General features: G+C 37.6%; 43 protein-coding genes (1 of these 43 only partly in view). 11 read left to right on the top strand and 32 right to left on the bottom strand.

The window, feature by feature from the left end:
• The first annotated feature begins 72 nt into the window (after positions 1-72).
• Together ACQWU4_RS08890 and ACQWU4_RS08885 are read left to right on the top strand one after the other, a co-directional pair.
• Positions 73-2,949: a carboxypeptidase regulatory-like domain-containing protein gene (locus ACQWU4_RS08890; RefSeq protein ID WP_429935414.1), complete on the top strand. Its 2,877-nt coding sequence runs from the start codon at positions 73-75 to the stop codon at positions 2,947-2,949.
• A gap of 20 nt (positions 2,950-2,969) precedes the next feature.
• Positions 2,970-4,367, top strand: a complete 1,398-nt coding sequence (locus tag ACQWU4_RS08885; protein ID WP_429935413.1) for a DUF5689 domain-containing protein — start codon at positions 2,970-2,972, stop codon at positions 4,365-4,367.
• 123 nt (positions 4,368-4,490) lie between these two features.
• Here ACQWU4_RS08885 and ACQWU4_RS08880 read toward each other — a convergent pair whose 3' ends face one another.
• The 7 genes from ACQWU4_RS08880 to ACQWU4_RS08850 form a co-directional block, all read right to left on the bottom strand.
• On the bottom strand, positions 4,491-4,925 hold the full coding sequence (locus ACQWU4_RS08880) for a hypothetical protein (RefSeq protein ID WP_429935412.1): 435 nt from the start codon (positions 4,923-4,925) through the stop codon (positions 4,491-4,493).
• A gap of 125 nt (positions 4,926-5,050) precedes the next feature.
• Positions 5,051-5,521 carry a DUF6702 family protein gene (locus ACQWU4_RS08875; protein ID WP_429935411.1) on the bottom strand — a complete coding sequence of 157 codons (471 nt, stop codon included), beginning with the start codon at positions 5,519-5,521 and terminating at the stop codon, positions 5,051-5,053.
• A 58-nt stretch (positions 5,522-5,579) separates the two neighbouring features.
• Positions 5,580-6,332 (bottom strand): TIGR00730 family Rossman fold protein, encoded by a 753-nt coding sequence (locus ACQWU4_RS08870; protein WP_429935410.1) that lies wholly within the window; start codon positions 6,330-6,332, stop codon positions 5,580-5,582.
• Positions 6,333-6,340: 8 nt separating this feature from the next.
• Entirely contained in the window at positions 6,341-7,054 is a 714-nt protein-coding gene (locus ACQWU4_RS08865; RefSeq protein WP_429935409.1) for a nucleotidyltransferase family protein, read from the bottom strand.
• Positions 7,055-7,169: 115 nt separating this feature from the next.
• A complete protein-coding gene (locus ACQWU4_RS08860; protein WP_429935408.1) occupies positions 7,170-7,577 on the bottom strand; it encodes a RapZ C-terminal domain-containing protein in 408 nt (135 codons plus the stop codon).
• 74 nt (positions 7,578-7,651) lie between these two features.
• Entirely contained in the window at positions 7,652-8,056 is a 405-nt protein-coding gene (locus ACQWU4_RS08855; protein ID WP_429935407.1) for a GxxExxY protein, read from the bottom strand.
• 33 nt (positions 8,057-8,089) lie between these two features.
• Positions 8,090-9,109 (bottom strand): aminoglycoside phosphotransferase family protein, encoded by a 1,020-nt coding sequence (locus tag ACQWU4_RS08850; protein ID WP_429935406.1) that lies wholly within the window; start codon positions 9,107-9,109, stop codon positions 8,090-8,092.
• Between the two features lie 163 nt (positions 9,110-9,272).
• On the opposite strand from ACQWU4_RS08850, the gene xrtF reads away from it, so the two are divergent.
• Positions 9,273-9,803, top strand: coding sequence for an exosortase family protein XrtF (xrtF, locus tag ACQWU4_RS08845; RefSeq protein ID WP_429935405.1), 531 nt, complete (start codon positions 9,273-9,275; stop codon positions 9,801-9,803).
• Complete coding sequence (locus tag ACQWU4_RS08840) at positions 9,790-10,227, top strand: exosortase F system-associated membrane protein (protein ID WP_429935404.1); 438 nt, start codon at positions 9,790-9,792, stop codon at positions 10,225-10,227. The genes xrtF and ACQWU4_RS08840 overlap by 14 nt, the downstream gene beginning before the upstream one ends.
• Before the next feature lie 8 nt (positions 10,228-10,235).
• Here the strand turns inward: ACQWU4_RS08840 and ACQWU4_RS08835 are convergent, their stop codons facing one another.
• From ACQWU4_RS08835 to ACQWU4_RS08745, 19 genes are all read right to left on the bottom strand, one after another.
• Entirely contained in the window at positions 10,236-11,237 is a 1,002-nt protein-coding gene (locus ACQWU4_RS08835) for a cation diffusion facilitator family transporter (RefSeq protein ID WP_429935403.1), read from the bottom strand.
• A 53-nt stretch (positions 11,238-11,290) separates the two neighbouring features.
• Positions 11,291-12,283: an aspartate-semialdehyde dehydrogenase gene (locus ACQWU4_RS08830; RefSeq protein WP_429935402.1), complete on the bottom strand. Its 993-nt coding sequence runs from the start codon at positions 12,281-12,283 to the stop codon at positions 11,291-11,293.
• A 72-nt stretch (positions 12,284-12,355) separates the two neighbouring features.
• Positions 12,356-12,796, bottom strand: coding sequence for a hypothetical protein (locus tag ACQWU4_RS08825; RefSeq protein WP_429935401.1), 441 nt, complete (start codon positions 12,794-12,796; stop codon positions 12,356-12,358).
• Between the two features lie 83 nt (positions 12,797-12,879).
• The gene (locus ACQWU4_RS08820; protein ID WP_429935400.1) at positions 12,880-15,576 is read right to left on the bottom strand and encodes a TonB-dependent receptor; all 2,697 of its coding nucleotides are present in this window, start codon (positions 15,574-15,576) and stop codon (positions 12,880-12,882) included.
• Positions 15,577-15,785: 209 nt separating this feature from the next.
• Complete coding sequence (gene nadC, locus ACQWU4_RS08815; protein WP_429935399.1) at positions 15,786-16,646, bottom strand: carboxylating nicotinate-nucleotide diphosphorylase; 861 nt, start codon at positions 16,644-16,646, stop codon at positions 15,786-15,788.
• A gap of 11 nt (positions 16,647-16,657) precedes the next feature.
• Positions 16,658-17,296: a hypothetical protein gene (locus ACQWU4_RS08810; RefSeq protein WP_429935398.1), complete on the bottom strand. Its 639-nt coding sequence runs from the start codon at positions 17,294-17,296 to the stop codon at positions 16,658-16,660.
• A gap of 19 nt (positions 17,297-17,315) precedes the next feature.
• Positions 17,316-18,887 carry an L-aspartate oxidase gene (gene nadB, locus ACQWU4_RS08805; protein WP_429935397.1) on the bottom strand — a complete coding sequence of 524 codons (1,572 nt, stop codon included), beginning with the start codon at positions 18,885-18,887 and terminating at the stop codon, positions 17,316-17,318.
• A gap of 30 nt (positions 18,888-18,917) precedes the next feature.
• On the bottom strand, positions 18,918-19,544 hold the full coding sequence (locus ACQWU4_RS08800) for an NAD(P)H-dependent oxidoreductase (protein ID WP_429935396.1): 627 nt from the start codon (positions 19,542-19,544) through the stop codon (positions 18,918-18,920).
• Between the two features lie 128 nt (positions 19,545-19,672).
• Positions 19,673-21,934 (bottom strand): T9SS type B sorting domain-containing protein, encoded by a 2,262-nt coding sequence (locus ACQWU4_RS08795; protein ID WP_429935395.1) that lies wholly within the window; start codon positions 21,932-21,934, stop codon positions 19,673-19,675.
• A 250-nt stretch (positions 21,935-22,184) separates the two neighbouring features.
• Positions 22,185-24,437: a lectin-like domain-containing protein gene (locus tag ACQWU4_RS08790; protein ID WP_429935394.1), complete on the bottom strand. Its 2,253-nt coding sequence runs from the start codon at positions 24,435-24,437 to the stop codon at positions 22,185-22,187.
• A gap of 159 nt (positions 24,438-24,596) precedes the next feature.
• A complete protein-coding gene (rnhA, locus tag ACQWU4_RS08785) occupies positions 24,597-25,073 on the bottom strand; it encodes a ribonuclease HI (RefSeq protein WP_429935393.1) in 477 nt (158 codons plus the stop codon).
• Between the two features lie 85 nt (positions 25,074-25,158).
• Entirely contained in the window at positions 25,159-26,748 is a 1,590-nt protein-coding gene (dnaB, locus tag ACQWU4_RS08780) for a replicative DNA helicase (protein WP_429935392.1), read from the bottom strand.
• A gap of 263 nt (positions 26,749-27,011) precedes the next feature.
• Positions 27,012-29,132 carry a T9SS type B sorting domain-containing protein gene (locus ACQWU4_RS08775; RefSeq protein ID WP_429935391.1) on the bottom strand — a complete coding sequence of 707 codons (2,121 nt, stop codon included), beginning with the start codon at positions 29,130-29,132 and terminating at the stop codon, positions 27,012-27,014.
• A gap of 102 nt (positions 29,133-29,234) precedes the next feature.
• A complete protein-coding gene (locus tag ACQWU4_RS08770) occupies positions 29,235-31,373 on the bottom strand; it encodes a T9SS type B sorting domain-containing protein (RefSeq protein WP_429935390.1) in 2,139 nt (712 codons plus the stop codon).
• 91 nt (positions 31,374-31,464) lie between these two features.
• Positions 31,465-32,700: an MFS transporter gene (locus tag ACQWU4_RS08765; protein ID WP_429935389.1), complete on the bottom strand. Its 1,236-nt coding sequence runs from the start codon at positions 32,698-32,700 to the stop codon at positions 31,465-31,467.
• 93 nt (positions 32,701-32,793) lie between these two features.
• Positions 32,794-33,156: a hypothetical protein gene (locus ACQWU4_RS08760; protein WP_429935388.1), complete on the bottom strand. Its 363-nt coding sequence runs from the start codon at positions 33,154-33,156 to the stop codon at positions 32,794-32,796.
• A 69-nt stretch (positions 33,157-33,225) separates the two neighbouring features.
• Positions 33,226-34,725 carry a GH3 auxin-responsive promoter family protein gene (locus ACQWU4_RS08755; RefSeq protein WP_429935387.1) on the bottom strand — a complete coding sequence of 500 codons (1,500 nt, stop codon included), beginning with the start codon at positions 34,723-34,725 and terminating at the stop codon, positions 33,226-33,228.
• A gap of 129 nt (positions 34,726-34,854) precedes the next feature.
• A complete protein-coding gene (locus ACQWU4_RS08750) occupies positions 34,855-35,100 on the bottom strand; it encodes a hypothetical protein (protein ID WP_429935386.1) in 246 nt (81 codons plus the stop codon).
• Between the two features lie 180 nt (positions 35,101-35,280).
• Complete coding sequence (locus ACQWU4_RS08745) at positions 35,281-35,673, bottom strand: hypothetical protein (RefSeq protein ID WP_429935385.1); 393 nt, start codon at positions 35,671-35,673, stop codon at positions 35,281-35,283.
• A gap of 254 nt (positions 35,674-35,927) precedes the next feature.
• Between ACQWU4_RS08745 and mfd the strand changes: the two genes are divergently transcribed.
• The 7 genes from mfd to pth all read left to right on the top strand — a co-directional run bounded on the left by mfd (position 35,928) and on the right by pth (position 44,744).
• Positions 35,928-39,296 carry a transcription-repair coupling factor gene (gene mfd / locus ACQWU4_RS08740; protein WP_429935384.1) on the top strand — a complete coding sequence of 1,123 codons (3,369 nt, stop codon included), beginning with the start codon at positions 35,928-35,930 and terminating at the stop codon, positions 39,294-39,296.
• Positions 39,297-39,650: 354 nt separating this feature from the next.
• The gene (locus ACQWU4_RS08735) at positions 39,651-40,469 is read left to right on the top strand and encodes a hypothetical protein (protein ID WP_429935383.1); all 819 of its coding nucleotides are present in this window, start codon (positions 39,651-39,653) and stop codon (positions 40,467-40,469) included.
• Between the two features lie 3 nt (positions 40,470-40,472).
• Complete coding sequence (locus tag ACQWU4_RS08730; RefSeq protein WP_429935382.1) at positions 40,473-41,288, top strand: hypothetical protein; 816 nt, start codon at positions 40,473-40,475, stop codon at positions 41,286-41,288.
• Between the two features lie 6 nt (positions 41,289-41,294).
• A complete protein-coding gene (locus tag ACQWU4_RS08725) occupies positions 41,295-42,038 on the top strand; it encodes a hypothetical protein (protein ID WP_429935380.1) in 744 nt (247 codons plus the stop codon).
• A 153-nt stretch (positions 42,039-42,191) separates the two neighbouring features.
• Positions 42,192-43,064, top strand: coding sequence for a hypothetical protein (locus ACQWU4_RS08720; RefSeq protein ID WP_429935379.1), 873 nt, complete (start codon positions 42,192-42,194; stop codon positions 43,062-43,064).
• A 98-nt stretch (positions 43,065-43,162) separates the two neighbouring features.
• On the top strand, positions 43,163-44,095 hold the full coding sequence (locus tag ACQWU4_RS08715; RefSeq protein WP_429935378.1) for a hypothetical protein: 933 nt from the start codon (positions 43,163-43,165) through the stop codon (positions 44,093-44,095).
• Between the two features lie 85 nt (positions 44,096-44,180).
• On the top strand, positions 44,181-44,744 hold the full coding sequence (gene pth, locus ACQWU4_RS08710) for an aminoacyl-tRNA hydrolase (protein ID WP_429935377.1): 564 nt from the start codon (positions 44,181-44,183) through the stop codon (positions 44,742-44,744).
• Between the two features lie 176 nt (positions 44,745-44,920).
• Here the strand turns inward: pth and ACQWU4_RS08705 are convergent, their stop codons facing one another.
• From ACQWU4_RS08705 to ACQWU4_RS08680, 6 genes are all read right to left on the bottom strand, one after another.
• Entirely contained in the window at positions 44,921-45,556 is a 636-nt protein-coding gene (locus ACQWU4_RS08705) for a carbonic anhydrase family protein (protein WP_429935376.1), read from the bottom strand.
• Between the two features lie 43 nt (positions 45,557-45,599).
• Entirely contained in the window at positions 45,600-47,192 is a 1,593-nt protein-coding gene (locus tag ACQWU4_RS08700; RefSeq protein WP_429935375.1) for a SulP family inorganic anion transporter, read from the bottom strand.
• 140 nt (positions 47,193-47,332) lie between these two features.
• On the bottom strand, positions 47,333-47,632 hold the full coding sequence (locus ACQWU4_RS08695; RefSeq protein ID WP_429935374.1) for a hypothetical protein: 300 nt from the start codon (positions 47,630-47,632) through the stop codon (positions 47,333-47,335).
• A 22-nt stretch (positions 47,633-47,654) separates the two neighbouring features.
• Positions 47,655-48,323 carry a carbonic anhydrase gene (locus ACQWU4_RS08690; protein WP_429935373.1) on the bottom strand — a complete coding sequence of 223 codons (669 nt, stop codon included), beginning with the start codon at positions 48,321-48,323 and terminating at the stop codon, positions 47,655-47,657.
• Between the two features lie 347 nt (positions 48,324-48,670).
• Positions 48,671-53,599, bottom strand: a complete 4,929-nt coding sequence (locus ACQWU4_RS08685; protein ID WP_429935372.1) for a T9SS type A sorting domain-containing protein — start codon at positions 53,597-53,599, stop codon at positions 48,671-48,673.
• 563 nt (positions 53,600-54,162) lie between these two features.
• Positions 54,163-57,671 carry the 3' portion of a T9SS type A sorting domain-containing protein gene (locus ACQWU4_RS08680; RefSeq protein ID WP_429935371.1) on the bottom strand. The gene runs 1,477 nt beyond the window's last position, so only the last 3,509 of its 4,986 coding nucleotides appear in the window; its start codon lies off the right edge, out of view; the stop codon is at positions 54,163-54,165.

Here is a 57,671-nt window from a genome sequence, read left to right as displayed (position 1 = left end):
ATTAAATTTGTGCCCCCAACTTTTAAAACGTTGAGAATTAAGAAGAAAAGTATTAAAAAAAATAATATACTCATGATTAAAAAACTATCATTAGTCTCTTTATTTACTTTACTTCCTGCCTCTTTTTATTTTGCGCAGACTACTGTGTTTGCGTATCTTAAGGATGCAGAAGGAAAACCTGTTGAAAGGGCAGAAGTAGATCTTAAAGGGAGCGAAAATGATGTAACGGCTGACAAAATTGGATACTTCCAGTTTGTAGACCTTCAGCCGGGCCATTATCAAATTATGATTACGAAACCAAACTTCGAAACCAAAATGATGGAGTTTGACGTAGCTGATGAGAAAAGAAAGGATCTGGGAATCATTACCCTGTATTCTACTCTTACAAGCGCAGATCAGGGATTGGCGATTATAGATAATGATGACGACGATAGTAACAGCAGTGGACAGGCTTCTACGGTAGGATTACTTCAGTCTTCTCAGGATATCTTCAGCAGAATTGCTGCGTTTGACTTAGGATTTTACTGGTTCCGTCCAAGAGGAATTGACGGAAGAACGGGTGAATCTATGCTGAACGGTGTTTCCATGGTAAAATCTGATAATGGTAATGTAGACTTCAGCAACTGGGGTGGTCTGAACGAGATTACGAGATATCCGGAAATCGCGTCTAACCATTCTCCGTCTGAATATGCTTTTGGTGGAAACAGCTCTGTTGTTTACAAAAACACAAAAGCAAGTGAGTATAGAAAAGGATTCCAGTTTACCCAGTCTTTGACTAACAGAAATTACAGAAACAGAACTTCTTTACGCTATTCTTCAGGAATGAGCAAAAAAGGATGGGCGTTTACAGTAATGGGAGCAAGAAGATGGGCTGAAGAAGGAATTCAGGAAGGAACTTTTTATGATGCTTATGGAGCTTATCTTGGGGTAGAAAAGAAGTTCAGCGACAGCCATACGATGACTTTCAACTTTATCGGGGCACCTTACAGAAGATCCACGGCAAGTCCAAGTACTCAGGAAGTATATGATTACAGAGGGGTGCATTATAATTCTTACTGGGGATGGCAGGACGGAGAAAAGAGAAGCGAAAGAGTGCGAAGAGGATTCCAGCCGCTTTTCCAGATCCAGGACTTCTGGAAGATTAATAAGAATTCCAGCCTTTGGACTACAGCGTCTTATCAGTTTGGAAAAGATAAAGGTTCACGTTTAGACTGGAACGGAGTGGTGAATCCATCTCCAACATATTACAGAAATTTACCAAGTTATTATATTAACAGTATTATTTATAATTCGGTTAATGGAACTGTGTCTGATCCAATGCAGTATAATACACTTTGGGATGCATATAACACAAGCTTGTCCAACTGGCAGAATGGAGATCCTAATGTTACTCAGATCAACTGGGGACAGATCTATGCCAACAACCAGAAAAGCGATGCTGCAGACCAGGCCGAAATGGCACGTCTTTATGGATTATCAGGAAAACGCTCAAAGGTATATCTGGTAGATGATGTAAGTGACGATAAAATCTTCAATGCAGGAACACACTATACTTATAATTTTAATGACCGTACGAAGTTTATTCTGAATGTTTCCTATCAGAACTACAAGTCTGAACTTTACCGTGAAATGAAAGATCTTTTAGGTGGTGATTATGCTATAGGTGTAGATCCGTTTAAGGAATCTGCCAAACCTGGTTCTACAGGATACTATAATACTTTAAATCCTGATATTCAGCTACAGGTAGGTGACCGTATGACTTACAACTATATCCTGAGAAGACAGGAGGCAAAAGTAAATCCGGGACTGAAATTCTCTACAGGTAATTTCGACGTATTTGTTTCTGCACTGGCAGGATATTCTACTTCAAACAGAGAGGGGCTTTTCAAGCATTATCTGTATGAAAACTCTTATGGAAAAAGTAAAGATTACAATTTCTGGAACTTCGGTTTGAAAGGACAGATTGTTTACCGTATCAACGGGCGTAATTTCTTAGTATATAATGGTGCGGTATACAATCAGGCGCCATACCTTGAGGATCTGTTTATTAATCCTAGAATTAATGCACTTGTTAACCCTAACATCAGAAGTACCGTTTATACAGCCAATGATTTAAGCTATGTGATCAATACTCCTTTCCTTAAACTAAGAGCATCAGGATATATTGTAGATACACAGAATGAAACCAATGTACAGAGATTCTTTGCAGACGGAATCCAGTTGAGCAGCACCAACCCTGACGGATCTGTTTCCCAGGTACAGAGTGCATTCGTTACTCAGGTGATGTCCAATGTTGAGAAAAGAAATATGGGTGTTGAATTAGGTGTTGATGTAAAAGTTATTCCTACTTTATCTTTACAGGGTCTTGCAAGTTTAGGTCAGTATACTTACAGAAACAATCCTGAAGTATATTTGGTTTCTGATGCATCAGGAAGCAGCGTGACTTCTTTTGGAAAGGCTTATCTGGAAGATTATAAGCAGGGAGGTACTCCGCAGAGAGCTTTCTCATTAGGATTCAGATATAACAATCCGAAATACTGGTGGGTAGGTGCGAACTGGAACTATTTTGATAATAATTATCTTGATCCGGCTCCGGCTTTAAGAACGAATAACTTTATTCAGAACCCGTATTCAAGTACTCCTTATATTGGTCTTACAGAAAGTGATGTACGTGATATGCTGAAACCGGTAGAACTTCCTTCCGCATTTTTCTTAAATGCCAATGCAGGGAAATCATTCATGATTGGAAAGTATTATATATTATTAACAGCTTCTGTAAATAATATCTTAAACAACAGAAGATTCATTACCGGAGGTTTCGAACAGACAAGAGAAACGAAAGCTATGGATTTTGCTTATGATTACTATAGCCCTAAGCCTTCTTTCGGACCGAAATACTGGTACACTCAGGGACGCTCTTACTTTGTTAACTTACAATTCAGATTCTAATAAAATAAAAAAAAATAATAATGAATAATTTCACTAACTTTTTCAAAACGGCATTTGTAGCAGTAGGTGTACTGTCGGCATTGTCTTCTTGTGTAAAGAATGATGATTGGGATACCCCTCCGATCGCTTGTTCAAATAAGTTTGGAGATCCTACCATTTCAATGGCAGACTTCGCTGCTCAGGCTCCTGCTACAGGATATAAACTGATCACTACAGATCAGATCTTTGACGGGTATATCGTTTCTTCTGATGCTCAGGGAAATTTCTATAAAACAATCTCTTTCCAGGATAAAACAGTAAACCCTACAGTAGGTCTTCAGATTGAAGTGGATAAGGCAAGTAACTTTGCAGATTTCCCGGTAGGTGCACACATCAGAATTAATGCAAAAGGATTACGTATAGGACTTGACAGAGGAGCGATTAAAATCGGTTCTGAAGATCCAAACTTTGCGATCGGTAGAATTCCTCAGGCATTGGTTGGAAGGTATATGTCAGGAGTATGTGGTGGAAACGGTTTGGATATCCAGACTATTATTCCTACGAAACTTAACTCACTGAACGATGCAAAACAGGCTAATTTGATCAATACATTGGTTACTGTTTCTGACGTACAGTTCAATATTGGAGAAATCTTCCCGGTTCAGAAAAAATATCTTGACTATGATGCAGGAAACCAAGGTTTAGATACAGATAGAAATATTGAAGATAAACTGGGAGGTACTGCAGTAATCAGAAACTCAGGATTCTTTAAAAGTGGAGGAGAACTGCTGCCAAAAGGAAGCGGAACGATTACTTTCGTAGTAAGCAGATACAATACAACATGGCAGATGCTGATCAGAAGCTTATCTGATATTAATTTCAGCGGAACAAGAGTAGATTCAACGCCACCTAAAGGAGGTACTGCTATTACTTATTCAGGTTCTTTCCTTGAGAATTTTGAAAGTTATGCTACCACTCCGGCCAACCTTGAAGTATATCCTAAATATGTAAATGATGCAGTATTAGGAAACAGATACTGGCAGTTAAAAACTTTCAACAGTAATAAATATATTCAGTTGGGAGCTAATTCAGGTTCAGGAAACTATTTAACCTATTTCGCAGTACCGGTTGACTTTACAGCTGCCAATTCTTTGAAATTTGATGTTAATGTTGGCTTCTGGAACGGAGATGCTTTAAAAGTATATTACACAACCAATTATACTCCACTTGGAGATATTACTGCGGCAACAAAAACAGATATTACCTCTGCATTTACAATTCCGCAGACACCCGTGAGCGGTTACGGTACATTAGCTCCTGCGGGAACTTATAACATACCTGCTACATTAACCGGTAACGGATTCATCTTATTTGAATATACAGGAGCATCAACTGGTGTTACTACTACAGTTCAATTAGATAATATTCAGGTACAATAATTGATACCGGATATTTTAAATACAGACCGTCTTTATAAGGCGGTCTTTTTATTTTCTGTTTAGAATGATACTTTATTCGCCTCTTTGCCTTTCTGGAAACCAAGTGATTCCTTGAATATGAAGTTATTCACTTCTGAGATGCATTTTTACCTCATATTCAATATCACTCTTATCATATTTAAACGGTATGTTGGGTAATGACCAGCTAATGTCATAATAATCATAGTTTTTATGAATATGATATTTTTCCAGGGAATCTGTAATATCAAATTTGTCTAATATTAAATATCCGTTCCTGATATTCGTAGAATCATATACAACAAGATATTTTCTTCCCTGAATAAATTCTCCGTTCTGATGACCATTTCTAATAGTATCTCCATATCTGAACTCAAAGTCATTTCCTTTTGCATATCTCCTGTCTCCATAATAGCCGGAAGTAATTTGTCCTACAGTATATTTAGGATTTTCAAGGATTACTACGGTGGGTGGTCTTATAGCCTTATATTTAAGATAGTAGGCTGTCCAGCCGATGGAAGAAATTATTAGTATTAGCATTGTAATTTTGCGGTTCATTACATCATTATTATATTAACTGATGATAAAATAAGTAATTTATTTTAAAATCTTGTACAAAAAAAACCACCGCATCTGCAGTGGTTTATACTTTTAAATTATTCTGTTTAGAACGAAACTTCATTCACCTCTTTTCCTCTCTGGAAGTTCATTACTTTTAAGTTCCCTTTATAGGCAATACTTACAACATTACTTTGCTTAGGAAAAGCACTCAGAAGAATCGTATTTTTAATCTTCAAGGTATTGATGTCGGAAACTCCTCCGGTCTCAAAATATACCCATACCGTTTCTCCGTTTACCTGACTTCCGGTGAATGTTATAGTTTTCGGAGAGCCATTGACGTACACATCAAAATTATTATTTACATATTTTTTTACTTCTGCCTCAAATCCTGCTGTACTTGGATTTATCTTAATAGCATCAGAAATATGGTTGGTATTTATTTTTGTGGTAAACTTCAATGTCTTGCTTCCGTCTATATAATCAACTTTGGTCATTGAAGAGAAAAAGTCTACATACATAAAACTCATTAACACAAAAAATGTTAAAATTCCTGATATATATAAAAGTTTTTTCATCTTAATTAATAGATTTACAATCATACTTGCTTTATAAAGGTCACAAATAATATGCCAATTAGAAATTTACATTCACAGAATATTTATCATAGAATGCTTTGATGTGTGCTACAGCCTCGTCAGCAGTGTCTACCACTCTGTATAAGTCCAGGTCATCTTCAGCAATCATTCCTTCTTTTACCAGGGTTGCTTTGAACCAATCCAGTAATCCACTCCAGAACTCACTTCCTACCAGAACAATTGGAAATCTGCCAATTTTATTAGTCTGAATCAGGGTTAATGCTTCTGTAAGTTCATCCAGGGTACCAAATCCTCCCGGCATTACTACAAACCCCTGAGAATATTTTACAAACATTACTTTTCTTACAAAAAAGTAATCGAAATTCATAGAATAAGACTTATTGATATATGGGTTGAAATGCTGTTCAAACGGCAGATCAATATTAAGCCCGATGGATCTTCCCTGAGCATTAAAAGCACCTTTATTCCCAGCCTCCATGATTCCCGGTCCGCCTCCGGTGATAATTCCGAAGCCTAATTTGGTAATCTTTTCAGCAATTTCCACGGCCATTTCATAATACCTGCTTTCAGGCTTCAGCCTTGCAGAACCAAATATAGAAACACAAGGTCCTATCTTGGCAAGCTTTTCATAGCCGTCTACAAATTCAGCCATTACTTTGAAAACCATCCAGCTGTCTTTAGTGATGGTTTCGTCCCAGGTTTTCTGTCTGAGACTGTTGTGAAGTTTTGTTTCGTTTATATCTAGTGCAGGATTTACTAAACTTTCATCCCTGTTTTCATCCAATTCCATTGCAAAAATTATTTAAAATATTTTTCGGCTTCTATTACAGATTCGGGCCTTCCTACATCTACCAGAATGCTGTCATGTACAAATCCGTGGATATGCTCAGTCTGCATCAGGTCAAGGTATTCCTCCATAACAGAAAATTTACCGGTTCTCTTTATCTTTTCAAAGATAACAGGGTTGATACAGTGAACACCGCTGAAAGCAAGAGCTTTAAAGCCTTTATTGAATTCTGCAAGCCTCTGTTCTCCCGACTGTACATTAAGCCAGCCTCTCAACACCAAATCATCATTAAAAAGCAATTTTCTCGAACTGTCTCTGTCAGAAACAGCTAAAGTAGCAAAATCTTTTATCTTTTTATGATATTCAACAAATGCGTCAATATTGATATCCGTTAAAATATCTGCGTTCATGATCAGAAAATCTTCCCCGTGATCGAGAAATTTTCTAGCAAAAATCAAGCCGCCTCCGGTTTCCAGCAATTCATCTTTCTCATCCGAGATTTCAATGCTGCATCCGAAATTACTGTTTTTATTTAAAAATTCAACAATCTGATTTCCAAAATGATGAATGTTGATTACAAAATCTTTTATTCCAAAGCCTTTAAGATAATTGATATTTCTTTCCAAAAGCGGGACGCCATTCACTTTGGCTAGAGCTTTTGGATGATGATCCGTAAATGGTTTGAGCCTTGTGCCTTTTCCGGCAGCAAATATTAAAGCCTTCATTTTTATTTATAATTGATGAATGATAATTGATGAATGATCACAAAAAAGATAATTTGATAAATGATGGTCAATATTACTTATTAATTAAATTCATTTATCTCTTGTCAATGATCATTTATGGATTTAGCTGATGCTGTTCGTCGTGGTGAAGACTTATTTCTATTCCTTCAGGGTACTTTTCTTTGATGAATTCAGCAATTTTGATTGCAGAATACACAGATCTGTGCTGCCCGCCGGTACACCCGAAATTGATCTGCAGGTTTTCAAACCCCCTTTCGAGGTAGTTATCTATATTGATTGAAATAATGGATTTTATTAATTCCAGAAACTTTGGCATTTCTGTTTTTGTTTCCAGATATTCCTGAACCCCGATGTCGTTTCCTGTCTGGATTTTATATTCCTCAATTCTCCCGGGATTTAAAATTCCTCTGCAGTCAAAGGTAAAACCTCCGCCGTTTCCTGAATTGTCCTTAGGAATTCCTCCTTTCTTATACGAAAAACTGTGTATGTCGATGTGTAGCATTCTTTTTATATTTTAATTAAACCATTAAGGTTCTTTAAGTTTTTAAGGTAAGTTAAGATTTTGATAAATCAAAATTAGTCAGGAAGTTCTTTAAAATATTCATTGATAAAAGGCCTTAGTGATTTTGTAATATTATTTGTAAAAAAATTAATCAATAAGCCCTGTGGTTTTTTAAGGACTTTCATATACGTCAGTAGTTGTGCTTCATGGATAGGGAGTATTTCTTCAACTGCCTTTAATTTTAAAATAATAGAGTCATTAACAAGTAAATCTACGACCAGTTTTGTTTCGATTTGTACCCCTTCATAATTAATCGGGACATATAACTGTTGCTTTACATCATAGCCGTTTTTAATAAGTTCTATTTTTAAACACTCCTCATAAATACTTTCAAGAAGACCGGGACCAAGAGTTTTATGCACTTTAATAGCAAAGCCTGTAATCTCATATGATAACTGTGTAACCTCTTTCTTTGTCATAAAGCTTAATATTTCTTAAAAACTTAAAGAATCTTAATGGTTTAAAATTGCATTAATTTTAAATTTAGATTGTTCCGAAGACAGTTGCTCTATAACTTTTTTCAGCTCAGGATAATCCTGCATCTGCTCCCAGGATCTTGCAAACTCTGTAATATTTTGAATTCCTTTTTCAAGGCTTGCTAAAAAATGCTGCTTCCTTTGAATTAATCCCCTGAAGCCATAAGCTCCGAGTACCTGAAGGAATCTCATCATCTGAATTGGCTTTACTGAATTTTTTAGTTGAATCTGAGTGTCTTCATTTTCAAATTGCCTGATATAATAATCAAGCATTTCATTTTTAAAATCTTCCGGAAAATTTGCCTTAGCCTGGAAAAGGAAAGAGATAACATCATACATCAGCGGTCCTTCCATAGCAGATTGATAATCTATAAACGAAACTTTACGATCTTCATCAACCATAATGTTTCTTGCCTGAAAGTCGCGGATCATTATTCCTTTGGGTTTAAGGCTTTCAATAAGTCTGGCGATCTGTTTGAACTCCTTAAGCAGGTCAGATTTACGATATTCAAGCTCCAGAACATCAGCTACAAAGTTTTTAAAGTAATACAGATCATGAATCACTGGAAGTTCATCATAACTTTCATATTCGAAAGTTTTTGAGAAATCAATCTTTTCCTGAGTTTGTATCTGAAGTTGGAAAAGCTTTTCCAATGTCTGTTTTACCAATGCTCTTACATGATCGGAAAGTCCTTCTCTGGTGATGATTTCTGAAAGAGTCTGCTCACCAAGAAATTCCTGTACATAGATTTTCCTGTCATCTGAAACAGCCAAAATATCCGGTGTATTGAGACCAAGTTCTGAAAATATTTCAGAATAATAGAGGAAACTTTCATTTTCAGGGATGTTTTCATTGCTGGTGACAATGTATTTTCTGTTACCTGCTTTGGCAAGGAAGTTTATCCTCGCCGAACCGCTTTGAGCCAGTGTAACGAACTCAAAAGAAGGCTCACCCAGATAATTTTCAAAAAATCGTTTTGCGTTTTCGGAAGTCATAATATGGAAACAAATATACTAATTTAATGGGAGTTGGAAATTAAGCTTGAGAAGGTAATACTGTCTGATGAGAAAGGGTGATTACTTGGCTTTCTTTTATCAAATTTTTATTTTATTATCTCAAACTCAGGTGAATTTGCAACCTAATTTTTATCTTTGCACCATGCTAAAGGATTTTAAACCGGTTTTAAACATTTTGCTGAGGTTCATTATCATTTATCTGGTGTTGCTTTTGGGATACCAGTTTTATCTGAATATCAGTAAGGCTGGCGGTTTGGATCCTTTTTCAAGAATGATTGCCAATCAGGTTGCATCTTTCCAAAAGGTGATAGGATTTCCTACGCTGCTTTATGATGATGTGAAAAATGAGCAGATTTGGTTTTATGTAAAAAGAAATTATGTGACGAGAATGGTGGAAGGGTGTAATGCTGTTTCCGTAATGATCTTGTTTGTAGCTTTTGTTTTTGCATTTTATAAAGGTTCAAAAACGTTTATTTTTGCTTTGGCCGGACTTGTCCTGCTTTATATAATGAATCTTCTGCGAATCGCGGGACTGAATATTGTGATGGTGGATTATCCGGAATACGGAAAAATGTTTCACGATTTTATTTTTCCGGCAGTTATTTATGGAACTGTGGTGGTTCTTTGGTTAGTTTGGATCAAATTCTTTGCTTTAAAAAATGAAAATTCTTAACTGGCTTTTGGTAATAGCAGGAATTTGTGGTCTTATAAGTGTGCGGATTCTTGAAGACAAAATTTTTTATGATCCTTTTCTTGAATATTTTCACGAAGCAAATAAAAATATTGCATTTCCTCAATTTGAATGGGGGAAATTAATTGCAGGGCATCTTTTTAGGTTTATCCTTAATCTGGGCCTTTCATGTTTTATTATCCAATGTCTTTTTAAAAACCGTCAGTGGACAGTACAAGGAGCATTACTGATTGTTATTATTTTCGTTATTACTTTTCCTATTTATCTTTATTGTATAAACGACAAATTTGATGTGGGATATCTTTTTTCGTTTTATATGAGACGTTTTGTGATCCAGCCTCTGGCTTTACTCTTGATTGTTCCAATGTTTTACTACAGAAAGCAATTGATGGCGAAAAACCAGTAAGCAGAAGGCTATCCTGCAGTGTGCTTGTCTACACTCGTTACATTTTCCGGAGTCCATTCCACTCTTTTTACAAAATCTTTCTCGCGGACCGGGCAGTCTTTGATCTGGCAGACGGGACATGAAACGGTTTTACAGTCATCCATGTGGAAATTAAATTCTACGCTTCTTTTTGTGTTTTCAGCTAGCAGAATAATCATTTTTTCCATTTCATTGTGAGCTTCCCGAAGGCTGTAATACCATGGTAAAGTAATATGGGCATCAATATGGAGGTTAGCTCCGAATTGCTGAATTTTCATATTGTGAACATCTATCCATTCTATTCTTCTGTTTTCTTCAAGAACCCTGATGATCTGGTTGAGCAGATCCGGGTCCTGTTCATCCATAATACCGCTTAAAGATTTTCTGACAATCTTATAGCCGACATAAATGATATAAAGTCCAAAAATAAGTGCAACTACGGAATCCAGCCAGTAAATCTTTGTGAAGTAAACAATAATTAAACTTATTACAACCCCTAATGTTGTTATGGTATCAGACTGAAGATGTTTTCCGGATGAAACAAGGACCAGTGAATTTTCTGCCTGACCTTTTTTGATGGAAATGTATCCCAGAAGATAATTAACAAGAGCAGTGGCAGCGATAATCCATATTCCGAGATCAATTTTTTCCATGATTTTTCCTACAATAAGGCTGTTTACGCCTTCATAGATGATCATGATACCTGCTATGGCTATTAAGGCTCCTTCAATACCGGATGTTACAAATTCTACTTTTCCATGGCCGTAAGGATGGTCTTCGTCTTTAGGCTTTGCAGCAAGATGAAGAGAGTATAGACCCATAAAAGCGCTGATGACATTGACGATACTTTCCATGGCATCGGAAAACACGGCATCGGAATTTGTGAGCTTCCATGCGATGATCTTTCCTATGAATAAGATGACTCCGAAAGTGGCAATAAGCTTTTGGAATCCTATTTTGTCTTTACTGGTAACGGTCTTTTTATTTTCCATAGTTTGATAAAAAAAAGAATCTCAATTCTGAGACTCTTTTTTAATTTGTTAGTTTAAACTAAGTTGTTGGCTGCTAAATATTCTGCAATCTGTACAGCGTTCGTTGCGGCTCCTTTTCGCAGGTTGTCTGCTACGATCCAGAGGTTGAGCGTTTTGGGCTGTGAAAGATCGCGTCTTATTCTTCCTACAAATACTTCATCTTTTCCTTCAGAATATAAAGGCATCGGATATATATTGTTTTTAACGTCGTCCATTACAATTACTCCGGGTGTTTCGGACAGGATCTTTCTTACTTCATCCAGATCAAATTCATTTTCAAATTCGATATTTACGCTTTCAGAATGTCCTCCCTGAACCGGAACTCTTACTGCAGTTGCTGTAAGATTGAATGTGTCGTCACCTAAAATTTTCTTAGGCTCCTTCATTAATTTAATTTCCTCTTTTGTATAATCATCATCTGCAAAAACGTCACAATGTGGTAAAGCATTTTTGAAAATCTGATTTGGATATACTTTTGCAACGGAATCGTCTCCTTTGATTTCAGCATTGAGCTGGTCTACGGCGGCTTTCCCTGTTCCTGTTACAGATTGGTATGTGGAAACAACCACTCTTTTCAGGTCATATTTTTTATTCAATGGACCTAAAACCATTACTAACTGAATAGTGGAGCAGTTTGGATTGGCAATGATCTTGTCTTCTTTAGTAAGAACATTTGCATTGATCTCAGGAACTACCAGTTTCTTGTCAGGATCCATTCTCCATGCTGAAGAATTGTCGATCACTGTTGTACCTGCTGCTGCAAAAAGAGGTGCAAATTCAAGGGAAGTAGATCCTCCCGCTGAGAAAATAGCAATATCAGGTTTGGCAGCTATAGCGTCATTAATGCTTACAATGGTATATTCTTCCTGTTTATACTTCACCTTTTTACCTATAGATCTTTCCGAAGCTACCGGAATTAATTCTGTTACAGGGAAGTTTCTCTCCTCCAAAACTTTAAGCATCACTTGTCCAACCATTCCTGTTGAACCTACTACAGCTACTTTCATTGATTTAATTAAAAAATTTAAGGTTAAACTATTACAAAGTTATCATTCATTATTGATAACTTATTTTATATTTTAAGCCCCAAAGACTCTTGTCCAAGGGAATGCAAATGCAAATAAACCTGCTGCGATAAGCCCCATAATTACAATTCCTAAAGAAATAGTATCATTGGACTTCACTTTTTTATTGATGATAGTCATCAATATTGCAGCAACCAGCATAGAAAACGGATGCTCTACAAACGTTTGTCTGCTATAAGGATCCTTCATTAATGTTCCGGCATCTAATGCTGCTTTAAAACCGGGTGAAAATATGAATAACAAAGATATTCCTATCAGAAACTGAACATGAAAGAAAATCATGGTAAATAGGGTAGTCTTCTTTAAAAATTTGTTCACTTTACCACTGAAGCCAAACATAGTGGCCAAAAGGGCAATAATAAATAACGAGACCAAAAGAAGTTCAAGATACCCGAATCCTTTGTGTGCACTGAGAAAAATCTTGTAAAAATCCATATTCAATTTTTTGTAGACAAAGATAACAAAAATCCCGGCTTTTCGCCGGGATTGATATTTATAAAATCTAATGTTTTTATATATTAGAATCTGTAAGAAAGAGATGCAGCCCAAGTTCTTCCGAATCCAAAGTAAACGTTATTACTAACATCAAGTCCTTTGTAGAAGTTTTTTGGATTTGCATTATAATTATCTAATTGCTGTTGGGCTGTTAATCCTCCTGCAATATCTTTATAATCTGATAATGTTTTCTTGTTTGAAGATCTTAAATCTGAAATATAAGTGGTATCAAATAAGTTATAGATATTCGCTGTAACTATTAGTCTGCTACCATTTGTCAAATTAAATGTATAAGAAGCCCCAACGTCTGTTAGATTATAAGAAGGAGCCTTCAAAGATCCCTTTTCTGCTCTGGCAGCTGGTATAACTCCATCTTTAATAATGTAGCTATTATTGATGCTAAATGTTCCGTATAAATTGTCATAATATCTCCAAGTTCCGAAAATATCAAGATTTTTAATAGGCTTCACTGTTGCTCCTAACGCAGCTGTTGTTTGTGCAGCGTCTCCAACTTTCAGCCCGTCCAAAGCCAGGGTAACTCCGTCTACTCCGTTGGTAGTAACTGGATCTCCGTTTACATCAGCAATTCTTCCTGTTGGGTTGTTTTTGTATTTCCAGTTTCCTAAAGAAAACATTCCGTTGAATTCCAACCAGTTTAAAGGCTTGTAGAATGTCTCTAATTCAACACCCATATGCACTTCTCGTACCCCTGTTAAACTTGCAGTACCATTCGTACCAGCGCTGCCATCACTATTAGTATAAGCAATACCAGTAACACGAACGAATCTGTCTTTCCAGTCTGTGTAATATCCATTCAGATTTGCTCTGAATTTTTCACTTTTGAATCCGTAACCGATTTCTACAGAAGATACTTTTTCGTTTCTTAAATCTTTGTTTTCAATTTGCTGATACAAAGAACCAAATGTTTTGGTTGGCAAAGAATAAGGGAAAATAGCGTTCTGATTTGGCTGTTTAGAATAAATACCAGCATTTACGAAAACATTGTGGTGTTCGTCGATGTTATAATTCACACCAGCTTTTGCATTATATCCAAATCTGAATTTTTGATCTGTTGTTTGGCTTACCGCTTGTCCTTGCTGTGTAGTAGATATACCAGTAGGAATAGCAGATGTTCCATCCCAAACCCACTTATCAATTCTTTGGTTGCTCTGCTCAGATGCAGAACCTTGAACAAACGCTGAAATTTTGTCGTTTGTATATTCTAACTGTCCGAAAACTCCTCCCCAAAGAACTCTACCATCGTAATTTCTATATACAATCTGTGATTTGTCCTTTATAGCAGTTGCAAACGGGTTTGCAGAAGGTGCTGGGTTATATGATTGTGTAACGGTATAGTAGGGAGATTGGTTGAAGTTTCCTGCTTCACGGTATTCTTTGTTTCCTAAGAAATCAGTAACAACACCTGGGTGGTAACCGTAGTAGTATCTTGCGTCTAAACCTACAGAGAAGTTCCAGTTATCATTAACTTTATGTTGGAAATTAGATAGAATTCCGTACCAGTCATGTGAGTTTACACTCGCTCTTCTGGTAATACCATTAGAACTTGTCCCAACAAAAGGTGTTTTGTTATTTGCTCCGAAATCTGCAACTGCTTGTCCTGTGTTCCAAGCGTAAATATCATCAAAACGAATCAAACCGTCTGCTGTTTTTGGTAAAGCATTGATGTTTTTTCCGTTGATAGAACCTAGAACTCCAGTTCCACCACCTCTACCCCAAGAAGCATATCCTACAGTGGATAATTTTGATTTTTCAGAAATGTTCCAATCCCAGTTGATAGATGCAACAGGTTTGCTATAGTAATTTACACTTTGTGAAAATTGTCTGCCATTTAAATATCCCCAGTTAGAATTGTATTTTCTATTAGGTTTGTCAGACAAAACACCGTCTAATCTTCCATCGCCCATATCCAAATCGGTTGCGATAGTGTTATTAAATGTTTGGTTATGCCATTGTGGTGCACCTGTAAAAGTGAATTGGAAATCGTGTTTTTTATTTGGTTGGAAACCTAAAGCGAAATAATAGTTGTACGCTTCAAAATCTGAACCGTCAATATACATTGCTCCGGCAGTTCTGCTCATCAAGAATGAAGTAGACCATCCTTTTGCAGATTTTCCTGTATTATAAGAGAATAAAGTTTTAAGATAACCGTCATTACCAAGACCTAAAGTTACATTACCTTCTCTCTTCTTGTCTGCAGCTCTTGTAACGATGTTTACTGTACCTCCAACAGAAGCAATTGCTAATTTTGAAGCTCCCAGACCTCTTTGTATCTGCATTGCAGAAGTTACATCAGAAAGTCCAGCCCAGTTAGACCAATATACAGTACCACCTTCCATATCATTAACAGGAACTCCATTAATCATTACTGCGGTATTAGAAGTATCAAAACCTCTTACATTCATACGTCCGTCTCCGAAACCACCACCACCTTTTGTAGCATAAATGGAAGGAGTTGTAGATAAAATCTCAGGGAATTCTTGGTTACCCAATCTTTGTACGATTTGTGCTTCTTTGATTGTTGAAACCGCTACCGGAGTTTTTCTATCTTTAGCGATATCAGCAACTCCTGTTAGTACAACCTGCTCAATGTCTTTAGACGTTGTGTCTTTAACAGTATCTTGAACTTGTTGTGCGTAATAAACACTAGCTGTAGATAATGTAATTATCGCAGTAAGCATTGATTTGTTGATTAATTTCATAATCGTTAGTAATAGTTAGATTTAATTTTCTGCAAAATTCGCGAAATAAAATTTAACTAATATTAACTGTATGTTAATTTTTACTCAATCTTAATAAGATTTAACTTATTGATTTTCAATTATATGAATAAAAATCGAATTTTTATATGAAAAAAATCATATTATTGAGTTTTTAACAAAATGGGGCTGTTTTTATTAAAAATATAACGCTATTTCACGGCTTTGAGACTCAAATCGATATTTTCAGCCGAGTGGGTAAGGGCTCCCGCGGAGATATAAGTAACCCCGGTAGAGGCAATTTCTTTTAACATATCACGGGTAATTCCGCCTGATGCTTCAGATTCACATGCGCCGTTGATCATTTCTACAGCCTGTTTCATCATCACGACATTCATATTGTCAAGCATGATTCTGTCTACTTTAGCTTTAATGGCTTCCTTAACTTCATCGAGATTTCTTGTTTCAACTTCTATCTTTAGTTTCTTTTTACTGGTTTTAACATAATCTTTTGCCATTTTAACAGCATTGGTGATGCTTCCGTTATAATCGATGTGATTGTCTTTCAGCATGATCATGTCATATAAACCATATCTGTGATTGGTGCCACCGCCTATGGCAACGGCCCATTTTTCACAAACTCTGAAATTAGGAGTTGTTTTTCGGGTATCTAAAAGTTTTGTTTTGGTTCCTACGAGTCTGGAGTCCCAGTCATGGGTAAGGGTTGCAATTCCGCTCATTCTCTGCATGCAGTTCAGAACGAGTCTTTCCGTAGAAAGAATAGATCTTGCGCTTCCTTTTACAATTAATGCAATATCTCCCACTTTAGCTGCTTCACCATCTTTAATAAAGATTTCAACCTTTAAATTCTTATCAAATGTTTTAAAAATAATTTCTGCCAGTTCAACACCTGCTAAAATACAGTCCTGTTTCACCAGAAGCTTAGCGCTTTGTTCCAGATCTTTTGGAATGGTGGAAAGTGTGGAATGATCACCATCTTGGATATCTTCCTCCAGAGCGTTTTTGATGAATGTTTTTAATACTTTATCGGTAGCGTAGCTTGGTTTTTTCATTTTTTGTAATTTTAATAATATATGGATGAACTTTTCCCAAATAGTAAATCATGGATAATAAATAGGAGAAGAACTTCATTTTCTTTAGCTTCTATTTTTTCAAATTCTATAAAATCTTTTATTCTTTCATTATTTTGATTAATGCCATCATATTCTAATAATTGAAGGTCCCGTTTTCCTTGAGATTTTATCTTATAATTCCATTTGAAATTTTCCCAATCATATTCCTGTGTAAAGTAATGGATTTTATTTTTATCAAAGCTTAAAATGAGATATTGGGGATTATTAATGTAATAAAGGCATAGGGAAAGTTTATTATCCATTATGAAATTGTTTAAATCTATATTGATAGCTTCTTTTGTCAATTTCTTTTTTCCAAATCCCAACATATTACAAATGATATTCAATACTAGCGGATATTTTGACTTTGAAACAAAAAATAATCTCAATAAAAAACAACCAATTTGTCCCACGATAGCTGCAAAAATAATCAGTATAAAATAGACTATTGTATTGAGTATTTTATTTGAAAAAATATTATCAGTACCTAATAGGAGTAATATTATTGCTCCAAATATTAACGAAATTACTATTCTGGACCAAAATAATATATTCGTTACTGTAAGAATACTTAGATCGGAAATTTTCATTACCTGTTAAAGTTCGAATTTAGGCTAGATCTTTATTATAAAATGCCCCTTTATTTTCCGTCATTTCCATAGACTGAGTAATGATGAGATGGGCAACGGTTGTAAGATTTCTTAATTCTGATAACTGTGGTGATAGAATAGAGTAGTGATAGATCTCGTCCACGGCAGCTGCGATTTCCTGGTGCTTCTGCAGAGCCATGCTCAAACGTCTGTTGCTTCGTACAATACCTACAAGGTCGCTCATCATTTCCTGAAGCTGTTTTCTGAGGTAGCTTACGATAACCATTTCATCCATAATCTTCATTCCTTCTTCATTCCATTCCGGAACGGCTTTAAGGTCATCGAAGTTAAAGCTGTTTTCATTGAGTAAAGAAACCGTTTTTATAGCTGCATTATGTCCGAAAACAAGACCTTCCAATAAAGAATTTGATGCAAGTCTGTTAGCGCCATGAAGTCCTGAATTGGTACATTCTCCCACCGCAAAAAGATTTAGGATAGAAGACTGCCCGTCCCTGTCTACTTCAATACCGCCCATCAGGTAATGGCATGCCGGAACCACGGGAATCAGCTGGGTGAAAGGATCAATTCCTTCATCTTTGCATTTTTTATAAATATTGGGGAAATGTTCTAAGAATTTTTCATGATTCATTTCCTTGCAGTCTAAGCCTACAAATTCATCTCCTGTGATTTTCATCTCGGCGTCGATGGCTCTTGCAACAATGTCTCTTGATGCTAACTCTTCACGCTCATCATATTTGTGCATGAATTTTTCGCCTCTTTTGGTTCTTAATTTTGCTCCGTCTCCACGAACGGCTTCTGAAATTAAAAACAGCATTCCATCCAATTTGCTGTAAAGAGCCGTCGGGTGAAACTGGTAATACTGCATATTGGAAACCTTACCTTTTGCTCTGGCTACGAAAGCAATTCCGTCTCCGGTGGCAATGGTAGGATTTGTTGTATTTTTATAAACGTGCCCTGCGCCGCCTGTAGCTACTAAAGTTATTTTGGACGTGATCTTTTTGATGGTTTTTGATTTTTCATCTAAGATGTATGCGCCATAGCAGTTAATATCTCCCTCACTTACTTCTTTTCCCGGAACATGGTGCTGTGTAATGATATCGATAACGTAATGATGATCAAGGATCTCAATATTCGGGCTGCTGTTGGCTGTTGCCAGAAGGGCTCTTTCAATTTCGAATCCGGTAATGTCTTTATGGTGAACAATTCTGTTTTCAGTATGGCCACCTTCTCTTCCCAAAGCAAATTCTCCGTTCTTCATATCGAAATTGGCACCCCATTCTACAATTTCATTGAATCTTGTGGGAGCTTCCCTTACCACCATTTCCACAACATCGCGTTTGTTTTCCCCGTCTCCGGCACGCATGGTGTCTTCAATATGTTTTTCGAAATTATCGTTTTTAAAATCGGTGACTACGGCCAGTCCGCCCTGTGCATATTTGGTGTTGCTTTCGTCTTCGTCAGATTTTGTTACGATGATGATCTTGGCATCAGGGAGCTGTTCAGAAACTTTAATGGCATAAGAAAGTCCCGAGATGCCGGAACCAATTACTAATACATCCGCTTTTATCATATGCTTGCTTTAGGTACGATCATTTAAATATTAAATAAATTTAAACAATTTTTCGTTTGGTTTTCTTACTTTTTTCATGTGTTGAAAATGATCTTCCTCAGAACGGTAACCCAGGGCCAGCGTGACGGTTACTTTTTCTGTTTCCGGATTGATATTGAGAATCTCTTCTATCAAATCCTGCCGGAATCCTTCCATAGGACATGAGTCTATACTTTCAATAGCAGCGGCGTACATCAGATTAGCCAGTACTATATAAGATTGCTTTTCGGCCCAGTTGAAAATCTCATCCTGTGTTTTTTGAGTAATATGCTGGTTAATACTTTTTCTGAAAAGATCGAGACTCTCAACGGGAGTTTCCCTTACTTCGGAAATGTGATTAAAATAGCCATGAATGTAGTTTTCCTCAATAGTTTTTTTCGAAATAATAACAATGAGATGAGAACACGTGGAAATCTGGGAAGGGTTATAAAAAGCAGGAATTAATTTTTGCTTCATTTCCTCACTTTCCACTACCAGTATTTTATAGGGTTGAAGTCCAAGGGAGCTGGCGGACAGTTTTCCTGACTCAAGAATGTTGAACAGGATGTCTTGAGGAATAATCTCATGATTGAATTTTTTCACAGAATATCTTCTGCTTAAAGCTTCCAAATAATTCATAGGACAAATTTAAGAATTGAATATGAATAAAGTGTGTTTATAATGAAATATCTCCTTTTGTGAAAATAAAAAAGATCACTCCAAATTTGAAGTGATCCAGGGTATTAAAAAAATAATCAATTTTTACTTTATTCTCTGTTCTTTACCATAATCCAGCCGGAGAATTTAATAGGTGTATTCTTACTGTTGTTTTCATTCCATGTAATAGAATACCAGTAATTTCCTGTAGGAACTTTCTTGCTTCCGTTGGTAGTGCCGTCCCATACATATCTGTTAGACTTATCTGCCTGGAAAAGCTTATATCCGTATCTGTCGAAGATTCCGATTTCCAGGTTCTTTTTGTTGGAAAGAGCGGAATAATCAATTGCATCATTTATGCCGTCTCCGTTTGGAGTGATCACGTTAATAAGATTTGGAACAGTAATATTAATCAGGATAGGTTCGCAATCATAGCTGTCCTTTACATATATTTTGGTTTCGCCTCTCGGTACATTGCTGAATATATTGGAATCCTGCCACTGTATATTATCCATTGAATATTGGTATGGTGGTGTTCCTCCGTTAACAAAAACAGTCACCGTACTTCCTGAGATATCAATATTGGTTACCACAGGCTGCTCTGAAGCATATACTTTCACCGTCTGCAATGTAATACAGTCTCCGGTTTTTAGCTTCACCCAGTAGGTTCCCACGCCAACGTTTGTGATGGACTGGGTTGTTGCACCTGTGCTCCATTCATAACCATTGAATCCGGGGCCTGCATCCAGTGTGGTTTTATCTTCAATACAAATGATCTTATCCTGTAATACGCTGGATAGAACCGGAGCAAGAACAGTTAATGTAACTTTTGCAATGGAATAACATCCCTGAGCATTGAACACTTTTACATAAATAACTCCGGATGGAGCAGTATAAGCCAAGAAACTTAAAATTTCATTAGTCCCGTTTACAGCATCCGTCAGAGATGGATAATATTTTTTTATGGCTCCTGTTAATGTGGTTACTGTTGCATTACTCAAGTTGAATGTGCCCAGTGAATGATTGGTTTCAAGGAAACATGATCTTAAAGATGCGTCGGTTACTACCACAACCGGGTTGAGGCTTAAGGTAACTTTTGCCACGCTCACACAGCCTTGAGGAGTAGTTACTTTTGCAAACAGTACTGCGGCTCCTGATGCATAAGCTGTAGGGTTCGGAATTTGGTTGATCCCTGCATTCAGTTCAGCCATTGTATTGTAGAATTCCATAGTACAGCCTGGAACTGTTGTTAGAGCTGCCGTTGTGAGATCAAACGTTGCAGTGCCGGCATTATTGTTATTACATCCTGTAAGTGTGGCGTCAGTTGCTGCAAAAGGTGTAGGATTTAACTGTATAACTCCGTCTCCATTGTCACAGAGCGTTGAGCTGGGATCTTTGATCACAACTTTGATCGTTGTATTGCCTGAGTATGCAAAATTTGTCGGATTCGCAATAGGGGTTGAACTTCCTAAAATATAATAGGTGAATACATAATTTCCCGGATTATTTACAAATTGTGAATTGAAAGAGGTTAAATCTACAGTTCCTGTACCGGTTGCAGGATTTGTACATACGAATGGTGTAACTGTAGCATTCAGGATAGGAACTTTATCTACATAAACCTTCACATTCTTGATAGAGTGTCTTGCACTGGCCCCTCCTGTAGCTGCTGAAAAACCGAAATATCCCTGACTCATTCCTATTGCGCCTCCTGAAGGAGCGAAAGACTGGTCAACAATGACAACACCGTCCAATTTGATTTTTATAATCCAGTTGGTGGGGTTGGTAAGGTCTGTTTCCCCGTTTACCTCTACATGTTTGAAAGTAGGACCTACAAATGGCTGGGTGGTAATAAGGTCTGGAGAGTGGAATGTACTCCCTGGAGTAGTATTGTATTCAATATTGTTTCCGGTGGTATTGTTGGTTCCGTAAAGCAAATGTATTTTACTCATCTGGCCTTCTGTAGTATTGTTGAAAATATCAAATCCTACCATAAGTCCGGATGCATTTCCGGGAATTCCAAGTCCGCCCCCAGATACAAATCCGGTTGGTGGATTGGCAAGGTACCAGAACGTAAATCCGTCCCCTCTGCCAAACTGGGTAGTTCCGTTTCCGTCAATTCTGAAGTCAAACTCAACCTTCCACTTGTCACAATAACTTAATGTGATCGGAGTGGCCAGCTTTATAGCTCCATAAAGGTTTCCGTTATCTGTTGTAAGTCTGATGAAGTCATTGTCTACAGCTGCATTTGAAACAAGATCCCAACCTGTAGTGTTAACAGGGTTTCCTGCAAGCTGGTAGGTCTGGGAAAACAGTTGTCCTGAAAAGCAAAGTAAGATAGTTAAATAATAAATGAGTAATTTTCTTTTCATATGATGCAATTAGTTTGAGGTTATTCTGTAAATATATTTGTTTTATCCTTTCGTATATAATGTATAATTGTCAATTGATTAATAAAAATTGTCAATTTTGTAATTAATTTTAAAAATATGTAAGGAATGATTAATGGTTGAAAGATTTCTTTCTTTACTAGGCTTAAAAAAGCAGGCAGATCTGTTTTATAGTAATTCATATCAAAAAAATCACTCCGGATAAGGAGTGATTTTTATTATAGAAAAGATATTATTCTCTGTTTTTTACCAATACCCAGCCTGAATATTTTGTGGCTGTATTGTTTTTGTCATTTTCATTCCATGAGATCGAGTACCAGTAAGTTCCTGTAAGGATCTTTTTGCCGAAAGCAGTGCCGTCCCACTTGAAGTTTCTTGTTTTATCAGCTTCGTAAAGTTTATTACCATATCTGTCATACACTATAAAAACAAGATTTTTCTTGTAAGCTAGTGCGGAATAGTCAATAAAATCATTAACATTATCGCCGTTCGGTGTAATTGCATTAATTAAATTCGGAACAGTGATCTGAACTTCAACAGGTGAGCAGTTGTAGAAATCTTTAACGAAAACTCTTGCTTCTCCTCTGTGTAAACCTGTAAATGTATTTGAATCCTGCCAGTCAATACCGTTTAAAGAATATTTATAAGGCGGAGTTCCTCCTGATACATTTACGGTTACTGTTGTATTGTTGATGTCTATACTTGTAATAACAGGATTTGCGGAAGCAATGACTTTTACAGTCTGCAGTGTAATGCAGTTTCCTGTTTTCAGCTGTACCCAATAGAGACCTACGCCAACTCCCTGAATGGAAGGAGTAGTTGCTCCTGTGCTCCATTCATAGCTGTCAAAACCTGGTCCTGCATCCAGATCGGTTCTTCCGTCAATACATATGATTTTATCTTTTAAAACAGAAGATAGTACAGGTGGCAGTACAATAAGGTTGACCTTTGCTACGGCAAAACATCCATTAGAATCTGTTACTTTTACATAGACTGCCGTGCTTGTTGACATGTATTGAGATGGATTCATGATCTCATTGGCGCCGCTTAAAGCATCTGCCACACTTACGTAATATTTCTTTGTAAAACCGCTGGTCAGCGTTGTTACATTGGCTGCAGTAAGGTCAAATATGGCATTGGCAATATTATTTTGAATGAAGCATGACCGCATTGTATCTTCTCTTACCGGAGTTTCAGGGTAAAATGTCAAAGTAATTTTAGCTGTACCCGTACATCCTTGTGGAGTTGTTACTTTTACATATACTACTCCGGCTGCAGAAGTGTAGGTGTTAGGATTGGTAATTTCGTTGGTGCCGGCATTAAGGTCATTCAGTGTTTTGTAATACTTTTTAGTTGCACCCACGACATCCGTTACAGCTGCATTATTAAGGTTGAATATTCCTGTTCCTGCCTTATTGTTGTTACATGTCGTTAAAGTTTTGTCAAGAAGTGTAAGCGGAGCAAGGACCAATAATATTTTACCATCCGGATTGTCGCATAATATTCCTGCATTGTCCTTTATGATTACAGTAACCGTAGTATTTGCATTGAATTGAAAATTTGTAGGATTGGCAATAGGAGTTGAACCTTGAAGGTAAGTAAATGTATAGTTTGAAGGGGTGCTTACAAACTGAGAATTAAAAGTTGTTAAATTCACAGACCCGAATCCTGTCGCAGGATTTGGACAGAAAGACTGGGTTGCTGTATTTTGTAAAATAGGAACTTTGTCTGTATAGATTTTTACATTTTTAATGGAATGCCTTGACTTTGCAGCTCCGGTAGAGGCGGAAAACCCAAAATATCCAATGGTCATTGCAGCGGCTGTGCCTGAAGGGGCAAATGACTGATTGCAGATTGTTGTACCGTCAAGGGTTATTTTTACGATCCAGTTGGTGGGAATCGCAGGGTCTACCTGAGCTGTTACTTCAACATGTTTGTACGTGGTTCCCTGGAAAGGTTGTGTGGTATTCAGGTCAGGTGAATGAAAAGAGCTTCCCGGAACATTGAAGAATTCCACATTGTTATTGTCTGTTGTATTGGCAACCTGACCATAGGCAACGTGTATCTTACTCATTGTAGCTGTGGTGGTATTGTTATAGGTGTCAAAACCTACAATAAAACCTACTGCATTTTGAGAAACTCCAAGGCCGGAACCTAATACACTTGCAACGGGAGGATTGGCCAGATACCAGAATGCAATTCCGTCTCCATTGAAGGTTTGGTTGGAATCCATCCTGAAATCGAATTCCACTCTCCATTTATCACAATATTTTAAGTTGATCTGGTCATTCAGTCTGATGGATCCGGATTGATTATTGGTGTCCGGAGTGAGCTGAATAAAATCTCCCATTACCTGCGTTGGGGCTACCATTGTCCATCCTGTGGTACTTACGGGGTTTCCGGTTAACTGATAGGTTTGGGAAAACACTCCTCCTGACAAGAAAAGCAGAAAGAGAGAAATGTAAGACAGTAAAAGTTTATTCATTGAAGTGGGATTACTTTTAATTAGATTCTGTAAATATATTAAATCCCGAGTAATTAATGTGTATTTAATGTTAATTTTACTGAAAATGATAATGAATTTTCAATAAATGATAAGAAGGGTGGGTGAATGATTAATGATATTGATATTAATTTAGATTTATTAAAAAAGCAAGTTGTTCTCCAGTCCTTCAAAATATGTGTCGATTTCAAGGTCGGGTGAGCTTGCTGCTGCTACAGCCAGTTTATCACAAAGTTCATTTTCGAAATGTCCTGCGTGACCTTTTACCCAATGCATTTTAGGTTTGTGTTTATTATACATTTCAATGAATCTTTTCCAGAGATCAGGATTTTTTACATTTTTCCATCCTCTTTTGATCCATCCTGAAATCCAGTTCTGGTTCACTGCATCCGCTACATATTTGCTGTCCGTATAAATATGAATATCATTCTCCGAAGATTTTAGTTTCTCCATAGCAGTAATGACGGCCAGCAACTCCATTCTGTTATTGGTTGTTTTTCTGAAACCTTTTGAAAATGTTTTCTGATAGTTCTTTTCGGGAACGCGCATAAGAATTCCGTAACCTCCTTTTCCGGGATTTCCGCTGCATGCACCGTCGGTGTATATTTCTATTCTCAAAAGCTCAGGTCTGTATAAAATTGATATTCCATTTAAAATTAAGTTTGAGGAATATCAAGTTGTTGTTTAATTAGAATATATTAATCTAGAATGGAAAATCGTCATCATCGTCGAAATCATTCATTGAGGATCCGGAAAGTTTTGAGCTGTCCGGAAGATCAAATGCGGCACCTGGTTGGATGGTTGTTTTAATTTTATCAAATCCACTCGGTTCATTAGATCCGAAATTGGAAGGATAGCCTCCCATGCCACCATTTAAAGCAGCTTCAATATCTCCGAATTTTGCAAAATGCTTAAGGAATGATAGTCTTACATCAGCAGTTGCACCATTTCTGTGCTTTGCGATAATGAGTTCCGCCTGGTTTTCCGTTGAGGTTTCCTGGCCTTCTTCATCGTTATCCCAAACGGCAATCTTATAATATTCCGGTCTGAAAATAAATGATACAATATCCGCATCCTGCTCAATAGCTCCGGATTCCCTAAGGTCAGATAGCTGAGGCCTTTTACCCGGACGGGCTTCCACACTTCTCGATAGCTGCGAAAGGGCAATAACAGGAACATTAAGTTCTTTGGCAATAGCTTTTAAGGAACGTGAAATCATGGAAATTTCCTGCTCACGGTTTCCTACTCCTTTTCCCCCGCCACCTGCAGTCATCAGCTGAAGGTAATCCACCATGATCAGTTTTACACCATGCTGCATTACAAGTCTTCTACACTTTGCACGGAAGTCGAATATAGAAAGGGAAGGGGTTTCATCAATAAAAAGTGGGGCATTTTCAAGCTCAGATACATTGGAGAACAGTCTTTGCCATTCTTCATCGTCCAAAGTACCTTTTCTCAGTTTTTCGGAAGAAATTTTGGTTTCCGAGGCAATCATTCTGGTGATAAGCTGTACGGATGCCATCTCGAGAGAGAAAAGCACCATCGGGATTTTGTGACCAACGGCTATATTTCTTGCCATTGACAGAAGAAATGCTGTTTTACCCATCGCCGGACGGGCAGCAATAATGATGAGGTCGGAATTTTGCCAGCCTCCCGTTTCTTTATCAATATCCCTGAATCCTGAAGGAACTCCTGAAAGTCCTTCCTTATCTTTTAAAGATTTAATAGTATCGATGGCTTGCTTTACCAATGAATTAGCAGTATCAAATCCCTTTTTGATTGTACCGTTGGTGATCTCAAAGAAAGATTGTTCAGCTTTATCCAAAAGTTCAAATACATCGGTAGATTCTTTATATGAAGAATCAATCACATTGGCAGAAACATTAATCAGGCTTCTTAAGATGTATTTTTCAAGAATAACACGTACATGGTATTCAATATGGGCAGATGAACTTACGCCCATGGTAAGATCAATAATATAATGATCACCACCTGCCTGGTTTAGTTTGTCTTCTTTTTTTAATTCCTGGATAATAGTCATCAGATCCACAGGATGGTTACCTTCATAAAGCTTTAAGATGGTACCGAAAATAACCTGATGTCTCGGGTCATAAAATACTTCAGGAGTAAGAAGGTCAATAGAGTGGTCAAGCCCCTTTTTGTCAATTAAAAAAGTTCCTATAACCAGTCTTTCAAAATCTACAGCATTGGGAGGCATTTTTCCATCCGCAATAGACAGTTCTCTTGCAAAGTTTCCATGTGTAAGGGATGATAATGTTTCTTTCTGCGCCATGTTGCAAAGATAGTTTATTTACAAAAAATAATTAATAAATAGTAACTAACAAGTTATTAGCAATTGTCTCTTAACTTGTAATGGACAGAATGTAAATGGATGTTAGTAAAAAACGGGGATCAAAAATAGAAAATTTTCAATAAGAAACATTCATCGGAATGAAACTGATCAATAATTTTTTTATTTATAATTAATGAAAATATTTTGCAATAAAAAAGACTGTCATAATTGACAGTCTTTCTTTTCTAATATAAAGAATGAATTTATTCTTTATTTTTTACCAGTATCCAGCCTGAATATTTCGTTTCGGTACTGTTTTTATCATTTTCATTCCATGAGATCGTATACCAGTAGGTACCAGTAGGAATTTTCTTGCCGGAAGCTGTTCCATCCCATTTATAGTCTCTCATTTTATTAGCTTCATAAAGCTTGTTTCCGTATCTGTCATATACAATGAAGATCAGGTTTTTCTTATAGGCTAATGCTGAATAATCAACCTCGTCATTTACTTTATCTCCGTTAGGGGTAATAGCATTGATCAGATTTGGTACGGTAACTGTAATCTGAACAGGAGTACAGTCGAAGGAATCTTTCAGGAAAATTTTATTTTCACCTCTAGGAAGCCCGCTGAACGTATTGGTTGACTGCCAGTTGGTACCGTCTATTGAATACATATAAGGAGGAGTTCCACCTGAAGCATTTACTGTGATGGTATTGTTGCTGATATCTACACTTGCAATTACCGGTTGCGAAGAAGCAAAAACGGTAACAGTCTGAAGCGTGAAGCATTTTCCTGTTTTCAGTTTCACCCAATAAACTCCTATGCCAGCATTGTTGATTGATTGTGTGGTAGCACCGGTGCTCCATTCGTACCCGTCAAATCCAGGTCCTGCATCTAATGTGGTTTTATCTTCAGCACAGATTGTTTTGTCTTTCAGTACAGAAGATTTTACCGGAGGAAGAACTTTTAAAGTAATCTTGGCGATGTCATAACACTGATTGGCATTGGTCACTCTTACATAAACCTCGGTACTTGCTGTAATATAAGCATTCTGAGGAGTAATCGGGTTGGTTTCTGCCTGGGCATCGTTTAATGTTTTATAGAATGCCTTCGTTTGTCCTGCTACTGCTCCTATATCAGCTTGTGTAAGGTCAAACTTAGCCTGCATGATATCACTTTCAATATAACACTCTTCCAATATTGCATCCTTCAATGTAATTACCGGATGGAATGATAATGTAATGGCTGCTGTAGCTGTACATCCGAACGCGGAAATTACCTTAACATATACTATTTTCTCAGGTGAAATATAATTGGTAGGATTAGTAATCTCATTGGTATCGGCATTCAGGTCAGCCAGGGTAGGATAGTATTTTTTCGTAACAGTTCCGGTGAATACGTCTGCGGTTGTCAGATCAAATTTTCCTGTACCTTCACTGTTGTTATTACATGCAAAAATAGTTGCGTTTTTCGCTGTAATGCTTGCATTTACAAATTTAAACTTACCACTTATAAAACATTTGTTAATAACACTTCCGGGATTATCCGGGTCAAAGTATCGGATTCTGTAGTAATAAGTGGTTGTCCCATTTACAGTAGCAATTGTAAGTGGATTATCCCCTGTAATAAGATCATTGACATTGTTATGGTAAGTAACCTGGAAATTAGGATTGTTTCCATTAACAATACCAGGTGTAAGAGTAGTGAAGTTAAATTGCGAAGGAAGCCCACATACCATAACTGTACTAGGATCATCCGGATTAGCTCCAGGAATACCAGGTGGGATAAAAGGGTTAGGTGCCAGAACAGGATCGTTAAATGCTGAACTTAAGGTAGCAGTACCACCCCATGTCATTTTAAATCCGTCTGGAGAACTTCTGAAGTTGTCTACAACCAGGTAATAGGTTTCTCCCGCCTGTACCTGCATGTAGGGGCTCCACTCAGCTGCGTTTCCTGCATTCCCATTTGTATTGGGAGGTGGAGGTGGAGGCAAAGTCAGGGTAAGTCCTGTGTTTCCTGTTGGAGTACTACCGTTGTAGTTACATCTTAATGGGGTTACAAAAGTGTTACCGGTATTTAAGGAAGTGCACCCATTGGTGGTAGGACCATAGACTGCAAAATCGTAGTCATCAGAATTTACATTGGGATCAATAACAAATGTTAAAGTTCCGGGGGTAGCAACAGTAAAAGTATACCACACTGAGAAATTTTCACTTCTGCCCAGACATCCGTTTGCCGATAGATTTTCTGCAATATTTCCATGTCCTGATGGGGTGTATGATAGTTCGGAGTTTCCACAGAGAGGAATTGCCGTGACGCAATCCGACTGTGCATAAAACACCTGGGCTATAAATAAGATTAAAAGAAGTAATGTTTTTTTCATGTTTAAAATGATTTTTGTGAAACAAGATTTGAGTAAAATAAAGTTATCAGCATTTATGTTAAAAAAACCGCCCCGTAGAGCGGTTTTTGTTTTGATAAGAGATTATTCTCTATTTTTTACCATTACCCATCCTGAGAATTTGAATGGAGTATTCTTTTTATCATTTTCATTCCATGTTACAGAATACCAGTATGTTCCTGTAGGTATTTTTTTACCGGCTACTGTTCCGTCCCACTTATATCCGTTAGATTTATCAGCCTGGTGGATTTTGGTACCATATCTGTCAAAGATACTGAATATAAGACCATTTTTACCGGACAATGCCGAATAGTCTATAACATCATTTATACCATCCCCGTTTGGAGTAATCACATTAATAAGGTTAGGTACAACAACTGTGATCTCAATTGGTTCACAATCATATGCGTCCTTTACATATACCGTATGATCTCCTCTTGCAACATTGTTGAATACATTAGAATCCTGCCAGATAATATTGTCCATGGAATATTTATATTCAGGAGTTCCTCCGATAACGTTTACAGTTATGGTAGTACTTGAAATATCAATACTTGAAACAACCGGCTGCTCGGAAGCATACACTTTTACCGGCTGTAATGTGATACAGTCTCCTGTTTTTAATTTTACCCAGTAGGTTCCAACACCTACATTGGTAATAGTTTGCGTAGTTGCTCCTGTACTCCATTCATAACCATTAAATCCAGGACCTGCATCCAATGTTGTTTTATCTTCGATACAGATAATTTTATCCTGAAGCACGCTCGAGTAAACTGGAGAAAGTACAGTTAGCGTTACTTTTGCTATAGAATAACAGCCTTGTGCATTAAATACCTTTACGTAGATTACTCCTGATGGAGCAGTATAGGCTAAGAAGCTTAAAATTTCATTCGTTCCGTTTACCGCATCTGTCAGAGAAGGGTAGTATTTTTTTGTAGCACTTGTCAGTGTAGTTACTGTAGCATTGCTCAAGTTGAATGTTCCCAGTGAAGGATTAGTTTCAAGGAAACATGATCTAAGTGATGCGTCTGTTACAGGTACCAATGGATGGAATTTCAAAGTGATTTCAGCTGTTGCCTTACACCCGAATTCATTGGTTGCTTTCACAAATATTTTTCCTTCAGCTGATACAAACTGGTAGATAGCCGGGCTTGTAATTTCGTTCGTTCCTGCATTCAGGTCGAACATGGTAGGATAGTATTGCAATACATGATTAGGACCGGCTCCAACAGTAGCTGTTGTAAGGTCAAACATTGCTGTACCAGCACCATTATTGCTACAGCTTGTAAGTGTGGCATTATTTAATGTAAAGCCTCCGTCCCTGAACTTAAATTTTCCTGTAATGAAGCATCCATTCATTGGGTTTGTAGGATTTGCAGGATCCTGATATACAATTCTGTAGTAATAAACCTGTGTAAGATTTACCACTTCTGTTGTGATAGGGTTTCCTCCCGTAATGGCATCATTGGTATTTTTATGATAGCTTACTTTGAAGTTTCCGCTGTTACCATTTATAATTCCCGTGCTTAGCGTAGCAAAGTTGAATGGAGTAGCAAGTGAACATACTGTTACTTCATTCGGATCAGTAGGGTTAGCAGCAGGAAGTCCTGGAGTTACAAATGGATATGGAGCCAAAGTCGGGTCGTTAAATGCAGAGCTTAAACTTGCAGTACCTGACCATGTTAATGAAAAACCATCTGGTGAACTTCTGTAGTTATCTACAACAAGATAATAGGTTTCACCAGCCTGTACTACCATATGTGGGCTCCATTCTGCTTGGTTCCCTGCACTTCCATTAGTATTTGGCGGTGGCGGCGGCGGTATTGTTAGCAATAAACCTGTATTTCCCTGAGATGAACCTGTACCGTTGAAATTACATCTGAGAGGTGTTACAAAAATGTTGTTGTTACTCAAAGAAGTACAGCCATTCGTCGTAGGACCATAGACTGCAAAGTCATAGTCATCGGTATCAATGGTTGGATTAATAACAAATGCTAATGTTCCGGAGGTTGATGCCGTGAAGCTGTACCATACGGAAAAATGCTCATTATCCGCATCACTCAGACACGAATTGAGACCAATGCCTTCATCGATGGTACCATGGCCTGAAGGAGTATAAGAAATATCTGAGTTTCCGCAGATAGATATTGCACTAATACAATCTGATTGTGCATATAAGACGCGCGAACAGATGATTAGAAAAACGAGTAATGCTTTTTTCATAAAGGGGGATTTAAAAAAGACAAATATAAAAAATTATTAAAGTTAAATTAAAGTTTTTGTGATATATTTAATAGAATCAACTTATTGTTGTTTAATAATTCATTTTTCTCAGCTTGGGATTGGTGCTCGCTACAAGAAGAGCTACTAATACCGTCATGCTTCCCCCGAAGACTACGGACCGTACTACACCCAGCAATTTCGCCATCAGTCCGCTTTCAAACTGCCCCATTTCATTACTGGACATAATGAATATAGAATTCACACTCAGTACGCGTCCTCTGATGTGATCGGGAGTTTTCAGCTGTACAATGGTTCCCCTGATTACCACTGAAATTCCGTCAAGCATCCCGCTCATTACAAGGAACATAAATGAAAGCCAGTAAAGCTTGGATAGCCCGAAGCCAATAATGCAAAGCCCGAATCCGGCAACAACTGCAAGAAGAATTTTCCCCTGATTCTTTCTTAAAGGTACAATTGCCAGAAGAGTAATAATGCACATAGAACCTATATCCGAAGCTGCATTTAGAAGACCGAAACCTTCTGCTCCTGCATTTAAAATATCAGTGGCAAATACCGGGATCATGGCAACGGCTCCTCCAAAAAGAACAGCAAACATATCAAGACATAATGCCCCTAAAATTTCTTTTGTCTTAAAAATATAGGAAATGCCTTCACGCATGCTTTCGACAACGTTTACATTTTCTTTTTTGTATTTAGAATGTTGCTGTTTCAACTGCCAGAAGAATAATGAAGCAATGAATATTAATGAAATAATGACAACAAGGGTCCATTTTACTCCAAAATAACCGATAAGAAGTCCGCCCACAGCATGACCGCATACGGAGGATATCAAAAAGGTGGCCTGATTTAACGTAACAGCATTCGGAAGATTTTCTTTCTTTACAATCTTAGGAATCATTGAAGGAACGATAGGCCCGATAAAAGCTCTTGCAATCCCTGTGAAAAATATAACTCCATATATGAAATAAGTGATCTCGTGACCGTTAAAATGCATTTCTATATTGAAAAATGCAGGAATCAGCAGTAATCCTATCAGGAAAATATATGCATAATTACAGATCAGGAGCAGTCTCTTTTTCTCATTCATGTCAATAACGTGGCCTGCATACAACGCACAGCTTACTGCCGGAATTACCTCCGAGAGCCCGATAAGGCCAATTGAAAAAGGATCTTTTGTTAACTGATATACCCACCATCCCAATAGAGTTGCGAGCATTCTGAAGGCTAAAACAATAAAAAATCTTCCCATAAGAAGATTCCTGAATTCAACATTTTGTAATGTTTTTAACGGTGTAAAGGAAATCATGCACAAAAATAGCCTTAAATATTCATTTAAGGCTGTTTATATACTGGTTTTTTAAATGATAAATCAAATAAGTCCCGAAAGATAAAATCTATTTTAGTCTGCTCTCAGTGAACTGATCACGATAGCTGCAACACCTGCTGCACCAATTACAGTAGCACCCGCTGTTACCCTCGCTTTAGATCTGTCTTTCACGGCGGCTACATTAGATTTAGGGATGATAACTTCTGCACTGTCCTTTTTGCCGGCAGTTCCTATAAGGTTGTCGCCATCAATATTTCTGAACAGCATTTTCTGCTTTGGAGAACCATCTTTCATGGTAACAACATACATTTTTCCAGCCTGAAGATTAGAATAATTGTTTTTTGAAACATCCTCGCTGTATTTTGTGGTAGCGCAGGATGAAATCACAAATAAAGAAGTTAGTAAAGATGATTTTAACAGTACAGATGCTTTCATTATTATTTTTTATTTTTTCAAATTTATAATTTTTTTCGAATATATGTTTTTGGAATTGAAAAAATATCTTTAAAGTTTGTAAATTTCCAATAGATCTGCAATTTTTCTGTCATTGGCCAGTCTGGGTGTTTTATTCTGGCCGCCAAGTTTGCCCTGAGATTTTGCATACTCATGAAATGCATTCTTTTTCAGTAAAGTAATGTTCAGTGGCTGAAGAATATTTCCTGTAATAAGATCATCATAATATGTATTTCTTTCCCTAAGCTGTCGGTCCAGTTCATTTTTGAACAGCTCTGGATTTTCAGGCTCTTTCTCAAACTCTATCAGCCATTCATGGTATGGAAGGCCTTCGGCCGGATTTACCTGTGGGGCAAGATGGAATTCTGTGATCTGCGCAGGGTGCTTTTCCAGAGTGGCCTTCATTGCCTCTTCTACCTCGAATGCGATCACATGTTCCCCGAAAGCGGAAGTAAAATGCTTCGTTCTGCCACTCACCAGAATCCTGTACGGATTTTTATCAATGAACCTTACAACATCACCTATCGAATAGGCCCACAAACCTGAATTTGTAGTAAGGATCAGGGCATAATCTTTATTGAGCTCAATATCTTTTAAAGTTAATCTTCTCGCTTCAGGTTTGCCATATTCTTCAAGCGGGATAAACTCATAGAAAATACCATGATCGGTTAAAAGGAGCAGTCCTTCCTTTGTATAGTCATCCTGAAACGCAAAAAATCCTTCTGATGCCGGAAAAGTTTGGATGATATCAACCTTTCCGCCCAGTAAGTCATTCATTTTATCCCGGTAGGGTTCATAGTTGACGCCTCCTGTGACAAGAAGCTGGAGGTTGGGGAAAAGCTGCTTGATTTTCTTTCCATGTTTTTCAGTAAGTTTCTCAAAATACATGATCAGCCATGGTGGGATTCCTGAGATAAGAGTCATGTTTTCGTGTTCGGTTTCTTCAATAATCTTATCAACTTTTGCTTCCCAGTCTTCCATGATGTTTGTTTCCCAGCTCGGAAGGCGGTTTTTTTGAAGATAAGCGGGGATGTGGTGGGCTACAATTCCCGAAAGCCGTCCTGTTTTTATTCCGAAAACCTCTTCCAGTTCAGGACTTCCCTGAAGGAAGATCATTTTTCCGTTCACAAAATCAGCATTGTTTTTCTGTGCTATATAATGGAATAATGCACTCTGAGCTCCCGCAACCTGAAAAGGCATTCCCTCCTTTGAGATTGGAATGTATTTAGAACCGGAAGTAGTTCCGGAGGTTTTTGCAAAATATTCAGGAGTTTCGGTCCAGAGAATATTGGCCTGTCCTTTTTTTACCCTTTCGATATAAGGTTTCAGATCTTCATAATCAGCAACAGGAACCTTTTCCTGAAATTCTTTAACAGACTGAATGTTTTCAAAATCATGCTCCCTTCCAAAAAGAGTTTTCTGAGCCGTTTTAACTAAAGACAGCAAAAGGGCCTCCTGATTTTTCACTGAGTTTTTTTTGAATTCCCCGGTTTTCTGAACATGTTTTTTTGCCCAGACAATTGCCGCATTTTTCTTGAAGAAATTTAACATGCCTCAAATTTATAAATAAGTATAGAATATGAAATCATTTTCAATCACATATGCCATAAAAAAAACCGGTGAATAAGTTCACCGGTTCTTCGAAATTTGATTATGAAAATAACAACTATATGTTAAAGTTTACTTGTTTGCTTTGTATCTTTTGTCTGGAGTACCATCTTTTTTAAGGTGTTGGTTTTCCTTATATCTTTTGTCAGGAGTTCCGTCCTTTTTCAATTTTACAGCAGGCTTTGCCGTTTTTGCTTCAGGAGCTTTTACTGTTTTTGTAGTTGTGTGAGGGGCTGCAGCAGTAGTGGGAGCAGTTTGTTGTGCGGTTGCAAATCCTAGTCCTAAAGCCAGTGACATTGCTGTTAATAATTTTTTCATAAGGCGTACTATTTGTTTTTTCTTACGTAAAGATATACAAAAACCAGGCTGAAAAATCAGGATTTATAATCCTTAACTAAAGTTTATTACTGCTTAAAAAAAACTTAAACAACAGTCTTTTAAAACAAAATAAGCCTGCTTCCGTTGAAGAAACAGGCTTACATGTTATGAATAGTTGGTTTAACGTGTACAGTTAGCAGTCCAGGTTTTGCCGTCCTTCATATATAGAATCTTCAATTCATTATTGTCAATTCTTATATAAGATGTTGCGCTTGACCCTACCATTACTAAAGTATGGTCTCCCTGCTGCTGAAATTCCACTCCGTTGAGATCCGGGATGCCGTTCGAGAAGGCGAAATTATATTTCGTACCACTGGCGATCTTTGTTACAAATACACTTCCGTTATCCGTGCTGTTATTTGTAGATCCGTCATTATAAGATATGCTTCCCTTGTATGTTCCTGCAAAGAAGTCGTTATTTACAGGATCATCATCACTGCTGCACGAGGCAAAAGATAATGTGGCAACAAAGACCAGCATAAAAATTCCTAAGATTCTGATTGCTTTTTTCATAATGTTATTTCTTTAAAAAGTTTGATGAGGTGAAATTTTCAAACACTATGCCATGCCGGAATATTGGATTTTTTTTAACTTTTAATTAAATAAATTGGTAAAAAATTAAGATTTGGGTATGTATTTGTTATTTTATTGCGTTTTTGGTAATTGGTAGAATCTGTAGGAAGAAAAAAATATCCTTACCTTTGTTATAGGCAAACGGTTTCGGAATACTCCCGAAATCGCTTTTGTCGTTTATATCATTACTATTTATGCAGCTAAAACCTATTCACGAAAAGTTTCTTCCGGACCTGCTTCAGAAAGAATTTGGAAAAGAGATCTTTATCCAGCTAGAAAAAAGCCAGCATATTTCCGTGAAGGGAAGTGCAGGGTCTTCAGTTTCCATTTTTACTGCTGAGCTTTTTTTAACCCAGAAAAAGACAATCCTCTATCTGGTAGATGATAAGGAGGATGCACTATACGCGAATACTGAAATGGAAGATCTGCTTGGAAAAGATAAAGTACTGTATTTTCCGGCTACCCATCTTGAACCTTATCAGGTGGAGAAGACGCAGAATGCGAATCTTGTGCTTAGGACGGAGGTTTTAAATAAGATCAATTCCGGAAAGTCTCCCAAAGTTATTGTGGCTTATGCCGGAGCTCTTTCTGAAAAGGTTTTAAAGAAAGAAGATTTTAAAGCAATCTCCCATCATATAAAAGTAGGAGATCAGCTGGATTTTGATTTTGTAGATGAATTACTGAATCATTATAACTTCCAGCAGGCAGATTTTGTTTCCGAACCGGGGGAATTTTCTGTAAGAGGTGGAATTGTTGATGTATTCTCGTACTCCAATGAGAAACCTTACCGTATTACGTTCTTTGGAAATGAAGTGGAAAATATTAAAACCTTCGATATTGAAACCCAGCTTTCCATAGATAAGGTGAAAGACTTCCAGTTGGTTTCCAATATGAATTTTTCGGTGACAGGAACAAGGGTTTCTCTACTGCAGCTTCTTCCTAAAGAAAGTTTTGTTGTTTCAAAAAATGGTGCTGTCGGTATGCAGAAGATCAGAACGTTCTATGAGAAATCATTGGAGAAGTATGATAGTTTAAGTAAAGATATTGCTCACAGAACTCCGCAGGAACTTTTTATTTCGGATCAGGATTTTTTATTTGATTTTAAAAAATTCAAAACAATAGATTTTGCCGGAACTTCCATTGAAGGGCTTAAAGAAATTACGGAAATAAAGATTGAACAGCTTCCCCAACCTTCTTTTCATAAGAATTTTGAACTGCTGATAGAAGATATTGAGGAGAAGCAAAGTGAAGGCTTTGATACCTGGATCTCTTTTTCTACGGAAAAGCAGAAGGAAAGGCTGGAGTCTATATTTGAAGAGCTGGAGCATGAGCTTCCTTTTAAAAGCTTTAAATCTGAACTGCATGAAGGTTTTGTAGATAACGGGCACAAGATTTTAGTTTATACGGACCACCAGATCTTTGACCGCTACCAGAGGTATAAAGCAAAAAATACCTTCGCCAAATCTGAACAGCTTACCCTGAAAGATTTGATGTCTCTCAAAATAGGAGATTATATCGCCCATATTGATCATGGAATAGGGAAATTTATGGGGCTTGTGAAGGTGAACAATGATGGAAAGATTCAGGAATGTTTTAAGCTGACATACAAGAATGGTGACCTTCTGTATGTAAGTATTCATTCACTTCATAAAATCTCAAAATATAACGGCCCGGACGGAAAAGAAATTGTGCTTAGTAAACTGGGCTCTCCTGCATGGAAATCTTTAAAACAGAAAACGAAAGCGAAAGTAAAGCAGATTGCTTTTGACCTTATAAGACTATATGCGGAAAGGAAATCTGCAAAAGGGTTTTCTTTTACACCGGATTCCTATCTGCAGAACGAGCTGGAAGCAAGCTTTATTTATGAAGATACTCCTGATCAGGAAAAAGCAACCATTGATGTAAAGAGAGACATGGAAGCGGATACAGTAATGGACAGGCTGGTCTGCGGCGATGTAGGTTTCGGAAAGACGGAAGTGGCAATTCGTGCGGCATTTAAAGCGGCAACAGACGGAAAGCAGGTGGCTGTATTGGTTCCTACAACTATTCTGGCGTTCCAGCATTACAGGAGTTTCAAAGAAAGGCTGAAAGATTTTCCGGTAAATGTTTCTTATGTAAACAGATTCAGGACTGCCAAGCAAAAGGCGGAAGCTCTGGAAGGTCTTAAAAATGGGAAAGTAGATATTATAATTGGAACACATCAGCTGGTAAGCAGTTCTGTCAAGTTCAAAGACTTGGGATTGCTGATCATTGATGAAGAACATAAATTCGGAGTTTCGGTGAAGGATAAGCTGAAAACATTGAAAAATAATGTAGATACTCTTACACTGACTGCTACTCCTATCCCAAGAACACTTCAGTTTTCCCTGATGGCAGCAAGGGATCTTTCAGTGATAAAAACTCCACCGCCTAACAGGCAGCCGGTTGATACGCAGCTGATCGGTTTTAGTGAAGAAACTCTCAGGGATGCTGTTTCATATGAGCTTCAGCGTGACGGACAGGTTTATTTCATCAATAACAGAATCGAAAACCTTAAAGACATTGCCGGACTTATCCAGAGACTGGTACCGGATGCCAGGGTAATTACCGGACATGGCCAGATGGAAGGGAAGCAGCTGGAAAAAAATGTCCTGGATTTTATGGAAGGTAAATATGATGTTCTTGTTTCTACAACAATTGTGGAAAGTGGAGTAGATGTTCCTAATGCCAATACGATATTCATTAATGATGCACAAAGATTCGGAATGGCGGATCTGCACCAGATGAGAGGAAGGGTAGGACGAAGCAACAGAAAGGCTTTCTGTTATCTGATTACACCTCCATATGATATGATGACTTCTGATGCCAGAAAACGTCTTGAGGCTATTGAGCAGTTCTCTGATCTTGGAAGCGGTTTTCAGATTGCGATGAAGGATCTTGAAATCCGTGGGGCGGGAGATCTTCTTGGTGCGGAACAGAGTGGTTTTATCAATGAAATGGGTTTTGAGACTTATCAGAAACTCATGCAGGAAGCGCTGGAAGAATTAAAAGATGATGCGGACTTTGAAAATTTATTCGATAATGAGGAGGACAGACAGAAGCTGTTTAAATCTGTAAAAGATGTCAATATTGATACTGACCTGGAGCTGATGCTTCCTGACTTCTATATCTCCAATACGGAAGAAAGGTTGTTACTGTATCAGAAAATAGCGGAAATTGATAATGAAAATGATCTTCATAAGTTTGAACTTGAGCTGATTGACCGTTTCGGTACCTTGCCGAAAGAGGCCGTGAATCTGTTAAAAAGTGTTGCGTTGAAATGGCTTGCTGCGGAAATCGGATTCGAAAAGATTGTTATGAAGAATGGTATATTTTTAGGGTATTTCCCTGCGAATCCTCAGGATAAATTCTATCAGACAGACAGATTCAGGCATATCATCAGTTATTTAACACAGAATCCTGCAGAAGCTCAGCTTAAAGAGAAAATCGGGAAGGAAGGGAATCTTCTTATGATGAGAAAAGAAAAAGTGAAAAATGTGGATGAGGTTAATGTCCTTTTAAAAACAATTATTGGGCATAATTGAAAAATTAAAGGAGTGTAATTTTAATCAAAAATATATAAATGGTCTAAAAAGTAAATTTTTAGGCCATTTTTTATTTATTATTTTAATGTTTAAGAAGTGAAAATAGTTTGTTTTAAACTTTTTAAAGATGTCTTGAAGTCACAGTATAATGAGAAAAAATAATGCTGTATCTATGATGGGTATTGCGTTTAAGGGATATTTGCTAGGAGAAAAAGTGAAATAAAAGATGATTTGTAGTAATAATTCTACTTTTTTGTATACAAAATTCTACAACATAATTGCTTTATTAATACGTATTTAAGTAGTTGTAAATGAATTTTTGTAATTTAAATTCATACCTTTGCAGCCCTTATTATGAAAAGAATTATCTATTGCACAGCGGGGCTTCTATCGCTCGGCATAAATGCGCAGGTGGGAATTGGTACAAGTTCTTCTAAATCTACTCTCGATGTCAACGGGAAAACCACCTTAAGAAAAGAACTTAGAGTAGGCGGTACATCTGCCCAAGCCGGAGATGCCGGACTGAACGGTCAGGTTTTGGTTTCACAGGGAGAAGGTCTGCCTCCGGTCTGGAAATCACTGAATGTCTCCTTTATGGAAGAAGGTCAGTATAAACTGATCAATTCATATTTATCATCAGATCAGGCAGGTATTACAGATCTTTCAAATGGTATTGCAGCTGATAATATCTACAAAAACAATGTAGGAGATGATATTGCCGATACTTCAAAAGGAAAATGGTCAAAAATTGCGGGTCTGATCAATAATTTTGTTATTAAGAACGGAAAAAACAGGCTTACTTACCAGTTTCAAACCGGAATAGAGATGAAGGCTCCGGATGCAACCGTGTCACAGTCTGTTACTTTTACGTGCGGAGTTTTCAGAAACGGGAAACTTGTAGCAGTACGTCCTGACAAGATTTCTTCAAACAATAACACGGAGAAATCAGGTATTCAGGATTATATTTTCACACTTAACTATACAGAGCAGAATGTTCCGGTAGGGGCACAGACGCTTGAGGTAGCCTGTAGAAAAATCAATACTTCAAACTTGAACTCGCAGTTTGCGGTTGGCCGGAATGTATCTGATACCAATACGGTTTCCAATGCATTTACTCTTGAATCTGTCATGAAGATAGATGTCATTGAATACGTTACTTATAAAAGCAATTAATTAATGAAAAATATTATATCAATCCTGTTTTTTACAGCAGGACTGTCTCTTTCTGCCCAGGTGGGAATAAATACTGATTTGCCGAAAGCAAAACTGGATGTTAATGGTGATCTCAATTTAAGAAATAAAATCGTTGTTCTGAATGTTACGGACAATACTTTATCTCAGGGTAATAATGATCAGATACTTGTCTCTCAGGGAGAAGGTTATCCTCCGATCTGGAAGTCTCTCCGCATTCCGGAATATGAGCCGAATAAATTTTATCTGATATTCAATAACTCTTTTTCAGATAAGACCGGAGTGAAGTTTACCGGCAGTGAGCAGTCCGGTATTACTTCCAAAAACACAGCTTTTACTAAAGGTGCGGATATTTCCTCTCTTCCGGGTTTTAAGAAAATTGCAGATCTGTCACAGCCTATAAGCGTATTCAGTACAGACAGCAAGACTTATTTTCAGTTTGAAACCGTGGTACAGGCGAATCTTCCTGTAAACGGAACGCCTGATATTTCTATAGATTATGCATGCGGTATTTTTGTGGATGACAAGCTGGTAAACCTCAGACAGCGGAATTTGAAGGCAAGCAGTGCAGGAAGTACCTTTATTACCCACAATCAGATCGGGATAGTTGCCAACCTTTCCAAAGGACAGCATAATGTAAGTGTTGCCTGTTCAAGACTTGGATCTTACAGAACGGCGAGTGATGTTGTACTGGCTATAGGAATCAATGCAGATACGAATATCAACAGTTTTATTACCCAGTCTTCCCTGAAAGTTGATGTATACGAAATCCCTCAGGTATTTAACCCAATTATAAATTAATCCGGAATGAAAAAAATTATTATAAAATCTTTGCTCTTCATTACAGGGATAATGAATGCGCAAGTAGGAATAAATACATCAAATCCTGCCAGTATGCTTGATGTAAACGGGGATCTAAATGTCAGAAGAGAAATCAGAACCGACGGTACGAATCTGGTGAAAGGATCAGCCGGAGTGGCTGGTACTATTCTCCATAACAATTCGGAGCTGCATACAAATGACTGGAAGAGTGTAAAAATTGCTGACGGGCAGGGAAGTATGTCAGTATTCTCATTAAATACGGTTTCGGATCAGACGGGTGCTTCTTTTTCCAATCCAAACGGATCCACGTCTCCTTATACGGAAGGTGCTGCAATTACCAGCGCCTGGACTGTTCTCCCCGGAACTACCGATACCTTTTCTATTACGAATGCTGTAAATAAGGTGGCTTTTACTTTTCAGACAACAGCGCAAAAGACGGGAAATGCAAATGCTTCTGCAGGTTTTGCATGCGGTATTTTTGTAGATAATAGACTTAGAGCGGTTAGAACTGATGTTTTGATAGGTTCAGAAGGAAGCTATAAGATTTTCAATCTCAATGCAACACTTACCAATCTTATGCCTAAGAACAATTACAGCGTAAAGGTGGCCTGTACGAAAAGAAACCTGAATTCGGGAATATTAGGCATCGGAAAAGCAGTAAATACAGATTATCTGAATAATGAAATGTCACAGTCGGTTCTTACAACTTCCGTACTGCAGCCTTATTAATTTTCAGCATATATCATAAATAATAACCTGGAAACATCATGTTTTTAGGTTTTTTTTGTAAAAAGATACAGATTGTTATGAATTTGTTGTATAAGTAAATGTTTTCATCAAAAAAATGAATTATATTTGTCAACTCACTAAAATATTTTTTTCATGGGAAAAAACTACCTTTTTAAAATCATTGCCGGAGTATTCTTCGGATTGATGGTTTCATGTGACAATTCTTCTTCAGATCAGTTTGAACCCAGCGCAAATGACGGAAGTAATGGGAATACACCCACTCCTCCGGCCAGAGTTCTGGAAAAAATTACATTAAACAATAATGTTCAGGAAGAGTATACAGTTAATGGGACTGTTTTCCAGAAAGGAGTGCTGAGAGATGGAAATACCAATAATTATTATACAGGTACTGTAACCTATATCAGCAATAAAATTGGCAAAATAAAATTTGTCGGGAGTTTAACCGGAAGTATTGCCTATGATTTTAGCATAAGTGAAGACAGCAAAGGAAATGTATACAGCGCAACTTGTACTGCTACGGCAGCAACTGCAATAGATTCTTTTGTAAGTGATTATATATTTACTTATGATGCTACAGGTAAGAAACTTGTTAAAATCCTGGAAAAAAGAAAGGTAGCCGGAAATACAGCGTACAGCCAATTTACGGAAAGTACCTTTACTTACAACGGAGAAAATATTTTCAAGGCAGAATGTGCCAGAGGAACACTTACAGGAACCGGGGCTCCAAATATGACTACTGCAAAGATGACAGTTTACAGCTACCAGAACTATGATTCTAAAGTGAATCCGTACTCTACACTGCCTAAATCATTTTTTACTGCATGGAGTTTAGTGCGTCCGGAGAATTTTTACAGAATTTCTCCCAACAACCCCACGTCGGTATATGTGATGCCACCAGCTCCTGCACCGGCAGTGAATACGCCTATGACCTATCTGTATGATGGCTATAATTACCCTGTTTCAGATAAGGATCAGGTGCTTAAATATATTTACAGAACTTTATAAGCCTCAATTGATTATCGGTTTTATTGGAATATAAATAAAAACATAACTTTTGTTCAAAAAAAAGTTATATTTGTCAAAAAATAAACAATTACCTGGAAATGAAACAGCTTTTCTACTTTATTTTATTAATAGCAGGATTTACTTCAATACATTCCTGCAAAGATATGTTAGACGAAAACGGGGATCCGTTAATAGATTTGAATGGGACAGGAGGGCTTACAGGTCCAAGAGCATTATACAGAGAAATTACAGATAAAGATACATTAGCTGAATATCATTACAGTGGGCTTTTGGTAACAAAAGTGATCACAGACAGTGCTTCAATTACTGATATTGCATACAGCGGTAATAAAATAAGCCAGATTACATTCAACGGATTTTTAGATCTTGATGGAAATGGTAAACTGGATAAAGACAGTGTTTCTTACAACCAGTTATTTACTTATGGACCAAACGATAAATTAGTAACTATTTCTGAGAACCGTTCAATTTTCAGAAGACCTCCGCCTGTGCCGCCTGCAACAACTCCGGGGCCGCAGACGCTTTTAAGAAAAACAAAGACCTTATATGATATAAAATATAACGCTTCTACTGCAAAGCTGGATTCCATCATTATGAAAAATGGTCCGGATGTTTCAGGAACACCGTTTGCCTATATCAGCTATTCTAAAACAGGATATACTTATTTGGGAGATAACGTATCCAGGGTGGTAAGAAATTACGGACCTATGGCTGCGGGTGTATTTGGAAGACCTACTACCAGACTTGCCTATGATTTCGTAAATTATGATACTGTGATCAGTCCGTTTACACTGCTTCCTACAGTATACAAAATTTCCAGACTTTTATCAACTGAGTCAAATGACAGAGAAAGCCACATCCTGTCTCCGAACAACCCTAAAAAGCGTTCCGTGACAGATCTTATACCGCCTATTCCGTCTCCGGTCAGCTGGACAACAAATTACAGCTACGATCCGCAGACTTATATGACGAAAGGATATGGAATAAACTATATTTACAAACCTTTCTAAAAGAATCTTTAAAATATACCGGCCCGATCTTTAGTAAGATTGGGCTTTTTATTTTTTATCCCTTAATTTTGCAAAAAATTTCTCAATGAAATATTTAATAGTAGGTCTTGGAAACAAAGGGCCTGAATATGAAAATACACGTCACAACATAGGATTCAAAGTAGCTGAAAAAATAGCTGAAACATTGGAAGTTTCATTCAATACAACCAATTTCGGATGGATGGCAGAAGGCAAGTATAAAGGAAGGAAGGTTTTCGTCCTGAAACCGGATACCTATATGAACCTTTCAGGGAATGCAGTGAGATTCTGGATGCAGAAAGAGAATATTCCATTGGAAAATGTACTCATCATTACGGATGACCTTGCTCTTCCGTTCGGAACTTTAAGAATGAAGATGAAAGGTTCTGATGCGGGCCACAACGGGCTGAAAAGTATTAATGAAATGCTTAATACGCAAAACTATGCAAGGCTGAGATTCGGGATCTCTGCAGATTTTTCCGAAGGCCGCCAGGTAGATTATGTACTGGGAACATGGAATGAAGAAGAATCTGAAAAACTTCCGGAAAGAATTGAAAAATTTACCAAAGCCAGTCTGTCCTTTGTTTTCGCAGGGATTAATAATACCATGTCTGCATTTAACGGGAAATAAATCAGGAATAATTTAAAATATTAATGGCTTAAGAATATAATTGTTTCTAAGCTCATTACACAAAATAAAGACCATCGGATTTTCCGATGGTCTTGTTGTATACTTTAAAATCAATTTCCAATCTAACTATGATCTTTATGTAATTATGTGTAATAATATATGCTGATTTTTATTTCCTACAGCCAGGTTACAACTCCGGTTTCAACATCATAGTTGGCTCCAACTATTTTAATCTTACCTTCGTCTTCAAGCTTTTTAAGCGTTGAACTTTGTGTACGGATGTCTTCGATCGCATTTTTTACGTTCTGCTGATTCAGTCTTTCCAGAAGTGAACCGTTTTTTGATGAGCGTTCTTCGCCTTCTTCAATCACTTCATTGATGATTGGGTCGAAATGATTAATCAGGTGATTAAGATTGTCCATTCCCATTTCCTGGATCTGTGCTGCATCCAAACCTCCTTTTAATGCACCGCATTTAGTGTGTCCTAAAACGACAACAAGCTTGGAACCGGCAACATTACAGCCAAATTCCATTGAACCTAAAATATCCTGATTGATAAAATTACCGGCAATTCTGATACTGAAAACATCTCCTAATCCCTGGTCAAAGATAAGCTCCGCAGAAGTACGGCTGTCTATACAGCTTAAAACTACTGCAAAAGGCCACTGACCTTCACGTGTTGCATTTACCTGTTCTAAAAGATCTCTGTTTGCTTTCAGATTATTTACAAATCTTTGGTTTCCGTCTTTTAAAAAATCTAATGCTTTCTCAGGAGTAATTGTAGATTGGGTTTCGTATGTATGTGCTTTCATATGATTGATTTATTCTTTTTAAAATTAAAATTATTGAATGAGCTTACATAGCTCTTCTGTGGGTAATGAGGATGTGAGAATCTTCATCTGTCTCATAATCTTTATATGAAGTTTTGAAGCCTAAAAGTTCCACATTGATATCCTCTTCTTTTGCCCGTATATTGGCAAAATCCTGGATCATTTCCAGTACATCAGTGGCAATATAGGAAGTTCCTCTTGCATCGATGGTTACGGTAGAATTGGGCTTGACGTTTTTCAGGGTTTTCTTGATTGCTGCCTTATTTAAGAAAGATACTTCTTCAGCCAGCTTTATATTGATTTCATCGGCATCATCCAGTTTTTCTCTGCTCAGATAATAAGCACGCTTCATATTTCCCTGAAGGATATAGAAGACAGAAATGGCAAGACCAATTCCAACTCCCTTAAGAAGATCGGTAGCCACTACGGCTACTACTGTTGCCACAAACGGGATGAACTGGAATTTACCTAAATGCCAGAAATGCTTGAAGGTAGCAGGCTTCGCCAGTTTATATCCTACAAGAATCAGCACAGCAGCAAGTGTGGCAAGCGGTATTAAATTCAGGATAAAAGGAATAGTAAGTACACATACCAGTAAAAGTACTCCATGAATCATTGCAGAAAGTTTTGAAGTAGCCCCTGCATTGGCATTGGCAGAACTTCTTACTACTACAGATGTCATTGGCAGCCCTCCGATAAATGAGCTTATTAAATTTCCGATTCCCTGTGCCTTAAGCTCAAGGTTGGTGTCGGTAATTCTTCTCTGTTTATCCAATCTGTCTGAAGCTTCAATACAAAGTAGTGTTTCAATAGAAGCTACAATGGCAATGGTGGCACCTACGATCCACACCTTTGGATTGGTGAATCCGGAAAAATCAGGCATCGTAACAAGATTTTTGAAATCATCCAAAGACTGAGGAACGGGTAGTGAAACCAGGTGCTGTGTACCAATCGCCAGAGAGCTTCCGGACATTTTGAATGCTTCATTCAGAAGTATCCCTGCCACTACTGCAACCAATGCTCCGGGAAGCATTTTCATTCTTTTTAAAACCGGAATTTTGTCCCAGGCAATAAGAATACCTACTGAAACCATTGTTACTATAATAGCTCCGGCATGTACTGCTCCTAATAATTCTGTAAAATATCCGAAATTAAGGCCATTGTCAAAAATAGACTCATGCCCTTCATAATCTTTGTCAAATCCCATAGCGTGCGGGATCTGTTTTAAAATAATAATAATACCGATAGCTGCAAGCATTCCCTCAATAACATTATTCGGGAAATAATTGGATATACTTCCGGCTCTGATAAATCCTAAAATTAACTGGATAAGTCCGGCAATGATTCCTGCGCAAAGGAAAAGTTCAAAAGCGCCCAGATCCGTAATAGCTGTTAAAACAATAGCTGTAAGACCGGCAGCCGGCCCTGATACTGATATATTTGAGTTACTTAGAAACCCTACGACCAGCCCTCCCACAATACCGGCAATGACTCCGGACAAAGGGGGTGCTCCTGATGCCAAAGCGATTCCGAGACATAATGGAAGCGCTACTAAGAATACAACGAGTCCTGAAGGGAAATTCTCCTTGATTCCTCCTATAAATGATGTTTTTTTCATGATGTTTTTGAAAAATACTATAACCGATTGATCTATCCTTCAGATAATCAATTATAAAAGATTGGAAATTTAATTGTAAAGCACACGTATCCGATATCAGTTCTGATATGAATACATAAAAAATCTAACTGTACTTAAAATTAAGCTTCCGGAGGCGGAGAAAATATGGTAAGTAATGGTGACAGATGAAAGGAATCGTCTATCAGCTCAAAAGTCATACCCTGAAGGTCAGGTTCGGAAAACTTCACGTAATCGAATACGTCCAAAGTTTTTGGAAGTGTCTTTTCGTAAACAATAAAAGATGATGGGTGAGAATGTGGCTCTTCTTCATTGATTATTACATTGGTCCTGGCTATATCCCAACCAGCAATCGCAGCAATGCCGGGCAGTGCTGTGAAGTTGAGGAAGAGGGTCAATACAATAATACTCCAGAATTTCATTTTACATTCAATTTTAGAAAAACTAGTCTGTTTTTCTGCTCATTACCCAATCAGAACTTGTAAGGTTGTAGATTTTTTGGATGTCTTTCAAGGTTTTCTCGAAATCGATCTCCAAATCAATGATCTTACCTGTTCTAAGGTCGAATACCCACCCATGTACAATAGGATACTCTTCTAAAATGTATCTCTCCTGTACGCAGGCCATTTTGATAACGTTGATGCACTGCTCCTGAACATTAAGTTCCACAAGTCTGTCATAACGTTTTCCTTCATCTTCGATAGTGTCTAATTCAACCTGGTGTAATCTGTAAACGTCGCGGATGTTTCTCAGCCAAGGATTTAGCAATCCAAGATCCTGAGGGGTCATCGCTGCTTTTACACCGCCGCAGTTGTAATGTCCGCATACGATAATATGTTTTACTTTAAGATGTTCTACTGCATATTGAATAACTGCTGTGGAACTCATGTCTAAAGTATTGACAACATTAGCAATGTTTCTGTGGACAAAAACTTCTCCGGGTTTTGCTCCCATGATCTCTTCCGCTGTAGCTCTGCTGTCTGAGCATCCGATATACAAATAATCAGGATTCTGAGTTTTTGCCAGCTCATGGAAGAATTCAGGGTCTTGTGAAATTTTAGACTCTACCCATTTTCTGTTGTTTTCGAAAATAACCTCATACGATTGTGACATAATTTTAAAAATTTAAAAAGGTTTATAATTATTTATTTCGTTTAAATTATTTTCAAATTCAATAGATCAAATCAATAATTATGCAAAAATATAATTTTTACCAATAAAGCAGCCATTTTTAACAAAGTTTAATATTAAAATATGCTTAAAATCATGTTTAAAATGACTGATCCATGTAGCTTTCGGAGGAATTTATCTGAAAAAATTAATAATCAGGGTTCAAAAGCATCATAAAATTACAAACTATAAATGATAAAATTAAAATCGGAGATTAAAATATTCTTAATTCTATTAAAAAACCGCCACAATATAGATTGTGACGGTTCGGTTTTTATAGTATTTAATTACTATTCTTTAATAATTTTCACTATTGTTTCAGAATTATTGATTCTTACTAAATAAGCGCCGGATATTAAAGAAGAAAGATCTGTTCTTTCATTTTCAAATTTTCCTGATTTTACCAATTGGCCGGACAGGTTATAAATCTGATAGTAATATTCTTTAGCTATATCATTTCCTTTGATGTACAGCATATTCTTCACAGGATTCGGGAAAACTTCAAGCTTGTTCTGAGCTACTTTTTCCACGATCACTGCTTTTGCAATAACATCTTTTGCTTTAGCTAGAGCAGTCGGAGCAACAGGAATAGCGAATGGCTCGTATCTTCCGATTTCTTTTCCGTTTGCATCGTACTTAATTTCAGCACAACGGCAGGACATAGCTGCCTGAGGACGGAAACCAAATGTTGGCGTTAAGAAATAATAAGGATTGGAGCTTACTTTAAATAGCATTCCTAAAGAACTCCCACCGCCACCCTGGCTGGCGGATGTCCAGATACCGGAATACAGGAAAGCCTTTAAACCTGAGGCGCCATTAAGATAATCGTTCATCGCATTACCTCCGTTAAAACCTCTTATACCCGTATTAGGAAATAAACCTATATTGTATTCTGGTCTATTTAATGTATATCCATAAGCTACGGCTCCTTTTCCTGAATAATAGGCATACAGAGTACCTCCGATATAGTTATATTTAGCCGGGTCATAATTTTCATACTTCACCACTGCATTGATATCTCCCGGATCTATACCATAAGCATTATTAAATTGCTTATTATAGAACCAAGGCGTATTTCCTTTTGAAATAAAATTACCAAGAATAATCCCGGTGGAAACGCTTTCAAGATCCACTATTCTCCAGCCTGCAGGGCATGGGTCGTATGCAGATTTTTCGGTAGCATGGCCCCATCTTTCCGGCATAGTTCCGTTTTCGTCAGAAACCCAGTCTAATTTTGCTGCATCAGTTTGATATAGATAATTTAGAGGGTTGTTAACAGAATACTTCACTATTTTCTTCAGCTTATCGGCTTTTGAATCGGATGAAGAAACATTAGCAGCAGCTGAGTATGCAGGGTAAGCCTGGGTATAAGAAGTTAAATAATCTGATTCAGGCATATTAGCTGTATAAGGTATTGCTCCGGTAGTAGCATTGGCCGGGTTATTTTGTCTGAATACATTATATGCTGCGAAATTGGTTCCATAATTGTAATAAGACGGTCCCGGATTGTAAAACACTGGTAATGGATCTTTTCTGCCCCATTGATAGTGCAGACCACCACTTTCACTAATTTGAGCTAATCTGGCTAGTGTGGCAGGATTTCCTGTAGGAAAGCTAGCTGTAGTAGGAGCGGCCAGACCTGATGCAAATACGGAACCGGATGGTTCATAAATATGTTCATTCACTAACTTTTGTCTAGCTCCGAGATCCCTGTCCATAAAGGTAGTTTTCATAGGAACTCCTGCACTGGTCATTGGATCTACAAACTGATTATTGGCAGGAATAACACCTCCGTTACCTGAGTTTTCCGGATCCACATCGTAGGTTGTGATTACAGATTTTGGAGCCCAGATATGCCAGCTCCATAATACAGGATCATTGTGCTTGTTTGCCGTCCAGGTACCGCTTCCCGTATGGAATGCAACTACAGCATTTCCAGACTGGTTCTGGTTTAGTGTAACTTTTAATATAGCAGTATCTATTGAACCCTCTATAATTTCCATCTTCTGGATCAAGCTTGTATTATTGGTCCATACTACAGATGAGGTTCTCGTACCTTCTGCAGGGAAAGAGGAATCCGCACTTAAATGAAGCTTATGCATTGCATATGCCTTTCTTAAAGGAATTTCAATGATTCTGTCATTATCCTTATTGGTATCAACTTTATTTCCGTTTGGATTAGGAGTCACCAGTGCAGGATTGGTATATTCTACGTAACTGTTCGGAAGCCTAGTCCATGATTTTAACGTTTCCAGAGAATAAGCTTCACTTCCTGAATAAACATATTCAGTATCAAATGCTGCAGGCATAAAAGCTGCATTCGGATCGGAAATACAACGAACACCGCCACCACCTGTATATGCACTGCTTGAGAATCTATGCCATCCCGGTCTAGGTTTGGAACCACTTAAAGGATCTGAAATCAAAGCTAATCCGGCAGCTCCAAATGAAGGATAACGTACCCCGTTAATAACTTCAGAAGCTGTGATGAATGTAGAGGTTACCAGCCCTCCATCTGCACTCTGATCCTGGAAGTTTATAACCGGAGTGATCCATCCCGTACCATATTTTAAAGGGCTTGTTGTATTGGGATAAGATTCATAATTTCCGTTGATAGGGAATTTACCTAAATTCATTCCGGAAACTCCTGAGAAATCAAATCCGAACTGAGGATAAACTTTTATACCTGGATAGTCGTTATTTAATGAAGTCGCATTAAATTCCGGATCTACAGTATTTCCTGTATGTTTACCCCAAGGACTGTATCTGTTTTCATCAGGCATTGGCGTACTTGAGTTTCTTCCTCCTGAAAAATAACTTGAAGGCACTCTCCAGTTACACGGACACGGATCATATGGTGATTTCAATGCATATCTGGAGCTGGCTTCGCCAACAAGAGGATCATCTATATCTGAATAATTACCCTGACGCGTATCTCCCCATAAATCCCACGCCACTATATTTTCACGATATGGCGGAACATATTTCTTATATTTTTCTTTTGAGAACCATGTGGTCATTCCTACCGCTGTCCAGCTGTCATTACTATTTTGCTTTATAAAGTCTTCACCATCATTTGATAACGCCTGATCTTTCTTAGCAACATAAATTGGTGTTGCAATAAAGCTGATCGGATTTTGTATAGAGAATCTGATATTTCCGTTAGGAGTATCTGTTCCGGTATTAAGCTGAGTAGTGTATTTGTTACCTCTTACTTTGATGAATTTGGATTGGAAAGCAGGATCATTATAATCTAAATTGATCTCTCCACTAATAGGGTAGAGGCTTAAATCTTTAAGACCAAATGCAGGGAACGGGTCTTTTCTTCCCCACTGATACTGTAATCCGGCAGATTTATGCCAATCGTTTCCTACAAAATCAGCATTGGTTGCTCCCAGGTTTCTGTCCATCCATTTCCAGTCTGTAACTGCAACTCCGTCTTTATTTTTTTCAAAACCGTGATGATAAGTACTTCCATTGGTTCTCGGATCATCAGTAACCCATATGTGCCATGTCCAGTAGATTTTGTTATCTACTTTGTATGATACTACAGCATTACCTTCTTTCACTTTATTGATCATTACTTTGATCTTGGCATTTTCTCCAGAGCCTTCCAAAGTAACAGATTTAATAAGTCCCGGTTCATCTTCCCAATACAGTCCTGCTTTTGTGGTGCCCTGCTCAGGAATAGGTGTATAATTGCCACTGTCGTTCTTCATAAAGTCACCGCCTTTTGCCCACATTTCGTAAGCTTTTTTTACAGGAATATAAAGACCATCTACATCGGCATTACCATTTTTGGTGTCTTTACCTGTGAAAATGTAGCTGTTTGGTGCTTTTGTCCAGTCTGCATAATCAGATTGGGCACCTGAATTTATGGCAAAGCAGGTAACAGGGCAGTCTTCAGTGGTTGGATTACTAAAGATACCTACATACTTTATAAATTTATTGATCTCGCTTTCTATGTCGATCAAAGGTCTTGACGGACCATTCCAGCCAGCGATCACTTTTCTGTTTCTAATAGCACCCACACCATACAGCGAAGCCTGGGAAGTATTACTTAGCGAAAAGTTTTCCGATCCGGGACCTCTTTGCTTGTTATTAAGCGGAGGATACCCAAAATCATCAGTAGTATTGTAGTTACTTATGGCAGAAAGAGAAACATACTGCCCGTTGGCTTTATAAACTCTTAATCCTGTAACTTTACTGATAACAATTACAACAGGCTGCTGGTTGGTGAAAACATCACCTAGCTTTTCATTGATATAATTGTAAAGGTTATAATACCTGTTAAGAAGAGAGTTAGGATTTGTAAAATCTAAATATCCTCTTCCCCAAGGTTCTCCACCTTCTTCAGGAGGCAAAAACCAGTTGCTGAAGTTGATAAAGAAACTTTCATTTGAAAATTTTCCTGCAAACATATAAACCGGATCATGATAAGAGAACTCGAAAGGACTTGTATCACTATTCTGGTAAATAAATTTTTGAGAGCTTGCTATGGTGGCAAGATTATTAGGGTTTGTGATATTGACAACCGGTGAATTGGCATTGGAATTATCTAATGCTGCATTTCCCTGAAAAGACAAAACAATATCATCTAATTTTCTCTCCAAATGTTGAGAGGTTACTCGGTCCTTAACTCCTGAAACAGTTCCATTTGAGTTGTAGGATACCGTTCCGGCTTTTTTAGGAGTAAACAGAATTGTGTACTGATTTTCATCCAGATCACAATTGGCATAGGTATAATTCGCCTGTTTGTAATGGCTTACTGTTTTATCCCATGTAATTGAGGACCAGTTGGTAATAGTTGCGTCTGAACTTAACTCGACCTTAACAGAATGCGTGTTTAAAGCCGACTGCGGCAATTCAAAATTAGCTGTAAGATCTTCATTATATTCATAGTTACCAGCAAAAGTTTTACACCACAGGGAGACCCAGTTGTTTTGGGCATCCTTGTACTTGATTGTAACTTTTACATCTCCTGAGGTATTTGGTTTTTGAAAGTTACCTTTGATAACCACTAACCCCTTTTCATTCACATTTTGTGAAATGACGATAAGAGGATCCAGATCATAGACACTTGGCGGTAAAGGTGTCATATGCTTGAATCCAATACTGGTCTCGCTGGCTCTGGGGACAGGGACTGTCTTTGCCCATGCATGAGACGATGCAATACAAAGTACTGCAGTAAAAATCTTTAAGGTCGATTTTTTTTTCATACGTATAGAATTAAAAGTGTTTTTTTACGAAATAAGGCATAGAATGATATTGCATAAAATATTGATAATCAATCAATAATCAGGATTTGTGTCAATCCCAACTTGATAAACTGAACCCAGTTTTATTTCTTGGTTCTTATTTTAGGCAATGTCAGTAATTAAATCAGATTCTTATGAGTAAGCTTCAGAAATAATGAATAGGGCAGTACAGAAAACTGCTCCTGTTTAGGAAGTGAATTTTTTTTCATGGTTTTAAGTTTTTATTGTGTTTTTGAAAAAAGTAATTAAAAATTTCAGACCAGCTTAATTTTTGGAAAACTTTTCAACAAAAGTCGAAAAAAAAATATTTTCCCACAATAGAGAAATTAATTTTTAAGGAAAATGTTGTATAAATTTATAAATTCACATAAATCATTTTCAGGTTTCATATCCGATAAACTTCTGTAGACCCTTCTGTCAGATGGTTCTTTTTTATAGATCTTCCAAAACAGGCTTCCGGTATTTTTATAAAAAAAACTGCCCCAATCTAATTGAGGCAGTTCATTTTACGAATAATTATCTGCTTATTGCTTGATAATTTTCACTATGGTTTCAGAATTATTGATTCTTACCAGATAAGCTCCCTGAGAAAGTGAAGAGACATCTGTCTGCCTGTTTTCAAATTTCCCTTGTTTTACAAGTTGTCCTGAGATATTGTAAATCTGGTAATAGTAATCCTTATCGTCGGCATTGATGTATAGGGTACTTTTCACAGGATTAGGGAAAACAGTCAGTTTTTTGCTGTCTTTCTGTATTTCTTCAATTTGTTTTTTAGGCAAAATAGTAGCTGCTTTTCCTGCCGTGTTTTTCGGAACAGGAATTACAAGCGGATCATATCTCCCTATCTCGTTTCCGTTGCCATCATATTCTATTTTTGCACAACGGCAAGACATCGCAGCCTGAGGACGGAATAAATTGATAGGAGTAAGTAGGAAGAGCCTGTCATTCTGTGTAGGAGAATTCTGGCCAATTTCTGTATTAAACAACATACCGATTGCATGATCAGTAGCCGGTGATGAAGTCCAGATTCCTGACACTTTAAAGTTATCATTTACAGCATGCTCTCCGGTAAGAGTAAGGTCTTTCATAGCGCTCAGCATGGAATTTCCTCCTATATAACCTCTTATCCCGTTATTAGGGAAATTACCAATATTATATTCTGGCCTATTTAAAATAAATCCATATCTAACCTGTGCTCTTCCGGCACCTGTTGACCTCACATATCCTCCTATATAATTCAGTTTATTGGCATCATAAGCTTCATTGTTTACAAATATATTATAGTTTGAAGGATCTATGCCATATACCGGCTTATTGTTTTGAATAAAGCTTGCATTATAGAACCAAGGTGTATTTCCTTTTGTATAAGAATGGTAACCATCGAACAGATTCACACCATCAATAGCAGAAATCATAGTGTCCGGGATTCTCCATCCTTCAGGGCATGGGTCATAAGGTGATTTTTCTACTGCGTGTCCCCATCTGTCTCCGGCAAGTCCGTTTTCATCAGAAATCCAGTCTTTTGCAGTTGAAGATGCAGGCTGATACATAAATATTGAAGGATTATTAACAGAGTATTTTAAAACTTTTTTAATTTTATCATATTTCGTGTCATTTGCTGTAATACCATTTGAATAGACTGAATATGCCTTAGAGTAATTAGTTTCATAGGCTGCTTCATTTATTGCTGTATATACGATATTTCCTGCATTTATCCCCGTTTGTTTGTATACAGAGTATTTTCTAAAGTTATCACGAATACTTCCTCCAGAATCATGCTCATAAAAACCACCTGCATAGTAAAATACAGGAATAGGATCTTTTCTTCCCCACTGATAATGAAGACCTCCGCTATTTTTAATGGCCTGTACTCTTGATGCACTTGCTCTGGCTCCGTTAAATTCTATTTGTGCATCTCCTACAAAATGCTGATCCAGAAAAGGTGCTTGTGCTCCCAAATCTCTATCCATGAAAGTAGTTGTCAGTGGAACACCATAATAGCTTTTCACAGGATTTATAAACTGTCCGCTTGGGTCACTTTTAATACCGTTAAAGGCGCCATTTTCTGTTTTAAATGCAGGAGAATATTCCTGAACAACTGATTGCGGTGCCCAGATATGCCAGCTCCACATGATAGGGTCTGTATTGTTCCCATTTGACCAGGTTCCGTTGCTTCCCAAATGGAAGGCCACGACAGCATTACCGGTTCTGCCTTCTTTCAGTGTAACTCTTAATTTTGCATTTTCCAGCGTACTATTGTCTATGATTTCTATGCTTGAAATCAGAGTCTGATCTGTCGTCCAGACTACTGAAGTGGATTTTACATTTCCCGCAGGCATTTCACTATTTTCGGATAAGTAAAGCTTTTGCATTGCATAGGCTTTTCTTAGCGGAATATCAATTACTCTGTCTTTATCTGCTGCATTTGGAGTGTTTAATGTAGAATTTGTGTATTCAATGTAGCTGTTTGGTTCTTTAGCCCAGCTCTTCAGCTGCTCCAATGTATATTGAGAGGCAGGTGTATATACATATTCTGTATTAAATGCAGTCGGCATATAGCTGTTATTAGGATCCTTTATACAACGTACCCCTCTTGACTCATAAGTGTTTCCGTCAATTAAACGGTTATGGGCCAGAAAATGCCATCCCAGATTTGAGTGATTGGGAACGTTTCCTGCGTCAGATACATATACCAGTCCTCTTGTTCCTATTTCACTTGGAGCTCCGTAGGTGAAGAATGTAGAACTGTGTAATGCCCCGTCAGTAATCTGATCTTGAAGAACAGCTTCAGGACCTTTGTTTGCAGAACCCATTCCAAGGAATATTTTACTGCTGTTCCTGTTAATACCTGATCCGTCTTTTAAAGTCATTGGCTGAGGATAATACTCATAGTTGCCGTTAATAGGAATTACCCCCAGATTTCTTTCAGATACTCCATTGAAATCAAAACCGTAACTAGGATAAACTTTTATTCCGGGATAATCACTGCTTGGAGAATCAGGAATAATATTTGTTGTTGTATTTCTGCCTTCTTTTCCCCAAGGACTTGCATTGGCGTCTCCTGCAACACTTGAATAGAATGAAGGAACTCTCCATTCGCAAGGACAAGGGTCATAAGGCGATTTCATGCTGTAATACTTGCTTTTTTCTAAAACAAACTGATCACTTGTAGAAGGGTTACTGGTAGTCCATTTGCCTCCTCTGGTATCACCCCATAAATCCCAGGCTACATTGTTGTAGTAATTATTAGAGTCAAAAGTTTTGAATTTGTTTTTAGAGAACCATGTTGTATTTTCTTTTCTTACCCAGTCTGTAGCATTAGGACCTTGAACAGCATAGTTTTCTCCATTCTCAACCGGAGTTTCCCCTATTTTATAAATATAAACCGGAGGTACAATATAGTTGATAGGATTTTTAATAGAGTATCTGATATTTCCATTTGGAGAATCGAATCCTGTATTATTGTTATTTCCGCTGGCGTCATTTGGCTGAATATTTCCTCTGAACTTCACCGGAACCGGATTTTGCTGGGCAATTCCCGGAGTAAATTTCCCGGCTTCCCCATCTATTTTAAATACCGGAAAAGGATCTTTTCTTCCCCATTGATACTGGAGACCCTTGGTTTTATCCCAGCCGTTACCTGTAAGCTTTGCATTGGTAGCCCCAAGGTTTCTGTCCATCCACTTCCAGTCTGTGACCAGATTTCCTTCTTTGTCTTTTTCAAATCCCTGATGGTAAGTACTTCCGTCCGTAGGATCATCTGTTACCCAAACATGCCATGTCCAATAAATCTTATTATCTACTTTATAGGAAACAACAGCATTACCTTCTTTAAGCTTGTTTACTAAAACTTTGATTTTAGCATTTTCTCCTGTACCTTCAAGACTTACAGACTTAATCAGCCCTGTTTCATCTTCCCAGTACAGCCCCGCACTGGCAATACCCAGTTCAGGAATAGGTGTGTAATTACCACTGTCATCCTTCATAAATTCCCCTCCCTTGGACCACATTTCGTAGGCTTTTTTTACAGGGA

The sequence above is a fragment of the Chryseobacterium sp. MIQD13 genome, from assembly GCF_050496705.1.
In the GTDB taxonomy this organism is placed as follows: Bacteria; Bacteroidota; Bacteroidia; order Flavobacteriales; family Weeksellaceae; genus Chryseobacterium.
The sequence above is the reverse complement of the archived record's forward strand: the minus strand, read 5'-3'. Positions and strand labels throughout refer to the sequence as shown.

Bases quoted from the DNA above. Each gene is read 5' to 3' on its own strand.
- ACQWU4_RS08890 (WP_429935414.1), top strand. From the start codon at position 73: ATGATTAAAAAACTATCATTAGTCTCTTTATTTACTTTACTTCCTGCC.
- ACQWU4_RS08885 (WP_429935413.1), top strand. From the start codon at position 2,970: ATGAATAATTTCACTAACTTTTTCAAAACGGCATTTGTAGCAGTAGGT.
- ACQWU4_RS08880 (WP_429935412.1), bottom strand. From the start codon at position 4,925: ATGCTAATACTAATAATTTCTTCCATCGGCTGGACAGCCTACTATCTT.
- ACQWU4_RS08875 (WP_429935411.1), bottom strand. From the start codon at position 5,521: ATGAAAAAACTTTTATATATATCAGGAATTTTAACATTTTTTGTGTTA.
- ACQWU4_RS08870 (WP_429935410.1), bottom strand. From the start codon at position 6,332: ATGGAATTGGATGAAAACAGGGATGAAAGTTTAGTAAATCCTGCACTA.
- ACQWU4_RS08865 (WP_429935409.1), bottom strand. From the start codon at position 7,054: ATGAAGGCTTTAATATTTGCTGCCGGAAAAGGCACAAGGCTCAAACCA.
- ACQWU4_RS08860 (WP_429935408.1), bottom strand. From the start codon at position 7,577: ATGCTACACATCGACATACACAGTTTTTCGTATAAGAAAGGAGGAATT.
- ACQWU4_RS08855 (WP_429935407.1), bottom strand. From the start codon at position 8,056: ATGACAAAGAAAGAGGTTACACAGTTATCATATGAGATTACAGGCTTT.
- ACQWU4_RS08850 (WP_429935406.1), bottom strand. From the start codon at position 9,109: ATGACTTCCGAAAACGCAAAACGATTTTTTGAAAATTATCTGGGTGAG.
- xrtF (WP_429935405.1), top strand. From the start codon at position 9,273: ATGCTAAAGGATTTTAAACCGGTTTTAAACATTTTGCTGAGGTTCATT.
- ACQWU4_RS08840 (WP_429935404.1), top strand. From the start codon at position 9,790: ATGAAAATTCTTAACTGGCTTTTGGTAATAGCAGGAATTTGTGGTCTT.
- ACQWU4_RS08835 (WP_429935403.1), bottom strand. From the start codon at position 11,237: ATGGAAAATAAAAAGACCGTTACCAGTAAAGACAAAATAGGATTCCAA.
- ACQWU4_RS08830 (WP_429935402.1), bottom strand. From the start codon at position 12,283: ATGAAAGTAGCTGTAGTAGGTTCAACAGGAATGGTTGGACAAGTGATG.
- ACQWU4_RS08825 (WP_429935401.1), bottom strand. From the start codon at position 12,796: ATGGATTTTTACAAGATTTTTCTCAGTGCACACAAAGGATTCGGGTAT.
- ACQWU4_RS08820 (WP_429935400.1), bottom strand. From the start codon at position 15,576: ATGAAATTAATCAACAAATCAATGCTTACTGCGATAATTACATTATCT.
- nadC (WP_429935399.1), bottom strand. From the start codon at position 16,646: ATGAAAAAACCAAGCTACGCTACCGATAAAGTATTAAAAACATTCATC.
- ACQWU4_RS08810 (WP_429935398.1), bottom strand. From the start codon at position 17,296: ATGAAAATTTCCGATCTAAGTATTCTTACAGTAACGAATATATTATTT.
- nadB (WP_429935397.1), bottom strand. From the start codon at position 18,887: ATGATAAAAGCGGATGTATTAGTAATTGGTTCCGGCATCTCGGGACTT.
- ACQWU4_RS08800 (WP_429935396.1), bottom strand. From the start codon at position 19,544: ATGAATTATTTGGAAGCTTTAAGCAGAAGATATTCTGTGAAAAAATTC.
- ACQWU4_RS08795 (WP_429935395.1), bottom strand. From the start codon at position 21,934: ATGAAAAGAAAATTACTCATTTATTATTTAACTATCTTACTTTGCTTT.
- ACQWU4_RS08790 (WP_429935394.1), bottom strand. From the start codon at position 24,437: ATGAATAAACTTTTACTGTCTTACATTTCTCTCTTTCTGCTTTTCTTG.
- dnaB (WP_429935392.1), bottom strand. From the start codon at position 26,748: ATGGCGCAGAAAGAAACATTATCATCCCTTACACATGGAAACTTTGCA.
- ACQWU4_RS08775 (WP_429935391.1), bottom strand. From the start codon at position 29,132: ATGAAAAAAACATTACTTCTTTTAATCTTATTTATAGCCCAGGTGTTT.
- ACQWU4_RS08770 (WP_429935390.1), bottom strand. From the start codon at position 31,373: ATGAAAAAAGCATTACTCGTTTTTCTAATCATCTGTTCGCGCGTCTTA.
- ACQWU4_RS08765 (WP_429935389.1), bottom strand. From the start codon at position 32,700: ATGATTTCCTTTACACCGTTAAAAACATTACAAAATGTTGAATTCAGG.
- ACQWU4_RS08760 (WP_429935388.1), bottom strand. From the start codon at position 33,156: ATGAAAGCATCTGTACTGTTAAAATCATCTTTACTAACTTCTTTATTT.
- ACQWU4_RS08755 (WP_429935387.1), bottom strand. From the start codon at position 34,725: ATGTTAAATTTCTTCAAGAAAAATGCGGCAATTGTCTGGGCAAAAAAA.
- ACQWU4_RS08750 (WP_429935386.1), bottom strand. From the start codon at position 35,100: ATGAAAAAATTATTAACAGCAATGTCACTGGCTTTAGGACTAGGATTT.
- ACQWU4_RS08745 (WP_429935385.1), bottom strand. From the start codon at position 35,673: ATGAAAAAAGCAATCAGAATCTTAGGAATTTTTATGCTGGTCTTTGTT.
- mfd (WP_429935384.1), top strand. From the start codon at position 35,928: ATGCAGCTAAAACCTATTCACGAAAAGTTTCTTCCGGACCTGCTTCAG.
- ACQWU4_RS08735 (WP_429935383.1), top strand. From the start codon at position 39,651: ATGAAAAGAATTATCTATTGCACAGCGGGGCTTCTATCGCTCGGCATA.
- ACQWU4_RS08730 (WP_429935382.1), top strand. From the start codon at position 40,473: ATGAAAAATATTATATCAATCCTGTTTTTTACAGCAGGACTGTCTCTT.
- ACQWU4_RS08725 (WP_429935380.1), top strand. From the start codon at position 41,295: ATGAAAAAAATTATTATAAAATCTTTGCTCTTCATTACAGGGATAATG.
- ACQWU4_RS08720 (WP_429935379.1), top strand. From the start codon at position 42,192: ATGGGAAAAAACTACCTTTTTAAAATCATTGCCGGAGTATTCTTCGGA.
- ACQWU4_RS08715 (WP_429935378.1), top strand. From the start codon at position 43,163: ATGAAACAGCTTTTCTACTTTATTTTATTAATAGCAGGATTTACTTCA.
- pth (WP_429935377.1), top strand. From the start codon at position 44,181: ATGAAATATTTAATAGTAGGTCTTGGAAACAAAGGGCCTGAATATGAA.
- ACQWU4_RS08705 (WP_429935376.1), bottom strand. From the start codon at position 45,556: ATGAAAGCACATACATACGAAACCCAATCTACAATTACTCCTGAGAAA.
- ACQWU4_RS08700 (WP_429935375.1), bottom strand. From the start codon at position 47,192: ATGAAAAAAACATCATTTATAGGAGGAATCAAGGAGAATTTCCCTTCA.
- ACQWU4_RS08695 (WP_429935374.1), bottom strand. From the start codon at position 47,632: ATGAAATTCTGGAGTATTATTGTATTGACCCTCTTCCTCAACTTCACA.
- ACQWU4_RS08690 (WP_429935373.1), bottom strand. From the start codon at position 48,323: ATGTCACAATCGTATGAGGTTATTTTCGAAAACAACAGAAAATGGGTA.
- ACQWU4_RS08685 (WP_429935372.1), bottom strand. From the start codon at position 53,599: ATGAAAAAAAAATCGACCTTAAAGATTTTTACTGCAGTACTTTGTATT.